The following is a 55,961-nucleotide window of genomic DNA, read 5'->3' on the forward strand; positions in this document are numbered from 1 at the left end:
TACCGATGCAGGCGGTCACCTGCGCGCTTTCGAGCGCGCGGATACGGCGCCATTCCTGACTGTCGACGTCGCCATCGACAAGGCATGGACCGCCGCGTCATTCGGCATGGCCACGCACCAATGGAATCAGTACATGGCCGAACCTACCGTTGCCCCGCTGGCGCACCATCCGCGGCTGATGGCGGTCGGCGGTGGCGTACCGATCTTCCACGAAGGGCGTCTGGTCGGTGGCATCGGTATTTCTGGGGGAACGTCGGCTCAAGATCATGAGGCCGCCGAGGAGGCACTGCGTCAGGCAGGATTTATACAGTGAGTCGAACTGCCGATACCGGGGGGCCGCTGCGCTTTTGCACGGCCACCCGGTTGCCAGCTCACCTGACGCTCACGACGACTTTGCCCTTGGCGCGTCCCTGGGCCAAGTATTCGAGCGCTTCCTTAGCCTGCTCGAACGGAAAGACCTTGTCGATGATGGGACGAATGCGTTCCGATTCGAGCAATTCGCCAATTTCGGCGAGCTGCGCACCGTCGGGGCGCACGAAGAGAAACGAATAACTGACGTTCTGCCTTCTTGCCATGCGCATGATCTTGCGGCTCATCAAGGCGAACAGGAACCCAAAAACGAAATTCAGACGCCGTGCCCGTGCGAACGCAGCGTCCAACGGGCCAATGAGCGAGACGATCTTGCTGCCCGGTTTGAGAATACCGACAGCCTTCTCGATCGCGTCGCCCCGCAGTGTGCCGAGCACGACATCATAGCCGCCGAGCACTTTCTCGAAGTGCTGCTTCTTATAGTCGATCACCTCGTTTGCGCCCAACGCCGTGACCAATTCGACATTGCCCGTGCTGGTGGTCGTTCCCACCTTCGCGCCAAAATACTTCGCCAGTTGGATCGCGAACGTGCCAATACCGCCGGAGCCGGCCGGGATGAAGACCTTTTGATCCGCACGGACGCCAGCGCGCTCCTTCAGTGCTTGCCAGGAGGTGAGGCCGACCATCGGAATGGAAGCCGCCTGCACGAAATCGAGCTTGGCCGGCTTCGGTGCGGCAACACTTTCCGGCACCGCCACGAATTCGGCGATCGAGCCCCTGCCAAGGTCGAAGATGCTGGCAAACACGGCATCGCCCGGCTTGAAACGCGTCACGCGGCTGCCGACTTCAACCACGACGCCGGCAATATCGCTGCCCAGTGTCGCCGGCAATTCGAACTTGAGAATGGGTTTGAACGTTCCCGCCGGAATCATGTTGTCGATCGGGTTCAACCCCGCCGCGTGCACTTCGACTAGCAGCTCATCGGGCTTTGGCGTGGGACGCGGAACATCGGCGAACCCTATCTCGGGCGACTTGCCGTAGCGCTTGAATGTGAGTGCCTTCATGTCGTTCTAATTCCAATGTCTGGTGTGGGCAGCGCAGCGGGCCATCAGCAGCGATCAGGCTTGCGGCCGGTAGCGATCGGCCGCGTGCGCTTGTCGAACGTCCGACAAAAGCCCTTGACGGGCGCCATCCAATGCGTCCCAGCGCGCGGCCACGTGCAGCGGTGGGATGGTGACGAGTTCGCGGCGATCGAAGCCGACCAATGCCGCATCGACCAGTTCGTCGACCTCCATGACTTCGTTCAACGTATCGACGTCGATGCCGGCGCGCCCCCAGATTTCGGTGCGGGTCGCCGCCGGCAGCACCGCCTGCACATAAATGCCGCTCGGCGACAACTCGAGGTTCAATCCCTGCGAGAGAAACAGCACAAAGGCCTTGGTGGCGCCATAAATCGACATGCCGAACTCGGGCGCGAAACCCACCACGGAGCCGATGTTGACGATCGCGCCGGTACCTGCGCGCGCAAAGCGTGGAGCGACCGCGGCGGCGAGCCGCGTCAGCGCCGTCGTGTTGAGCGCGATCAGACGCTCGATGCTATCGGCGCTCTGCTGTACGAAGCTGCCCGATTGAGCTATCCCGGCGTTGTTGATCAGGATGCCTATGCGTGCGTCGTCGCGCAGGCGAGCCTCGACTGCGTCCAGATCCGCGGGTTGGGTCAGGTCGGCCTGCTGCACCTCGACGGCCACGCCGTTTTCTTCACGCAGGCGCGCGGCCAACGCATCGAGGCGCGCCTTGTCGCGAGCAACCAGCACAAGGTCATGGCCGCGGGCCGCGAAGCGCGCGGCGTAGGTAGCGCCGATGCCGGACGAGGCACCGGTGACGAGAACGGTCGGAAGCGTGGTCATGGATCATTTCCTTTGCAAGGGGGGCGGACGGGGGCGGAAGCTATGCCGCTCATGGCATGGATGCAATGATGATGGCCGTAATCTAAATTGTCAATGTTTTGATTACGACCGACATCAATGTATGATGGAGCCTTCGCAGACATGAACCGACCGTGGTCAGGAAATGAAGATCACCAAGGCACAGGCACAGGCCAACCGGGAGCACGTGGTCGAGACGGCGTCCCGGCTGTTTCGGGAGCGCGGCTACGATGGCGTTGGCGTTGCGGATCTGATGGCCGCCGCCGGCTTCACCCATGGCGGCTTTTACAAGCAGTTTCGCTCGAAGTCCGACTTGATGGCGGAATCGGCGGCGTGCGGCTTGGCGCAGTCGGCGGCGCTCAGTGCCGGCGTGGATGCGCCGGAGTTCGTGCGGTATTACCTTTCCCGCGAGCATCGCGATGGGCGCGCCACCGGTTGCACGATGGCCGCGCTGAGCGGTGACGCCGCGCGCCAGCCGGAGGCCGTTCGGGCCGCGTTTGCGGCAGGCATCGAGAATCAACTGGCTCTGCTGAGTCCCGAGGGCGCTGCGTCGGACGGCGCCGACCGGGGGCGGGCGCGAGCGCGATGCCTCGCCATACTCGCGCAGGCGGTGGGCGCCATTGTCCTGTCGCGCGCATGTCCGGACGACTCGCCGCTGGCCGATGAAATCCTGGCGGTTTGCCGCGACGAGATTCTTGCGTCACTGGGCGAAGCCCAGGCAGCAAGCGCACCTTCGGGTGACAGGCCTGCCTCTAAAACTGCACAACAGGCCGTTCCCCGGAAGAGAAGGGAGAGCAGGCGCACATTCTCCACTGGGACGGGAAAGAATTCGAAATAGGGCGCCTCGGTGCGCTGAGTCGATCTCGAACCGAGGTAAACGTCTGTCTCAGGAGGAGGTCGCTCCGGCGGGAACCCCGCCTGGATGAAGGCCGGTACGCAGACCACCTCGGCGCTTATAAAACCGGCGAATCGCTTGGTTGCGCATTGGAGGGGATTGCTTCGCAGAGGATTGCGATCGTCGTCACGACATTTCCTATAGTCGCGTCATCGTCATATTTGTATGGAAGGGGCTTGTGATGCGAGGTGTCAGTGACAGCACGCCGGCCGGTTCGGGAGGTTTGCCGGATCCGGGCGGCGCGGACGGTGGAGGCAAAGCGCCTCGACCTATCGATCCCGTCGTTCGCGCGCAATCTCCGCTGACAGACGGCTTGCAGCCGCGGGGACAATCCGATAGACATCGGACCGCATCGTTTGGAACGACCGATCGCGCGGCGCCGTCAGTCAGCGAGGGCAAGATGCGCGAGATTATCGCGACTCTCGAATCGGAGCGAGCCGGACTCCGCCACCCTGGGCAAAGCGTGAGCGACATGATGTCCGACTTGTTTTCGGATGGCTTTTCCACGGATGACATTGCCGACATTATCAAAATGCGTCCAAACGACGCATTCGCGACATTAACCGTGCTGGCGTCGGGCGACCTCGATTTCGACGCATTCACGCGTGAACAGTGGCTCACGATCGCTAAAAACTGCGGCGCGGCGGCACTTAAGGGAGTCGGGGTGTACAGCAATGAGTTGCAGCGCTGGCCCGATAAACACAAAGAGCGATTGATGGCTGAACTGGCGAGACGCGCGAACGACGACGGGCCGCTACCGTACAGGCCCGCAAAGCTCGTCGTAATTGCTCACATGCATGGCATCGAGGCGCTGGATGCGCTGCGCACTCATGCCGAGGCGCTCGAGGGATGGGGCCATACACCGTATCAGATCTCCGAGATCGTGAACCACCATGGCGCCGCGGGATTGCATGCACTGACCGATTTCTACAACTCGGAAACGGGGCAGCAGACGCGCGTTGTATTGACACCCGAGATGATGACCGAAATTGTTAATTCGGAGAGTGGCCTTCTCAACCTGGAAACGCTCGCCAGCGATTGGGAAAAGCTAAGGAGCCTGCACCCCAACGCAATTTGTACGAGAGTTTTGGAAGATGGCCTGCCTCCTCCATCCGGTTGGCAGTGAAATCAGGCGCGGGGTCGCAGCTGTGTGATCACAGCTTGCCCACGTCACATCGAACTGAGAGCGAAGCCGGACAACGCGGCCACGTAGGCCCATGGAAAGATACCCCGCGCATGATTGTCGCTGAATACCAGCTGCATGCCGTAACCGGCCGACCGAATCTCCAGAACGGCGATATCGCGCGGCACGACAGGCGTTGCTCCGCGTAGGCGAAGTCGTCGGCACTCGGCGCATGGGCACTGCATCCGCAGCGCATGCGCCGAAATCTGTTGTGCCGGTTCGCCGTTCCAATGCAGTGTCAACGCATCGGCATTGAACTCGATCGACCGTGGACTCTTCATGGCTCGCTAGCGCAGCAGGTACGGGATATCGACCTTGACCGCGCCGGTCGGGCAGTCCTGTTCGCACGGCATGCAGTACCAGCATTCGTCGAATTGCATGTATGCCTTGCCCTTGCTGACGTCTATCGCGAGCAAATCGAGCGGGCAGACATCGACGCAGACTGTGCAGCCCTTATCGGCAATGCATTTGCTTTCGTCGATCGTGACGGGCGCCGTGCTTCGGTGAAGAATGTCATGCGGGATGTACGACATGGGACTTTTCTCCGTTCAGGCACTGGCGTCGGCCAACGCGCCCGTATGCGTCCGTTGGCTTTTCTCATCCGCATGGATGCGAAGGTTGCGGTATGAACCGATGTCCCGCTCGTCGAGCGGGACGATATAGGGTTCGACGGCGCGCTTCTCGCTGAGCATGCGGCCCTGCGTGTCCTTGCGCAGATGTGTATGGCAGAACCAATGCGCGTCGTCGCGCAGCGGGTAGTCGACACGATGGTGATAGAGTCCCCAGCGACTTTCCGTGCGAAACAGCGACGCGCGCGCGGCCATTTCCGCGCAGTCTCGGATCGCGCGCACTTCGGCCGCGCGCATCAGTTCATGGGGATGCGTGGCCTTGATCGACGCGATGTCTGCGGCGATTTCCTCGAAGCGTTGCAGGCCGATTTCCATCTTGCGTGTGACCTTCGGCGGCTGCAGATAATCGTTGACCATGCGGCGCAGCTTGTATTCGACCTGCGCGGGCGCAAGCCCGTGTTCGCGTTCGAGCGGTGCAAACACGCGTGCGCGCTCGGCATCGATCTGCTGCTGATCGAGCGGGGCGTGCTCGCGGCCCGCGACGAAGGCCGCCGCATTCTGCCCCGCGAACCAGCCGTACGTGAAGGCGCCGAGCATGTAGTTGTGCGGCACGGCGGCCATGTCACCCGCGGCATAAAGGCCGCCAACCGTGGTTTCGGCCCGTTCGTTGACATACACGCCCGAGGCGCTGTGTCCGCTGCAAAAGCCGATCTCGGAGATGTGCATCTCGACCATCTGATGCCGATAGTCGGTTCGGCGCCCCGTATGAAAGCGCCCGCGGCTCGGGCGTTCGTTGGTGTGCAGAATCTGTTCGATGGTCTGGATCGTTTCTTCGGCGAGATGGTCGAGTTTGAGAAACACGGGACCATTGCCGCTTTGGAGTTCCTGGTAGAACTCCCACATCATCTGTCCGCTCCAGTAGTCGCATTCGATGAACCTTTCGCCCTTGCCGTTCGCCGTATAGCCGCCGAGCGGCCCCGTCACATAGGCGCAAGCGGGACCGTTGTAGTCCTTGATCAGCGGATTGATCTGAAAACATTCGAGGTTCGCGAGCGCAGCGCCCGCGTGATACGCCATGGCGTAGCCGTCGCCCGCGTTGGTCGGGTTCTCGTAGGTGCCCATCAGATAGCCGGAAGCGGGCAAGCCCAGTCGTCCCGCCGCGCCGCATGACAGGATTACGGCCTTCGCGCGAACGACGTAGAAATCGGCCGTCCGGCAATCGAAGCCCAGAACGCCACTGACGTTGCCATGCGCGTCCGTCAAAAGACGCGTGGCGACGATGCGGTTCGTGATCGCGATGCGAGCGCGTTTTAGCTGCCGATACAGCATCTTCTTGATGTCATGACCTTCCGGCATCGGCAGCACGTAAGAGCCCATGTGATGCACTTTCTTGACCGCGTAATCGCCGTTGCCGTCCTTTTCGAATTTGACGCCCCAACGGTCTAGTTCTTCGATCGTCTTGAAGCTGTGTTTGGCGTACGCATAGACGGCCGACTGATCGACGATGCCGTCGTTTGCGATCGTGATCTCGCGCGTATATTGTTCGGGTGTCGCGTGGCCCGGGATGACGGCATTGTTCAAGCCGTCCATCCCCATCGAAATGGCGCCGCTGCGTTTGACGTTGGCCTTTTCGAGCAGCAGGACCTTCAGGCTGGGGTCGCGCTCCTTTGCCTTGACGGCAGCCATCGGGCCGGCAGTGCCGCCGCCAACCACGACAATGTCGTATTCGAGTACATGCGTGTTCATCTGCGTTCCGACTCGTTATGACAAGATGAGTCGAGTCTAACGAGCGGCTACATGAGGTCCAACCAACAATTTCTGCTTTGCATTTTCCTTGCGAGCGACACTCGAGCGCCGCTAGACCTCGGTGCGCCTGAGCAGGTAATCGAGTCCGCCGACCCGGTACCACCGGTACCCGTAAGGCTCGAGCACGACCGCATGTCGGCCGTCGTCGCCCGCCTGACTGTGGTCATCGGAAAGAAGGTTGATCAGCCGGTCGTCGTCGGGCCGGTTGCAGCCGGAGCGAAATCTCACGGTGCACGCCTCGGCGGTGAAGTTATGCAGGCATAGGACCGAGTTGTTGCGCCAGTCATAGCGCAGCGCAAGCACATCGTTTCGCGATGTGCGCAGCACCTCGAAATCGCCCCAGCCGATTTCGGGCATTTCGCGGCGCATGCGGATCATCCGTTCCGTCCAGTTCAGAAACGACTCGGGGTCGCGGCGCTGCTGCGCCACATTGATGCGCTCAAAACCATAAGGTCCGCCCGAAATGACCGGCACAGGCGGCTTAGGATGTTTCGTGAAGCCGCCTTGGGGCTCGACCGACCATTGCATCGGCGTACGCATGCTTTCGCGCTCGGGCCGGCTCAGGTCGTCGCCCATGCCGATCTCGTCGCCGTAACGGATCACCGGGGTGCCCGGCAAAGTCAGCATCAGACTGTAGGCGAGTTCGAGCCGGCGCCTATCGCCCGACAGCATCGGCGCGAGCCGGCGGCGAATGCCGCGCTGGTACAACTGCATGTTCGGTTCCGGGCCGAATGCGGCGAACACCGCATCGCGCATTTCAGGTGGCAGCCGGCCCAGGTCGAGCTCGTCGTGATTGCGCAGGAATACGCCCCATTGCGCACTCGCGGGGCGCGGCTTCGTTGCGATAAGCGCCTTCTTGAGCGGTTTGGTGTCGCCCGTCGCAAGGGTGTAAAACGTATTCTGGTTCAGTTGAAAATTGAACATCATCGGCAAGCGCTCGCCCGCATCGCCGAAATACTGGAAATCCGTATCGGGCAGGACATTCGCCTCCGCGAGAATGATTGCGTTGCCCTCGCGCCATTGCAAAAATTCTCGAAAGGCGCGCAACATCCCGTATTGCTCGATATGTTCGCGCACCGCGGCACCCTTCGCGGCAATCACGAACGGGACGGCATCCATTCGAAACCCCGATACGCCAAGCTGAACCCAGAAGCCCATGATTTTCAGCAGCTCGGCGTGAACCCAGGGATTGGACGTATTCAGGTCCGGTTGAAAATCGTAGAAGCGGTGGAAATACCAGCGCTTCGCCTGCTTGTCGAAACTCCACGTCGATTTTTGCACGCCGGGGAACACCACGCCGCCTTTCGCATTGGGGGGCTTCTTGTCGGACCACACGTACCAGTCGCGATAGCGCGAACCGGGATCGCTACGTGCTGACTGAAACCAGGGATGCTGGTCGGACGTGTGGTTCACCACTAGATCGATGATGACGCGCAAGCCGCGCTCGTCGCATGCATGCGTGAATTCGGAGAAGTCGCCGAGCGTGCCGTATTTCGGATCGACGTTGTAATAGTCCGTGATGTCGTACCCGTTATCGCGTCCCGGCGACGGCTGAAACGGCATCAGCCAGATCGTCGTCACGCCCAGCCCCTGCAGGTAATCGAGCCGCCGCATGAGACCCTGGAAGTCGCCGATGCCGTCGCCATTGGCGTCGAGGAACCGGCCTACCGAAAGGCAATAAATGATGGCATTTTTATACCAGAGGTCGTTGAACATGCGGGGCGTCGAAACGATGAATCGTTGAGAGGAACGGCTATGTCGGAGCTGAAATGGTGGCAACGTGGTGTCATTTACCAGATTTATCCGCGCTCGTTTCAAGACAGCAACGGTGACGGCATAGGCGATCTGCCGGGCATCGCCGCGCGCCTGGGATATATCACCGCGCTCGGGGCCGATGCTGTCTGGATTTCGCCTATCTATCCGTCTCCCATGGCCGACTTCGGTTACGACGTCGCCAATTACTGCGATATCGACCCCATGTTCGGCACGCTTGCCGAATTCCAGCAATTGGTGGACCACGCCCATCGTCTCGGCCTCGAGGTCCTGCTCGACTTCGTGCCGAATCACACGTCTAACCAGCATCCCTGGTTCGAGCTGAGCCGCTCGTCGCGCGATAATGCGAAGCGCGACTGGTACCTTTGGCGCGATCCGGCACCCGACGGAGGGCCGCCAAACAATTGGCTGAGCAGAATGGGCGGCTCGGCGTGGGAGTGGGACGAATCGACCGGGCAGTACTACTATCACGCGTTTTTACGCGAGCAGCCCGACCTGAATTGGCGCAATCCGGAAGTGCGCCGCGCCATGGACGACGTGCTGCGTTTCTGGCTCGATCGCGGCGTGGACGGATTCCGTGTCGATGTACTTTGGTTGCTGATCAAGGACGCGCAGTTTCGCGACAATCCGCCTAACCCCGGCTACCGGCCCGGTGAGCCCGAACATCACCGGCTATTGCAGACTTACACTGAGGATCAGCCAGAAGTGCACGACATCGTGCGCTCGATGCGTGCCACGCTCAGCGAATATGGCGAGAAGGTGTTGATTGGCGAAATCTATCTGCCCATTGCTCAGCTGATGACGTATTACGGGCCGAACGGCGAGGGTGCCGATATGCCGTTCAACTTTCAGTTGCTCAACGTGGCCTGGCGCGCGGGTGATATCGCCCGCTCGATACGGGATTACAACAGCGCGTTGCCCGAACATGCCTGGCCGAACTGGGTGCTCGGCAACCACGACAATCCCCGTGTCGCATCGCGCATCGGTGCGCAGCAGGCGCGCGTGGCGGCCGTGTTGCTGCTGACACTGCGCGGCACCCCGACACTGTATTACGGTGATGAAATCGGTATGACCGACGGTCGTATTCCGCCCGATGCGATTCGCGATCCGGCGGAACTGCGGCAACCCGGAATCGGGCAGGGGCGAGATCCGGAGCGTACGCCGATGCAGTGGGACGGTTCGCTGCCTAACGGCGGATTTACGACCGGTCGGCCTTGGTTGCCGGTTGGCACGACGACGAGTGTTCGAGCGCAAGAGGGCGACGCGTCGAGCCTGTTGTCGCTCTATCGTCGCCTGCTCGAGTTGCGACGCAGCCACGCGGCGCTTGTGCGGGGCACGATAGCGAACGTGGCTGCACAGGGCGACGTGCTGACTTACGAACGGTGCCTCGGCGATGAGCGGCTCTTGATCGCGTTGAATATGGGCCGCGAAGATGCCACGGTATCCGCACACGGTGGTGTCGTGTTGCTATCCACGCTTGCCGGCCGAGACGGCCAGCCGCTTCAAGAAGGCGTCAATCGGCTTTCGGCCGGCGAAGCATTTGTCGCGGCTGTGTGAACGCTTGAATTGCAACCGCTATCCGGCTCCACATATCATTCATCATTCGCCAGCCGTCCCGTGAGAGTGATCGACCAATGGAAAAAAGAGAAACCTGATGCCGAGCCTCGAGCGAACGCGATCGACCCGGGTCGTCGATGCTGTCTGGCGCGTGGTGCTTCGCCTCGGATTCCGGCTGGCTCGTATCTGGTGGCACGTTCGACGGCCTCATCACGAGGGTGCGCTCGTAGCGGTCTACGTCGGCAGGGCGCTCCTGCTCGTGAAGCCATCGTACCGGGCCGAGTGGGGCTTTCCCGGTGGCAGTCTCGACCCGGGCGAGGCGCCCGACGCGGCGGCGCGGCGCGAAATGCAGGAGGAGCTGGGCCTCTCGGTGGACGCATTGTCGCCCGCGGGCATCGTCCGCGGTACGTGGGACGGGCGAATAGACCACGTGCATTTTTTTGAACTGCACCTCGATTGCCTACCCGCGCTGCGGCTCGATAACCGTGAGATCGTCGCCGCGCAGCTGGCGTCCCCGGAGGAATTGACTGGCATCGCGCTGACGGGGGCAGTCGCTGCATTTATCGGCAGCAGCCGATGAAGATGCTTCGAACCGTGTTCAGGCCACATTGCCGCGAAGCCGGAGCGGTGTCTGAACACGGTATGGGCTTACATCATTTCAACCAACCCTTGATGCGTTCAACCATGACGTTCGTCGATATCCCGTAGCGGTCATGCAGCGTCGGCAGCGCCCCGGCATCGAGGAACGCGTCCGGAAGCGCGATCTGCCGGAACGGGCACGATACGCCGGCTCGCATCAGTTCCGCCGCCACCGCTTCCCCAAGCCCACCGACGACGGTATGGTTTTCAGCCACGACAACCATGCGTCCACTGCGCCGGGCTTCCCGCACGATGGTCTCGGTGTCGAGCGGCTTGATGGTCGGCACATGCAGCACGGCGGCCCCGATGTTGTCCTTTTCGAGTGCGCGAGCGACCTCGAGCGAGCGCATCGTCAGAATGCCTGAGGCGATCAGCAGCACATCGTTGCCGTCGCGTAGCATTTTCGCCTTGCCGAGCTCGAACCGGTAATCGTATTCGTCGAGCACGGCCGGCACGTTGCCTCGTAGCAGACGCGCATAGACAGGCCCCTTATGCGCGGCGATGGCGGGCACCATTTGCTCGATGTCCAGCGCGTCGCAAGGATCGATGACCGTCATATTGGGCATCGCGCGCATGAGCGCGAGATCTTCGGCCGCCTGATGACTCGGACCGTAGCCCGTGGTCAAACCGGGCAGGGCGCAGACCAGCTTCACATCGAGGTTGTCCTCGGCGATCGTCTGATGGATGAAGTCGTAGGCGCGGCGCGTCGCGAAGACGGCATACGTCGTTACGAACGGCTGCGCGCCTTCGTGCGCGAACCCCGCGGCCGCGCCCATCAGCAACTGTTCCGCCATTCCCATTTGGTAGTAGCGCTCGGGAAACGCCTTGGCGAAGAGGTGCAGATCGGTGTACTTGCCCAGATCGGCCGTCATACCGATCACATTCGCCTTGTCGCGCGCCAGTTCGACCAGCGCATGCCCGAACGGCGCGGAGCGGGTCACCTGTCCCTCGCCCGCGATGGACGCAATCATCGCCGACGTCTTCAGACGCGGCTTGTCTGCCACGGTGTTCATGCTTTTCTCCCTGCGTCGAGTGCCTGAAGCGCGAGCTTCCACTCATGCTCGTCGACGCGAATGAAATGGTTCTTCTCCCGTTGCTCGAGAAACGGCACGCCGCACCCCATGCGCGTATCGCAGACGATGATGCGCGGTTGCGGTTCGGCATGCGCGCGGGCATTGTCGAATGCGCGCTTCACGGCGTCGATGTCGTTGCCGTCGATTCGTTGCACGAACCAACCGAACGCCGCGAGTTTGTCGACGAGCGGCTCGAATGCCATGATCTGCGTGGACGGGCCGTCTGCCTGCTGGTTGTTGACGTCGACGATCGCGATCAGGTTGTCGAGCTTCCAATGCGCGGCGGACATGATGCCTTCCCAGATCGCGCCTTCATCGAGTTCGCCATCCGAGAAAAGCGTATAGACGACGGCATCGGAGCCCTTGCGCTTCAACCCGAGGCACCGTCCGACCGCAATCGTCAGGCCTTGTCCGAGCGACCCCCCCGACATTTCCATGCCGGGCGTATAGCTCGCCATTCCCGACATCGGCAGGCGGCTGTCGTCGCTTCCGTAGCTCTCGAGCTCATGAGCGGGCAAGATGCCGGCTTCGAAAAGCGCGGCGTAGAGCGCGATCGCGTAGTGCCCGTTGGAGAGCAGGAAGCGGTCTCGTCCGTCCCAATCGGGATCGTCCGCGCGATAGCGCATCGCGCCGAAGTAGGCGACTGCGAGGACATCGGCGATATCCAGTGCCTGGCCGATGTAGCCTTGACCTTGGACCTCGCCCATCAACAGCGCATTTCTGCGGATCCGCCAGGCGCGTTCCGCGAGCGGCACGGCCTCCGGTGTAATTTGACTGCTCATGTTCTCTCCTGTGATCAGCCGATGAAATGACAAGCTGGCTCAGCGATTGACGGATCGGGGCACGAGGAAAACCAGCAAGGCGCCGAGCGTCACGGCCAGCGAAATGAAAACGAGGCCAGCCGTGGACTTGCCTGTCAAATCGTTGAGCCAGCCTACGATCGCAGGCGAAAAGAAGCCCGCGAGATTGGCAAAGCAGTTGACCGCGGCAATCCCCGCGGCGGCGGACACGCCACCCAGCATCGCGGTGGGCAACGACCAGAATTGGGACGACGCCGCGAGAATGCCCGCGGATGCAACGCACAGGCAGACGATCGATGCGCCCACACTGCCGAGCAGCGGCAGCGACGCGAAGCCGGCCGCCGCGATCAGCATTGGGACCGCGAGGTGAAAGCGGCGTTCTCTGAAACGGTCCGCGCTGGCGCCGATCAACGGCAACGCGACGATCGCGCAGAGGTAAGGCACTGCGGTGAAGAGCCCCACCCACAGCGGATCGGCCACGCCGGCTTTACGAATGATGGTCGGCAGCCAGAACGTGAGCCCGTACTGACCGAGCACGACGCAAAAGTAGATCGCAGCCATGAGCCACAAGCGGCGATCGCGCACGAATGCACGGATCGAGAGGTGGGCGACTTTTTGCGCGTTATCGCTGGATACGTTGCGGGCGAGCACGGCCTTTTCCGTGTCGGTCAGCCACTTCGCTTGCTGGATACCGTCGTCGAGATAGAAGAGGATCGCGATCCCCAGCACGAGCGACGGCAGTGCCTCGAGCAGGAACAGCCATTTCCAGCCGGACATCGCAAGCGAGCCCTGCAACGAATGCAGGATCCAGCCCGAAAGCGGGCCGCCGAGAATGCCGGCCAGCGGGATCGCCATGAAGAACAACGACAGTGCCTTCGCCCGCCGCTCGGAGGGGAACCAGTACGTCATATAGAGAATGACGCCCGGTGCGAACCCCGCCTCTGCAACGCCGAGCAGGAACCGGAGCCCGTAGAACGCCGCGGGCGACTTCACGAAGACGAAGCTCGCGGAAATGACCGCCCAGGTCAGCATGATGCGCGCGAGCCATTTGCGGGCACCGACGCGGTGAAGGATCAGATTGCTCGGCACCTCGAATAGAAAGTATCCGAGGAAGAAGATCCCCGCGCCCATGCCGTAGATCGTTTCGCTGAAGCGGAGCTCGTTGAGCATCTGCAGTTTGGCGAACCCTACATTGACGCGATCCAGGTACGCACCGAGATAGCACAGCATCAGGAACGGTATCAGGCGACGACCCACTTTCGCGTAGGTCTTCGCTTCGAAATCTCGCGCGTCGTAACGCGGCGCTACGCCGTCCGTGACGGACGCGTCGGTGTACTTCATTCTCATGTTTTGTCTCCTGCCATGGCTCCGGTTCATCCGGATGTCGGCGGTTCGATATAGGCTTGGCTCAGTGAATCAGCATGCCGCCGTTCACATCGAGCGTGATGCCGGTCAAGTAGCCCGACAGGTCGCTGATCAGAAAAAGGCAGGCATTGGCGACATCGGCAGCGTCGCCGAGCCGGCCCAACGGAATGCCCTTGATGATTTCCGTGCGCATGTCGGGCGTGAGCTTGTCGCCTGTTATGTCGGTTTGTATGAGGCCCGGCGTGATTGAATTCACGCGGATGCCGTTGGCGCCGAATTCCCGTGCCATGGCCTTGGCAAGGCCGAGCACACCGGCTTTCGCCGCGCTGTAGTGGGGGCCGCCAAAGATGCCGCCGCCCCGTTGCGCGGAAACGGACGACATGCAGACGATGCTGCCGCCGCCTTGTTCCCTCATCGCGGGGATGACGGCCTGCGACATGTACAACGTGCCGCGTAGATTCACGTCGACGATCGCATCGAAATTCTCGGCCGAGATCTCCAACGTGCGCACCGGCTGGGTGATGCCCGCGTTGTTCACGAGTCCGTCGATTCGTCCGTAGTGCTCGAACGTTGCGCGCGCAGCGGCGACACACGCTGCTTTGTCGGTCACATTGCAGGCTAAACCGAGATGTCCTTCGCCGAGCTCCGCGGCGGCCGACTTCGCATCTGCCTCGCGCAAATCGAGCACGACGACTCGCGCGCCTTGCGCCGCGAGCGCACGGGCGGTGGCTTTACCTATGCCGCGCGGGGATGCGGCGCCGGTCACCATGACGATCTTGTTCTCGAGCAACATCGTTTGTCTCCAATTGAACGATGGCTGGAGTTTCGGTGTTGGGAGCGCACGCATCAACGCGGTATCGCTCAACATCGATTGAGAAATATTCAGGTGAGGCGATGATGCATCGCATCATCGGCAGCGGGCGATCGCCGCGCCATGCTGTGCGATCAGCTGGCGGCGCGCTGAGTGTCCATCCATGCGAGGAATCGCTCGACACGGGGCAAATCCGCGTTCTGCGACGGGTAGACCAGATGATGGGCACTGACCTCGACGGCGAAGCTTTCGTCGAACACGGGCACCAGCACGCCTTCCTTGATGCGCACGGAGGCGAGCATCAGCGATTCAAGTGCGATGCCGAGCCCCATGGCGGCTGTCTCGAGCGACATGTATGAACGGTCATACGAAAAATCGAAGGTCTTGTGCGCGGCGGAGACACCGGTTCTGCCGAACCATTGATTCCATTGCACGAGCGGCGTTTCCGAATAGATCAGCCTGCAGTTCAGCAGATCGTCAGGCTTGCTGACCGGGTATTGTTCGAGATAGCGAGGCGACGCGAGCGGCGCGATGAACTCGCCGCGCAGCGTCTTGATCTCGAGGTTCGTCCAATTGCCGTAACCGTGCCGGATGTCGATGTCGTAATAGCCATTCGAAAACGACACGTTCTCATACGAGCAGGCGAGATTGAGCTGGATATCGCCGTTGGCTTCCTGGAACGACGCGAGCCGCGGCAGCAGCCACATGAGGCCGAAGCTCGGACTTGAATGCACCCGTAGTATTTCCAGCCCCTTGACGTTCGACGCTCGTTCCGTTGCGCGGCTCAGATCGGCGAGCGAGCCCGTGACATCGGACAGATAGCGTTTGCCCGTAGGGGTCAATACCAAGCCCCGTCCCGATCTGACGAACAAGTCCCGCCCAATCATCGATTCGAGGTTGCCTATCTGGTGGCTCACGGCCGAGGCGGTCAATCCGAGCTCTTCCGCGGCGCGATTCACGCTGCCTGTGCGCGCGACGCTTTCGAACGCGAGGATCGCTTTGAGAGGGGGGATACGCATAGTTAAATTTTTTTCAGTCGCAGTTGAACGAAACCGCCTTGTCCGGGAAGCGCGGGCACTGCCATGCTGGAAACACTTTGCGCGAAGCAGGCAGCGTGCAATCCCTGAAGATGAGTTGCCGAAGTGGCAGTTACGACGAATATAGCGCGCTCCGGGATGTTGCACGATGCGGCGCAGTAAAAACACGAGAAGTTACGGAGACACGCATGTCGGAATACTTGTTGTCCGCGCGTTCGATCGAGAAGCGCTTTGGACCGACGACTGTGTTGCGCGGATTCGACCTGTCGGTCGCGCGCGGCGAGGTCCACGCATTCCTCGGCGGCAACGGCGCCGGCAAGTCGACTTTCATCAAGATCGTCTCCGGGCAACATCAGCGCGACAACGGCGCTATCGAGTTCGAGGGTAGACCCATTGGAACCTCCATCACGGCGGATGTCGATCCGGGCGCCATTGCGGTCGTCAATCAGGAACTGGCCTTGTTGCCGCATCTTTCCGTCGCGGAAAACATTGCGTTGCCGCGGCTTCGGCGCGGCGCGCGCACATACAGCGAACGCATCGCGAGAGCGATGGCCACCGATGCGTTATCGCTCATCGATCCACAATTCGCTCATGAGTCGGTCGATCGTCTCGTCGGCGATCTGACGCTGCACGAGCGCCAACTCGTCGAAATCGCGCGGGCACTGAGCTCGGGCGCGAAACTGCTGCTGCTCGACGAACCCACGGCGAACTTGACGGCCGCGGAGACGGCGCGGCTTTTTTCGGTGGTGCGTCGCCTCATTGCCGAGACGGGACTCGCTGTGTTGTTCGTCTCGCACCGCATGCGTGAGATCCGGCAGGTTGCCGATGTCTGCACCATCATTCGCGATGGCAAGACGGCCGTCGACCGCGCGAAGCTCACATCGATCAGCGATCGCGACATTGTGGAATCGATGGGCCAGTTCATGACAACGGACGGGCCAGCAAAAGACTCGACCCAGCGTGCTTCGCATCCCAGTGCATCGCGCACCGTTGCGAGCACTGGTGCCGGTGTTCCGCTGCTGAGTCTGAGAAGGGCGGATGTTCGCCTGGATGTCTACCCCGGTACGATCGTGGGCCTCGCCGGAGCGCCGGCTGGCCCGGCGCGTCTTATCGATGCGTTGGCCGGGCTTGCGGCGCCTGGCGAATGGGAGCTGTTGCGCGCGGGCAAGCCGCTGCACTATGCAAGCACGTCCGCGGCCGCGCGGGACGGCGTCGGCTTCATTTCGGGAGACCGCGCAGACAGGGGCATCCTGCATAGCCTGCCCATCGTCGACAATCTGAGCGCAGCGGAGCGCGTCGTTCGCGGCCGGTCTTTCGCACGGCGTGCGGAGGCGGCCCACGGCGCGCAACTGCTCGAAACGTTGAATATTCGCGCGGGCTCGCTTTGGGACCTGCCCGCAACACTGAGCGGCGGCACACAGCAAAAGCTGCTCGTCGCCCGCTGGCTGATGCTCAATCCCACACTGCTGGTGCTCGACGAGCCCACGCGCGGCGTGGACATTCGCACCAAGCGAGAAATCTATGGGCTGGTCCGCCGATTGGCGGAACGCGGCTGCGCTGTCGTCTGGTGGTCTACCGAATATGTCGAGCTCGTCGAACTGTGCGACGTGGTGCTCGCTTTCGATCTGAACGGACAGCCGACCAAGGTGCTCGAGCACGCCGACATCGACGAATCGACGCTCGCCGACGCAACAGGCATGGCTGCCTGAGCGAGCGAACCGCGAGCAAACCGCGAGCGCATCATTTCCACTCAGGAGACATTATGAAGACGCTGCCACAAGCGATCTCGGCCGAACGCGAACCGCCTTCGAAAACGAGGCGACGGATCGTGTCGAGTTACCGAACGGAAATCGCGATAGCGATCGCCATCGTGGTCATCGAACTCGCGGTCGGCATGATCGTGCCGGCGGCGCTGTCGGTCGGTAACCTCGCCAACGTCACGCAAGCGGCCGCACCGCTCGCGATCATGTCGTTCGGCGTGCTGCTGGTGATCATCACAGGCGGCATCGATCTGTCCGTGGGCTCGGTGTTCTCGTTGACCGGAATGGTCACGGGGCTCGCCATGGCGCACGGTTGCGGCGCCCTCGTGAGTTCTCTCGCGGGACTCGGTATCGGACTGATCGTCGGCGCCGTCAACGGCGCACTGGTGACGTTCGTCGGGCTCGCGCCGTTCGTTGTGACGTTGAGTACTTATGCGATCGCGGGCAGCTTGTCGTTCATCGTCACGGACGGCCATTCGTTGCCCATCTCCGACCCGAATTACTGGCTGCTGAATTCGGGAACTATCGTTCCCGGGATTCCGAACTATGCGCTTTGGTGTGTGTTGCTGCTTCTGAGCATCGAACTCGGACTGAACAAGCTCGTCGCGGGCCGCTGGCTTTATGCGGTAGGCAGCAGCAGTTCGTCGGCACGAGCGATCGGCATTCCCGTCAACCGCATCCGCCTTTGCGCCTACTTGCTGTCGGGCCTGCTGGCGTCGTGCGCCGGCATCCTCAGCATTTCGTATATCAGCAACGCCGAGGCAACGGCGGGATCGAGCCTCATGCTGCAGGCGATCGCGGCGGTCGTGATCGGCGGCGCAAGCCTGTTCGGCGGAACGGGCTCGGCGATCGGCGCGTTACTCGGCGCGCTGATGATCACGATCATCCAGAACGGCGCGAACCTCATCGGCGTCAACAGCTTCTGGCAGGGCACCGTCACGGGAATCGTCATTCTCATTGCGGTCCTCGTCGACCGCGTGACCAAAGCGCGGCGCTAAGCCGAATCACATCGATAAAAGGAGACATGATGTCTACACCCGATCGCAATTCGAACATGTTTGGCCGGGGCCCGAAGTTCGTCATGCGGCTGATGCTGGCTGCAGCCGTTGCCGCTGCCTCGTCGGCCACGCCGCAGCTCGCCCTCGCGCAGAGCAAGCCCACGGTAGCGTATATCGCGCCGTCGCTCGATATTTCATATTGGCAGTGGGTGGCCTATGGCGTGAAGCAGCGTGCGCAGGAACTGGGCATGAACTACGTCGAGTTCACCTCGGAAAACTCTCCCGCAAAGCAGATGGACAATGTGCGCACTGCATTGACGCGCGGCGTGAGCGCGATCGTGATGGGCCCGGTTAGCTCCACCAGTACGCCGCCCGTGCTGCGTTTGCTCAAATCTCAATCGGTGCCCGTCGCATTTGCCGGCATCGGGCCGCAGTCAGGGCAGACCGACTACACATCGGCGGTCACCGCAAACAACTACGAAACCGGAAAGGCCGAGGGCGCATACGTATGCAAGCTCGCAAAGGAACGCGGCGGCAATAAGGTGGCCATGCTGTCGCTGCCACAGGATCGCGAGAACGCGCAGAAATACATGAAGGGCGCGCAGCAATCGTTCAAGAGCGATGGATGCGAACTGGTACAGGTGCTTGAGACGCATGGCCTGACCGTCAACGAGGCGGTAGCCCAGGCCAACGATATCCTCACTGCGCACCCCGACGTGAAGGCGATCTACGGCATGTACGACGAAGCGGCGACCGGCGCCGCCAAGGCCTTGCAAACGCGCGGCCTCACCGGTAAGGTCGCCGTCGTGACGGCCGACGGCAGCCCGACCACGATCCGCCTGCTGCGCGACGGCGCGATTCAGGGAATATTCCTGCAGGAGGCCGTGGGCCAAGGTATCGATGCGACCAGTCAGGTATTCAACGCGCTCAACCACAAACCGACCACGCAGGACCTTGCGCTCAAGGAACCGCTTGTGACGCGCGAGACGATCGACAGTCCCGAGGCGCGAGCGACGGTGAAGCGCGTGTACCCGCCGTCCGCGGGGAACTACTAACGCGAACTGAAGCAAGTGGGCGTGCCCGCCGCGCGATGCCTGGCGGGCGCGCTTTCCTTAAACGACATTCGGCTCGGAAAACGCCATGGACAATCTGCCCATCATCGATCCGCATCACCATCTCTACGATCTCAAAACCGGCCGCTATCCTTGGTTGCAGGGACCGATGCTCGAACGTGTTTTCGGCGACTATTCCGCGATTCGCCGAGACTACCTGATCGAGGATTTTCTCGACGATATCCGGAATCAGAACGTCGTCAAATCCGTTCATCTGCAAGTGGAATACGATCACAACGACCCCGTTGCCGAAACGCGCTGGTTGCAAAGCGTAGCCGACAAGCATGGATACCCGCACGGTATCGTTGGATTCGCGGACCTTGCGTCGCGCGATGTCGAATCGATCATCGAGGCACACTGCGCATTCCCCAACGTCAAGGGCATTCGCCAATGCCTGAATTTTCATCGCGATCCGGTCAAGACCTTTATCGACCACCCGCATTTGATGAGCGACAGCCAGTGGCGCCGCGGGTACGGTTTGCTGAGGCAATATGGGCTCTCATTCGATTTGCAGCTTTATTACACGCAGATGGAAGAGGCGAGCGCGCTCGCGCGCGATTTCCCTGATACGCAGATCGTGCTCAATCACACCGGAATGCCGGTAGATCGCGCGCCGGAGGAAATCGGGGCGTGGAAAAAGGCGATGAGGACGCTGGCGGGCGCGCCGAACGTTGCTTGCAAAATTTCGGGGTTGGGTATGGGCGACTGGAAGTGGACCGTGGAGAGCATTCGCCCGTTCGTGCTCGACGCGCTGGACGCATTCGGCGTCGAGCGTTGCATGTTTGCGTCGAACTTCCCGGTCGACAAGCTGTTCAGCAGCTACGATGATCTCTTTGATGCCTTCAAGTCGATTACACGCGACTTTTCAGCGGCGGAGCGCGCCGCGCTCTTCCACGACAACGCCGCCCGTGTGTACCGTCTTTGAGCCCGGCGTCGAGCGGTCTTACCGGCAGGCCAACAGCCAATCGCGAAACGCTGCGACGGACGGCAGCTCCGATTTATGGGCGGGATAGGCGAAGTAATAGCGCATCCCACTTGAGTAGGGCGAATCGAACGGCACAACGAGTTTTCCTGACTCGAGCTCATCTTCGATGAGGCATCGGGCCACGAGGCCGACTCCGATGCCCGTTGCGACTGCCTGAATCAAATGCGAGGTCAATTCGAAGATGGGCCCGGGGCGCAGGGTGCGTCCCCGGACCTTGCATGCATCGAACCATTCGCGCCAGATGTTCGGCCGGGTGGCGACGCGCAGCAGCAACAGCGAATCGACGTCCCGGGCCGATTTGATCGGGTGCCGCCGTAGCAGATCGGGACTGGCGATAAGCGCGAGCTCTTCTTCGAGCAGGCAGTGAGAGGTCAGCCCCGGCAGGTCGTTATCGCTGACGCCGATCACGGCATCCATGCCCGCCGTTTCCAGATCGAGCTGGCCGATTCTCGAATGCATATTGACGACGACGCTGGGATGGGCTGCATAAAACGAATGCAGGCGCGGCATCAGCCAGCGCGCGCCGAAGGTGGGCAGCACCGCGAGGTTCAGGTTCCCGCCGCCCGACCGATACGCAATGGCCTGCAACGTCGCGTTGCGTATCGACGCAATCGCCGCGCCCACCTCGCGCATATACATCCGGCCAGCATCGGTCAATACGATCCGGCGCCCCTTGCGTAGAAAAAGCCGGACATCGAGCAGCGCCTCGAGGGCCTGTACCTGGCGGCTGACGCCACTTTGCGTCAACGAGAGTTCTTCCGCCGCCCGCGTATAGCTTTGGTGCCGGGCCGAAGCCTCGAACGCCAGCAGCAGAGACATCGATGGAGTCAACGTGCGCGGATTCATTCATAAAACTCATGTAAGACCGCAAGACAATACACTTTTTCCGGTGCTGGAAGCAATCTAGACTTGGGATCCATGACTTATATGCCGTCGTTCGACGCGTCGACGATGCTGTGCGATGCCGGCCGACGGTCTTCGGGAGCCCCATGATTCCGCGTCTCGATCGCCTGCCCCAGAGCGGCAGCCTCTATCTGGACTTTGCAACGGAGCTGCGGATGCACGGCTTCGAGGGAGACATCCGCGACAGCTACGGCAGTCGCGCCGCGCTGGCCACGGATAACTCGGTCTATCAGATACTCCCTGCGCTCGTCGTGTTTCCGGCGACCCGAGAGGATCTGGTCAGGATCGCGCGCCTCGCGTCGAATCCGCGTTTTCACGCGCTGCGTCTTTTCCCGCGGGGCGGCGGCACGGGGACGAACGGGCAATCGCTCGGCGATGGTGTGGTGGTCGACCTGTCGCGCCACATGAATCGCATTCTCGAGATCAACGTCGAAGAGCGCTGGGCGCGAGTCGAAGCCGGCGTCGTCAAAGACCAGTTGGAAGCGGCGCTGGAGCCGCACGGCCTTTTTTTCGCGCCCGAGCTTTCGACGTCGAACCGAGCCACCCTCGGCGGCATGATCAACACCGACGCGAGCGGGCAGGGCTCATGCCGGTACGGCAAGACGCGCGATCATGTGCTCGAACTGGTCACCGTGCTGACCGACGGGACCGTCTGGACTTCCGCTTCGATCGACGACGAAACGCTGGCGGACATCAGCGCGCGCGACGATCTGGTCGGATGCGTGCATCGAACGGTGGACGACATCCAGAAGCGCGATGCCGCACTGATTCAACAGCACTTTCCGACGCTGAATCGCAGCCTGACCGGATACGATCTGGCTCACATTCGCGATAGCCGCGGCCGGTTCGATCTGAACAGCATTCTCTGCGGTTCGGAGGGCAGTCTCGGCCTCGTCTGCGAAGCCAAGGTCAACTTGCTCCCCATTCCGAAGTTTACGGCGCTGATCGTGGTGGGCTACGCCAGCTTCGATGCGGCGCTGCGCGATGCGCCGCGGCTCTTGAAGATCGATGCGGCCTCGATCGAGACCATCGATTCGGTCGTGCTGCGTCTGGCTCGCGAAGACAACACCTGGCCGGCAATCCGACGGTTCTTTCCCGATGCCGCCGCGCCGCTTGAAGCGGTGAATCTGGTCGAGTTCACCGCCCACGATCTCGATACGCTCGAAGCGACGCTCAGCGCGGGCGTTGCTTTACTGGGCGGTTCGGACGACGCGCGCGGCGTGTTGGGCCATGCGGTCGCGAACGGCCATGCTGAAGTGGGGAAAATCTGGGCCATGCGCAAGCGCGCGGTCGGCCTGTTGGGGCGCCTTCGAGGCGAGGCGCGCCCGATTCCGTTCGTGGAGGACACCGCGGTGCCTCCCGAGCACCTCGCCGACTACATCGCCGAGTTCCGCGCGCTGCTCGACCGCAGGGGACTCGTCTACGGGATGTTCGGGCACGCCGATGCGGGCGTCCTGCACGTGCGTCCGGTTATCGATATGAAGGACCCCGCGCAGGAGGGCCTGATACGTGCGATTACCGACGACGTGGTGGCGTTGACTCGGAAATATGGCGGCGTACTGTGGGGCGAGCATGGCAAGGGCTTGCGTTCGGAATATGCGCCGGCGTTCTTCGGCCCGCTGTATTCGCGGCTGCAGCAGATCAAGGCCGCGTTCGATCCGCGCAACCAGCTCAATCCGGGCAAGATCGCGACCCCGCCGGGACAGGCGCTGACGCGTCTCGATGAAGTCCCGACGCGAGGGCAACGCGACCGCGTCATACCGCTTGTATTGCGCCGCTCTTTCCCGGATGCGCTGCATTGCAACGGCAACGGGGCCTGTTTCAATTTCTCGCCCGACGACGCAATGTGTCCTTCCTGGAAAGCGCTGCGCGATCGCCGTTTTTCCCCGAAGGGCCGCGCATCGCTGTTGCGTGAATGGCTCTATTTGATCAGCGAGCGCGGACAGGCACATCATCTCGATGGGCGCGTGCCCGGCAATTTGCGGCGCATCGCCTCGCTGCCGCAAAAAATCCGCAACACGCGTGCGTTCCGCCGGGGCGAGTACGACTTCTCGCATGAGGTCAAAGAGGCGATGGATACCTGCCTGGCCTGCAAGTCCTGCGCGGGCCAATGTCCCGTCAAGGTCGACGTGCCCGCGTTTCGCGCCAAATTTCTGGCCGCCTACCACACGCGCTACCTGCGCCCGGCCAGAGACTGGGTGCTCGCCTGTCTAGAACCGGCGTTGCCCTGGATGGCCAAGGTTGCTCGGCTCGTGAATGCGATCCTGGCCAGCTCCGCGGGCCAATGGTCGCTGCGTGGTATCGGCCTCGTCGGCATTCCAACGCTGAGCGGTGTCGATCTGGCCGCCGAGGCGAGGCGCGGCGGCTTCGCGACGGCAACGCCCGAGCGCATCGCAGCCGCGCAAGCCCGTGGGCTGCGGACTGTCGTCGTCGTGCAGGACACGTTCACCAGTCATTTCGAAACGGGGCTCGTCGTCGACGCATTGCGCCTCATGGCGAAGCTCGGCTTTCATCCGCTGTTGGCGCCGCTATTACCGAACGGGAAGCCTTTGCATGTGCACGGGTTTCTCGACCGGTTCCGCCGTACCGCGCAACGAAACGTTCAAATGCTCGAGCGCCTCGAAACGGCGGGAGCGCCGCTGGTCGGTATCGATCCGGCGATGACGTTGGTGTATCGCTCGGAGTACAAGGAGGCCCTGGGCGAAGCGAGCGTGCCCCGGGTCCATCTGCTGCAGGAGTGGTTAGCCGAAGCGCTCGGATCCGGGACTCGCGCTGTCGCGCAGGATGGCGAGGCCTACGTGCTGCTTGCGCATTGCACCGAGCGCACGAACGCGGCGAATGCGATGGATGACTGGAAGCGGGTTTTCGCGGTTTTCGGCGCCCGGTTGAATGTGTTGTCGACGGGTTGCTGTGGAATGTCCGGCACCTACGGCCATGAGGCGCGCAACCGCGCGACCTCGGAGACGATTTACGCCATGAGTTGGGGGCCCGCCGTGGCGCGGCACGCGGCAGGCGGCAGACTGATGGCGTCCGGCTATTCCTGCCGCTGCCAGGTGAAGGCGGTTGACGCAGCGGAGCTGACGCATCCGCTGCAAGTGTTGCTCCGATTGCTCGACGCCGGACCGAGCGTGCTCAATTCAGCGTCTTCGACTTCTTCCCGGCGCGTGACGGCGGCTGGCACATGACGCACGCGCGGGCGCGGGGCAGATCGTGCTTATAGGAGACGAACTTGCCTTTGCACCGGCAGCAGGGATGCATATCGAGGATGCCGCCTTTGAAAAAGCGTACGAGCGTCCAGGCGCGCGTCAAGTCGAGATGCACATCGAGTCCGCCGCGCGTGCAATGCTCGCGGTAGAGGCGGTAACCCTTGGTGAGCGCATCGACGTGCGAACAGCTCGCTTCGTTTCTAAGAAAGGTGTACGTGTGGTAGAAGAGCGACGAATGAATGTTGGCCTGCCATGTCATATACCAATCGGCAGAGGAGGGCAGCATGCCCTTCGGCGGCGACTCGTCCTTGACCTCGCGATAAATGCGAATCAGTCGGTCGCGCGAGAGCGTCAGTTCCGATTCGAGCACCTGCATGCGGGCGCCCAGCTCAATCAACGCGACGGCGCGCGACACTTCCCGCGCTTCTTCGATCAGGCTCATCTTCGGCATGGCGTGCTCCGTTGGTCGGTCAGCTGAATTGCCTGGCAGGCTGTGCGGCCAGCAAAATGGCAGCATGCATCGCGCTCAGATCGCGGCCGGTATCGGTCGTTGCCAGAGCCGAGAGCATCGCGGCGTCATCGAACCGGATGTCGCAGACCAGGTCTTCGCTCTGGGCAAGCCTGACCGTTTGTGAAGGCGACAGCATCTGGATCAGGTTGGCCATCTGCGCCGACAAGCCCAGCCGAAACATGCCCTCGGCGAAATCATCGTTGAGCATGTGCTGCGCGAGCATCAGATACGAGATGTTGAATTCGCGCATCGATTCGAGCGTTTCGCGATCGTTCACTGTTTGCCTCTTCAGCGGGGGGCGGGTCGCACGACATTTGCCTGCACTGCTTCGAGGGACCTTCGGGCCGTGCGTGCGGTGAACGGAAGTATTGTTCAGATCGTTCGCGCTACCAATCAGCCACGGCGGAAGATTCTGTCGTCCGGACTACGCCCGCTGTCGGCGTTTTCCTACGTGGGCCGCTGCTCAGTGCGCGAGCACGCGCAGTCCATGCGCCAGATGTCCCACGGGCGCGGCCAGGAGCGGCCGGGCGACCCAACAGGCTGCCGCCCACGCCAGTGCGACCACGAGCAGATCGCAGCGCCCGCTCTTCCACCAGTTCAGCGAATGGCGCCTGAATATCCAAGGCACGCCGAGCGGATTGGGCCAGTCCGCAACGAGATGCATGAGGCCGCCGCACGCGAACCCGAACAGCGGCGCGGCGACGGGATGTGCATGGCCCAGCGAGCGATAGGCCAGGAGGAGGGCGGCAATCCATCCGACCCCCCAATGCGTGGCGGTGCGATGCGTGATCCAAAGCCGCCGGCTGCGGCTCCACCACGCGATTTCGAGCCAATCGGGCGCGGTGCCGCCTGCGACGCCCGCCAGGCACGCGGCCAAGCTGCCGATATACCAGGGGCCCGCCGCGCCCGCTTGCGCGACGAGCACCGCTGCGATCACACCTGCTGCCCAACCGGTCAGATGGTGCGCACTGCGAGATGCCATAACGAGGACCTGCTCGGAAGCCAAAAGGAATGGGACGCTATCACGGATGGGGCGCAGCCGTCGACGGCTGCGCGCCGGGATGCCACCAAAAGCGGAGGTGCCAACCGCCGGCGCAGGCATGCTCGATGCGCGGCCGCCTGCATGCCGCCGCCGGAGTCCCTATCATGCGTATCGCCCAGATCGCGCCGTTGTACGAAAGCGTCCCCCCTCACGCATATGGCGCGACCGAGCGCATCGTCCATTACCTGACCGAAGCGCTCGTCGCGCGCGGCCACGATGTGACCCTTTTCGCGAGCGGCGACTCGCGCACGTCGGCCCACCTCGTGCCGAGCTGCGAGCGCGCGTTGTGGCGCGATCGCAATGTCTGGGATACGCAGGCTCACCATCTTCATCAACTCGGGCAATTGGCCCGGCGCGCGCACGATTTCGATATCGTGCATTTTCATGGCGAGCCGCTGCACTTTCCGCTCGCGCGTTATCTGCCTTGCCGCCATATCACGACGCTGCACGGCTTACTGTTGCCCAACGACCATGGCCCGCTGCTGCGTACCTTTGCCGACGTTCCGCTGGTCTCCATTTCGCGTTCGCAGCGCACTCCGTTGCCCTGGGCTCGCTGGCAGCGCACGGTCCACCACGGCATACCGCCCGACGAACTGCCGTATGCGGAGCGTGCTGGTGAGTATCTGCTGTTCATGGGCCGGATAACGCCCGGCAAGCGTCCCGATCTGGCAATCGAGATCGCCTGTCGTGCGGACGTCCCGCTCAAAATCGCCGCGGTGGTTCACGAAGGCGAGCGAGCCTATTTCCACGAGACGATCGAACCGCTCATCGCACGACATCGCCGCCATGTCGAATTCCTCGGCGAAGTCGGTGGCGAAGCGCGGGCCCGTCTGCTTTCCAATGCCCGCGCGCTGCTGATGCCGATCGATTGGGAGGAGCCGTTCGGTCTTGTGATCGTCGAGGCGATGGCCTGCGGCACGCCTACGATCGCGTTCCGTCGCGGTGCCATACCGGAGATTGTCGAAGACGGCCTGAACGGCCGCGTGGTCGACGACGTCGAAAGCGCCGTCGCTGCCGTTCACGCGATAGGCGACATCGACCGCCGCACGTGCCGTCGCGTATTCGACGAGCGTTTCACGGCACAGCGGATGACCGGCGATTATCTGAGCGTCTATGAAAGCCTGCTCGCCCGGCAGCCTTACACTCCCGCGAGCCCCTATTACGCCGGAGCCAGGGTGATGAGGCGGCCCGCCGGATAGGCGGGCCTCCGGTTATTTTTTCTGGCTACCGAGTTCCGCGCCCGTGGTGGGATCCACGGTGCGGTCTGACTGCTGGCGCTGCGCCATGGCCTCGAGCGCCGTACGCTCCGCATTGGACAGGACGACCGATGCCTTGCCATCGCCCCCATCCGCTGCCGCGGGCGGATTGGCGACGAGCCGCAGGCCATCGCCCCGATTCCACGGGCCTTCGATAGGCGCGTCGCCTTGCGACATCTTGTAGTAGACCTGCGCGAACTCGCTCGAGGGCGGACGTTTTCCCGGCGGGAAATTGCCCGTGATCGAATACAGCGCTTTCTCGAACGACTTCTGATGCGACACTTCGCGCGTCATGAGAAAGCCCAGAGCATCGCGCACGCCCGGGTCGTCGGTCACGTTCATGAGGCGTTCATAGATAATTTTTGCGCGCGCCTCGGCGGCAATGTTGGAGCGCAGATCGGCGGTCGGTTCTCCGATCGTGTCGATGTAGGCCGCACTCCAGGGCACGCCGCCCGAATTCGTGAGCGCCGGACCCCCGCCGTAAAGCAGTTGCGTCACGTGGCTGTCATTGCCGGCGCCGTGGAGCTTGCGATAGCTCTCGGCTTGCGCATCGATGTTCTCGGCGAGCTCGCCTTTCGCACCGCGGTTCAGCATCGCGACGATCGAACCGATGATCTCGAGGTGGCTCAGCTCTTCGGTCGCGATGTCATAAAGCATATCCTTGCGCCCCGAATCCTCTTCGCCAACGGCTTGCGTGAAATAGCGCATGGCGGCGGCGAGCTCGCCCTGCGGCCCGCCGAATTGTTCGAGCAGCAGATTGGCGAGACCGGGGTCGGTCGCGCCGACGCGCACGGTGTATTGCAGACGCTTGTTGTGAATGAACATGGGAACTCCTTCGAGAAGACGAGAATGGATGCCTCCGGCCAGGTATCGGTGCCCGCTCGGCCTATCCGGATACGCAACGGCTATTCCCGCCGGCCCACGTCGGCTCATTGCCGGTGTGGCAGGCAAATTGCTGGGTGCAGGCGCAAAGGAGGGCGCCATGAGCGACCATCGACAAGGACCATTGAAAGAGCGGCGCCGTCTCGGCAGTTGGATGCCGGCGCGGGAAGAACGCACCGCGGCGTTTCGCTGCGAGATTGCCGCGCGGGCGCGGGCAAGGGCCGAACGCGCGGGGCAGGCATGATCACTACGCAAGCGTGGTTCGCGACCTGTCGCATCTCGTGCACGGCGATCCCGTGCTTCGGATGAACCTGACCCGCGCAATCGACGACGCGCGCGACGCGGGCTATGAGCTGGGCTACGGATCGATCGATGAGTTGATTCGCATCGTCGACTATCGTGCGCGAAAACGCGGGTGCGCGGTATTCCGGCCGGGCGTCATCGATACGTTCGTGCCGCAGCCGCCGTACCGCGACGATGGCCCGCCGATCCGCGTCAATGCGCATCTTGCGACGGCGAAGCGTTCGAGGCGTTGATCGAAGCCGAATCTTGGCGGGTGATTTGCCCAGTGCTCGCTACCTGTTACACGACCTTTCGCGGATTTTGCGTGCGGCGGCGCAAGCACACCGGGTGGACGTAAGCGCGCAGCGGGTATATAAGAACCGCACGGGGTCTCGACCGGCGGTGCGTTTGCGGAGCACGGCGGCCGGCGCAGGACCCGCCGAATGTGAGGAAATGACCGTCATGATGTCCGATCCGTCGAACAAACCCAGCGAAGACCGACCCTCCAAACCGCTCGAACTAGGCGAGTTCGAATCGGCGCTCAGTCACGTCGACAAGCAGCTCAGCACCGGTAACATCGCCGTCAGCGCCGCAAAAGGCATCGTATACAGCTTGATCGAGACGCTTGGCGCGCTCGTGGGCGATCCCGACCTCCCCGAGCACAGCCGGGCAGGCTACGAAGGATTGCTCGAGACGGCCCGGGAACTACGAGCGAAGATCGGCATGTAGCGCGGCGCCGATTGGCAAGCATCGGCCGTCGGTCCGACCCCCCGAGGACGGCGTCTAGCGCCGAATCGGCGACGCCCGGCTGCGGCCTGCTAAAATGCCCGCGCCGCCATGTAGTGGATCGCAGATGAAATTGCTTGATGCTTTGGTCGAACAGCGCATCGCCGCCGCAGCAGCGCGTGGGGAGTTCGACGATTTGCCCGGCGCCGGAGCGCCGCAGGAACTCGACGACGACTTGCTCGTGCCCGAGGAAGTGCGCGTCGCCAATCGTATACTGAAGAACGCGGGTTTCGTGCCGCCGGCCGTGGAGCAACTGCGCTCGCTGCGTCATCTGCAAGACGAACTGAACGCCGCGGGCGACCAGGCGGCGCGTTGCCGCCTACAGGCCAAGCTGCTCGCCCTCGATATGGCACTGGAATCGCTGCGCGGCGAGCCAACGGTCGTGCCGCGCGAATACTGCCGCCGTATTGCCGAGCGGCTCTCCGAGCGCGTTCAGAGCGACGCGCAAGATGCGGCCCAGCCGCAGCAGGTTGGGCTTTCGTGAACGAACGCGATACGCGCTCCGTTGCGCCCGGTTCCGAGCAGAACGGTGCGAGCGCCAATGCGCAGGCCGCAACGGAGCGTGATCGCCGTTACATGGCACAAGCGCTGCAAGCCGCCGAGTCCGCGCGCGCAGCGGGTGAAGTGCCGGTCGGCGCGGTGCTGGTGCAAGGCGAACGCGTGCTCGCAACCGGCTTCAATCATCCCATCGGCGCTCACGACCCGTCGGCTCATGCCGAAATGGTTGCGTTGCGCGCGGCCGCCCAAACGCTGCAAAACTATCGGCTACCCGGCTGCGAGCTGTATGTGACGCTCGAGCCGTGTCTCATGTGCGCGGGCGCCATCATGCATGCGCGGATCGCTCGCGTCGTGTTCGGCGCGCACGATCCGAAGACGGGGGCGTGCGGCAGTGTCGTCGATGCCTTCGCCAATTCCCAGCTCAACCACCACACCCAGGTTAGTGGCGGCGTGCTCGAAACCGAGTGCAGCGACGCGCTGAAGTCATTTTTTGCGCATCGGCGCGGGGCGATTCGCGCCGCGCGTGCCGCGGCAACCGCGCATGCCGCTGGTGCGGCTGGTGCCGCCGATACCGCCGATGAGCAGGCCTGCATGCCCCGTCAGCCCGTGTGAGTAACATTGGCGAGGCGACACGTTCACCCGTTTCGAAATCGACCATGACCCGTTCGCACACCATCGAGATCGTCGCTCCCTCCGGCTACCCGCCCGATATGGCCGCCGTCGAGCGCGGCGTTGCGCGACTGCGCGCGCAAGGTCACCGCGTGAGCGGCGAGGAGGTGGCGCAGCGCCGTTATCTGCGCTTTGGCGGCACTGACGCGCAACGTGCGGGCGATCTCAACCGGCTTGCCGATCCGGCCCATCCGCTGCCCGACATCGTGCTGGCCTTGCGCGGCAGCTACGGGGCCGTGCGCATTCTCGACTTGCTCGATTATGCGGGTCTCGCGGGACGCCTCGCGGGGGTCCCGATCGCGATCTGCGGGCACAGCGATTTCACCGCGATTCAATTGGCGCTCTTTGCGCGAGCGGGTCTCGTGACGTTCGGCGCGCCGATGCTCACGGCCAATTTCGGCGCCGAGGCCATCAGCGCCTTCACCGACGAATGTTTCTGGACGGCGCTCGAATCGAGCGAATTCACCGTGCGCGAACCCGTCGCGCAGCGCGTTGAAATCGACGTGAGCGGCACGCTCTGGGGCGGCAATCTCGCGATGATCGCCGCGCTCGTCGGCACGCCTTACATGCCGCATATCGACGGCGGGATTTTGTTCGTCGAAGACGTCAACGAGCACCCGTACCGCGTCGAGCGCATGCTTTATCAGCTTCATCACGCCGGCATTCTCGCGCGCCAGCGGGCGCTGATACTCGGCGATTTCATCGGCGGGAAGCTGGCGCCCATCGACAACGGTTACGACTTTTCCGCCATGCTCGAGCACATTCGCACCGTCACGGGCGTACCGATCGTAACCGGCCTGCGCTTCGGCCATGGCAGCGAACTCGTTACGCTGCCGTTCGGTGCCCGGGCGCGACTCCAAGCCGGCGGCGACGGGTTCTCGCTGACCGTCAGCGGACATCCCACGCTCGCCTGAACCGCGCTTCCCGTCGCGCAGTGCGCGATAAATTGTTGACAATCTGACGCTCGGCTTCGCGCCCGGATGCGGTGCGCACCTTTCTCGGGAATGCACGCGGCTGGCGCGTCCATGCACCAAATAGCGGATTTTTAAGTAAAAACCCGCAATGATGGGTGCGGGCTTGTGGCCGAGAAAATTGTTGACAATCTTTATGTCCAACCTACTATACCGATCATGCCGACGCCGAAATCATCCGACGTCGCAATACCCTCGGCGATTGCCGAGCGCATTCGCGACGCGATCCTCGAACACCGGTTGAAGCCCGGCGCGAAGCTCACCGAGGCTCAGTTGTGCGAGGTGTTCGATGTCAAGCGCGGAACGGTGAGGCAAGCGCTATCGCAGCTCGCCGGCGAGCATCTCGTCGATCTCGAGCCGAATCGCGGCGCTTTCGTGGCCAGCCCGTCGCTACGCGAGGTGCATGAGGTGTTCGAGATGCGCCGCATCGTCGAGGCCGCGGTGATCGAGCGCGTTTGCGGCAATCAAGACGGGAAGGGGGCGGCGCATTTGAAGGCGATCGCCAAGATGATCGAGCGCGAACGCGCTGCGTTCGAGCATCGCGATTTCCGCTCATGGATCCGTCTATCGGGCGAGTTTCATACGGCGCTCGCGGAGCTCACGGGTAATCGCGTGCTCTGCAATTGTCTTGCGGGGCTCGTTGCGCGCTCGACGTTGATCTCGGCGCTCTACGAATCGCTGGGGCGCAGTCCGTGCTCGTTCGACGAACACGCACAAATCGTCGATGCAATCGGCGCCGGCGACACCGCCCGCGCCTCGGAATTGATGGTGCGTCACTTGCAGACGGTCGAATTGAAGATGCTCGATCGGCCCGCGCGCGGGGCGGCCGATTTGCGCGAGGTATTCGGCTAACACCCGCATGCGCCGTGGGCCCTGGCAACGCGGGTCCGCTTCAACTGTTTAGTACAACTAAATAATTCAGCCGCGAATCGCGCCGACCGCGGCTGCCGTTCGACAGGCGCTCGGTCTTGCGCTGGTATCCGACACGCCGCGCAGCAACGTTGTTCCTTTACCGGAGACGCTTATGCCTGACCTGACCGTACCCACCGATGCCGGCGCTGTCGGCCCATCGTCCTCCCATATCGATACGGGTGTGCCCGCGGGCTATAGCGAACGTCTGTGCAACGCGGATCTCGCGCCGCTGCGCGATCAACACTGGGGCGCGTACAACATCTTCGCGTTCTGGATGTCGGACGTGCATAGCGTGGGGGGCTATGTGTTCGCGGGCAGCTTGTTCGCGCTCGGTCTGACGAGTTGGCAAGTGCTGATTGCACTGTTGGTCGGCATCGGGATCGTGAATGTCTTCGCGAACCTGATCGCGAAGTCGAGCCAGCAAAACGGCGTGCCGTACCCGGTCATTTGCCGTGCCACGTTCGGCGTGCTCGGCGCCAATATCCCGGCCGTGATTCGCGGTCTCATCGCCGTTGCCTGGTACGGGATTCAGACCTATCTCGCATCGAGCGCGTTCGTCATCGTCCTGCTCAAGTTCGCCCCGCAGCTGATGCCCTATGCCGACCTTCATCACCATGGCTGGCTCGGCTTGTCGACGCTGGGCTGGGCCGGCTTCATGGTGCTCTGGGTCTTGCAGGCACTCGTGTTCTGGAACGGGATGGAGACGATCAAGAAGTTCATCGATTTCGCGGGCCCCGCGGTCTACGTGGTCATGTTCATCCTGGCCGGCTACATGGTTGCGCGCGCAGGCATATCGAACATCCATCTGAATCTGGGAACCGTGAAGTACCACGGCTGGGAGGCATTGCCTGTCACGATCACGGCGATTTCGCTCGTCGTCTCGTACTTCTCCGGGCCGATGCTGAACTTCGGCGACTTTTCGCGCTACTGCAAGAGCTATGCGAGCGTCAAACGCGGCAATTTCTGGGGGCTGCCGGTCAACTTCCTGGCGTTCTCGCTGGTCACGGTCGTGACGACGTCGGCGACGCTGCCCGTATTCGGCGAGCTCATCACGGATCCGGTCTCCACGGTCGGGCGCATCGATCAGCCGTTCGCCGTCGTGCTGGGCGCGCTGACGTTCATGATCGCGACGATCGGCATCAACATCGTCGCGAATTTCGTCTCGCCGGCGTTCGACTTCTCGAACGTGGCGCCGAAGCATATCAGCTGGCGCGCGGGCGGCATGCTGGCCGCGACGGCGTCGGTGTTCATCACGCCGTGGAACCTGTTCAACAACCCGGCCGTGATCCACTACACGCTCGATGTGCTCGGCTCGTTCATCGGCCCGTTATATGGCGTTTTAATCGTCGATTACTTCATCGTGAAGCGGCAGCATGTCGTGCTCGACGATCTCTATTCGATGTCGGAACACGGAACCTACTGGTACCGAGGCGGTGTGAACTGGCGCGCCGTCGCGGCCGTGCTGCCGGCTGCGGCGCTTGCCGTGGCCTGCGTCATGACGCCCGCGCTCGCAACGCTTGCGAACTTTTCGTGGTTCATCGGCGTGGGGCTTGCCGCCTTGTTCTATTGGCTCGCCACACGCGGGCTGCGCGGCTGATCGTCCGACGACATACTCAACGCTCGCGGGAACCACCAGGCCATGAAGATCAAACTCATCAATCCGAATACGACCGCACGCATGACCGATACGATGGCGGCATGCGCGCGCAGCATCGCGGCGCCGGGCACCGAGGTCATTGCCGCCACCTCGAGCATGGGGCCGCCATCGATCGAGAGTTGGTACGACGAGTCGCTCGCGCTGCCGGGGTTGTTGGCCGAAGTGGCGGCCGGCGAGCGCGACGGAATCGACGCTTACGTCATCGGTTGTTTCGGCGATCCGGGCTTGTTCGCGGCGCGCGAGCTTGCGCGCGGCCCCGTCATTGGCATTGCGGAGGCCGCAATGCATGCGGCGAGCGTCATCGCGCCGGGCTTCACGGTCGTCACCACGCTCGCCCGTACGACGGGCATGGCATGGCATCTGGCCGAGCGCTATGGCATGAAGCGGTTTTGCCGCAACGTGCGCGCGACCGAGGTTGCCGTGCTCGACCTTGACCGGCCCGGCAGCGGGGCGCGTCGAGTCATCGTGGATGAATGCCGCCGCGCGCTGGCGGACGATGGCGCTGACGCCATCGTGCTCGGCTGCGCCGGCATGGTCGACCTTTGCCGCGCGATCGAGGACGCGATCGGCGCGCCCGTCGTCGAAGGTGTCACCGCGGCGCTCAAATGGGCGGAGGCGCTCGCCTCGCTCGGGCTCGCCACGGCCAAACGCGGCGAGTATGCTCGTCCGCTCGCGAAGCGCTATGACGGTCCATTGGCCGAGTTCAGCCCGCGCGAGACGCCATAGGGCACCGCACAGCCGGTCCGCGGCATCCGCGCTGCCGGCGCGGGACATATGCGCGCGGTGAGCTTCGCTATCGGCGCGCCCGTATGGGCGCCCGAGGGCGTTTTCTATACACTGATCCGACTGATTCGAACCTTTGCCGTGCCTCGCACGCATGCCGCTGCGCCGCACGGACGGTCAACCTCTTTCTGGCAGGAACTTTGCCATGACATTCGAGCCTCGCTATCCGCGCGACCTGATCGGCTATGGCCGGCAACCCGTCCAGGCCGATTGGCCCGGTGGGGCGCGCATCGCTGTGCAGTTCGTTCTCAATTACGAGGAGGGCGGCGAAAACTGCGTACTGCATGGGGATCCCGCTTCCGAGCAGTTTCTGTCCGAAATCGTCGGCGCTGCCGCTTATCCGGCGCGGCACATGAGCATGGAGTCGATGTACGAGTACGGCTCGCGCGCGGGCGTCTGGCGCATCTTGCGCGAGTTCGACAAACGCGGCCTGCCGCTTACGATCTTCGGCGTCGGCATGGCGATCGAGCGCAACCCCGAAGTGGCACGCGCGTTCGTCGAAGCGGGGCACGAGATCGCCTGTCACGGATGGCGCTGGATCCACTATCAGGACATGCCGCCCGAGCGTGAAGCCGAGCATATGCGGCTCGGCATGGAGGCGATCGAGCGCGTGACGGGCGTGCGCCCGCTCGGCTGGTATACAGGACGCGACAGCCCGAACACGCGGCGGCTCGTGGCCGAGTACGGTGGCTTCCTTTACGACTCCGACAACTACGGCGACGATTTGCCGTTTTGGACCGAAGTCGAGGTGACAGGCGGCGAAAAGCGGCCGCAACTGATCGTTCCGTATACGCTCGATACGAATGACATGCGGTTTGCGACGCCGCAAGGCTTCAACACGGCCGATCATTTCTTCAGCTACTTGCGCGATGCCTTCGACGTGCTTTACGAGGAAGGCGGTGAAGCACCGAAAATGCTGTCGATCGGCATGCATTGCCGTCTGCTCGGCCGGCCCGGGCGTTTTCGCGCGCTGCAGCGGTTCCTGGACCATATCGAAGGCAGGGATCGCGTATGGGTGGCGCGCCGCGTCGACATTGCGCGCCATTGGCATACGCGTCATCCCTATCGGCCAAACAAGGATGGCGCGCGCGCGTGAAGCCCATGCAATACCGATACACGCTGGAACAACTGAACACGATGCCGCGCGACGCATTCGAGGCCGCGCTATCGGGCATCTTCGAGCACTCTCCCTGGGTGGCGCGGCAGGCGGCCGAGGCAAGGCCGTTCTCGAGTATCGATGCGCTTCATGCGGCGATGTGCGGCATCGTGGCCAACGCGGGCCCGGCGCGGCAACTCGCGCTCATCAATGCCCATCCGGAACTCGCCGGCAAAGCTGCGGTGCGCGGCGAGTTGACGGCGGAATCGACACGCGAGCAAAGCGGTGCGGGTCTTGCGCAATGCACGCAGGAAGAGTTCGATAAACTGCAGCGTTTGAATCGAGCCTACCGCGAGACGTTCGGTTTTCCGTTCGTTCTCGCCGTGCGCGGCTACGACCGGGCGGGCATCATCGCGAATTTCGAAGCGCGTTTGAACAACGCGCGCGACGAGGAACTGCGCACGAGCCTGGAGCAGATCTATCGCATCGCGCGGTTTCGCATCGACGATCTCGTGACGGCATGAACGCATCGATGCATTGATAGATCGACATTTCGAAAGATACAAAGGACGACAACGATGGCCCTCCCGATTCTCGACCCGAACGCGCCCGAGTTCACGCGCCGCTACGTCAATCTGGCCGATCCCCGCCTGGGCGCGCAGGCACTGGTGGCGAGCGACGAATTTTTCGCGCCCAAGGATCGCATGCTGAGCCCGGAGCCTGCCGTATTCATTCCGGGAAAGTACGACGAGCACGGCAAATGGATGGACGGGTGGGAGACGCGCCGTAAGCGCACGACGGGGTACGACTGGTGCATCGTGAAACTGGCGCGGGCCGGTACCGTCAAGGGCGTCGACATCGACACGAGCCATTTCACCGGCAACTTTCCGCCGGCGGCCTCGATCGAGGCCGCGTACGTGCCCGGCGGGGGGCAGCCTGACGATGCAACGCAATGGGCGCAGATCGTGCCTTCCACGACGTTGCAGGGCAATAGCCATCACTACCTGGAGACGAACGACACGCAGGCATACACGCACGTGCGCCTGAATCTGTATCCCGACGGCGGCGTCGCGCGCCTTCGCGTGTATGGCCAGCCGCAAGTCGATTGGGCCAATGTGAGCCGCGGCGCCGCGCTCGATCTGGCCGCGATGGAAAACGGCGCGTATATCGTCGCGGCGAACAACGAACATTTCGGCGCGGCCTCGACGCTATTGATGCCGGGCCGCGGTATCAATATGGGCGATGGCTGGGAGACGCGGCGGCGCCGCGAACCGGGCAACGACTGGGCGATCGTCGCGCTTGCGCATGCCGGCACTGTCGAGAGAATCGAAGTGGATACCGCGCATTTCAAGGGCAACTTCCCCGATCGCTGTTCGCTGCAAGCGGCTTGCGTCTCGGGGGGGACCGATCGCTCGATCGTCACGCAATCGATGTTCTGGCCGGTGCTGCTCGACGAGCAGAAGCTGAGCATGGATGCACAGCATGTGTTCGACACCGGTCTCGCCGCGCTCGGACCCGTGACCCACGTGCGCTTCAATATCTTCCCGGACGGCGGCGTCTCGCGCTTGCGTGTCTGGGGCCGCATCGAGTGAGCGCGGTATGAGAGAGCTTCTTATCGAACCGCTCACGCGCGCCGCGTTCGCGCCGTTCGGCGATGTCATCGAGCTCGATGGCGCGCGCCAACTCCCGATCAACCTCGGGACGACGATGCGCTACCACGACCTCGCCCATATCGATGTTGCCGAAGGTGGAGGGCGGCCGCTCCTGAATGTCTTTCGAGGCGAGCCGCGTGCGTTGCCGTTCGAAGTGCGGATGCTCGAGCGGCATCCGCTCGGCAGCCAAGCGTTCGTCCCGCTGACGGACGCGCCCTATTTGATCGTGGTGGCCCCGAAGGGCGAACTCGTGCCGGCCTCGATGCGCGCTTTCGTGTCGCGCGGCTGGCAGGGCGTCAACTACGCCAAGGGCGTCTGGCACCATCCGCTCATTGCGCTCGATCGAGTCAGCGATTTCGTCGTCATCGACCGCGGCGGCGAAGGCCACAACTGCGACGAGCAGACGCTGCCCGAGTCCGTGTGGCTCACCCAGGACGGCATGCGGCGCGCGCTCGCATGAGCGTTCGCGCCTGATCTCGCCCCGAAAATGGCGAGGCGGGCAAGCATAGTATTGCACCGCCGCAATCATCGAATACCCTGCCCACGTTTCGGCTCTTCCATGCTAAAGACGACGAAATTCGTGTCGTTATCAGAGCTAACGGATTAGAAGCTAGAAGCGCTGCCTACAAGAAGCAGCGCAATCCGTCGAAGAGCGAATACAAACGGGGTGTGTCGTGAATCAAAAACGATCGACCTGGACGCGCACGGCCGCGCCGGGAGAAGTCATCTATTCGGAAGGTTTCGCGGGCGAGCCCGTTATCTATGTGATTACGGAAGGTCGAGTCGAGATTTCCACACACTGCGACGAAAAGAAGGTCGTTCTCGCGACGGTTGGCAAGGGCGAATTCTTCGGCGAAGCGGCGCTGCTGCCGAGCGAGCCCCGCGCGCAGACAGCGAAGGCGTTGAGTTTTTGCCAATTGACCGTCGTGCCGTCGAGCATGGTCGATGAAGAGCTCGAGCGTGCTTCGCCGCTGCTGAAGCATTTGCTCAGAACGACCATTCGCCGCGGGAAAAAGAAAGACGACCTGCTCGCTACCTACACACATGCCGATTTCCTGCCGGGCGTGGTCTCGTACGCCCATGTACTGGCCCTGATGGCGAGTGGGGAAGGCACGGAGGCCTCGGATGGCTGGGGACGCCGTTCGCAGCCCGATGAGGTCGCGGTCACGTTGCCCAGCGTCATCGCGAAATGCCGTGCCATCGCCGGCCATTCTCGCCCGCACGTGATGACGATGCTCCGGCGCATGGAAAAGCTCAATCTCGTCGCCATGGAATTGGGCCGGACCGAGCATCTCGCCAACAACGGCCGGCACTCGACGAACGATGGCGCGACGGCCCGCCAAGTCGTGCGATTCGATCCGGCTCGGATTATCGAGCGCGCACAACAGGTTGCCGACCACGATCTCGATGTCGCGATCAACAGCGAGCTCGAACTGATCGAGCTCTCGGATCTCGAAGCGTTGATCGGCGTCGAGCGCAAGGTGCTCATGAACAAGCTGTCGCACTCGGAGATTGCGGAAGACCTGTTCGCGTTTCGCAAGACGAACGTCCTCAGCTACGTCGAGCAAAAGGGCATCAGCTATTTCACGAAGCGCAGCGCCCGGCCTGGCGGCGAAGTGGCCTCGCTCGAGGATCTCGAGTATGTCGATCAACGCACGCTGTTCGAAGCAGTCAGCGCGACCGACACATACGATCTCGCCAAGATGCTTGCCGCGATGACGGACGAGGCTGTCGCCGAGCGGCTCCAATCGGTCATGACCGAAGCGCGCAAGAAAGAGGTCTCCTGGGTGATGCGTCGCGAGATCAAGCTCGATCCGCTCGAGGTGAGCGATATCGAGCAGCGGTTCATCGAATCCGTCAGGGCGATCAAATTGGCGGCGGCTGGTGCGCCGGCCGAGCCGGTCAGACGCGAAGCCTGAACGGTAACCCGCGGGCATGACGAGGCGGCCGCGACGGTCATGCCGCGCATGAGGCGGTGAAGCGAGCCGCGCGGCGCGCAAAGGAACACACACACTATGGACTTGCTGACGATATTCGGCGCGCTGCTGGGCACGGCCGCGATTGGTACGGGTTTTTGGCTGGAAGGCGGGCATTTCTCGACGCTCTTTCAGCTCGAGGCCTTCGTCATCGTGCTCGGCGGTACGCTGAGCGCGGTGATGATCCAGAATACCTGGGCCCGCTTTTTCGACGGCATCAAGCAACTGCATCTCGCGTTCATGAAACCGCGGACCGTCGATCGCGAGAGCCTGTCGGTCCTGCTCGAATGGGGGGATCAGGCCAAGCTCAACGGCATGCTGGCTTTCGAGTCGCTCGATACGAGCGGCATCAACCCGTTTGCGCGGCGCGGCCTCGAGCTGCTCGCGAACGGTGTCTCGACCGCGGTGCTCGAAGACGCGTTGCAACGCGAACTCGCCTCCTACGAGCGTAATCGAATGGCCGCGGCACGCATCTGGCAGCAGGCCGGCGGTTACGCGCCGACGTTCGGCATCCTCGGTGCCGTGCTCGGGCTGGTGCATGTCACGGGCCATCTGCTCGAACCGGCTCAGCTCGGGGCCGGCATTGCCGCGGCCTTTACCGCGACGCTCTACGGACTGGCGATCGCCAATATCGTGTTCCTGCCGCTTTACGGCAAGATCAAGGCGCAAGTCGAAAGCGAGCTGCGCTTCAGGCGGCTTTACCTCGATGGCTTGCTCGCAATCTCGCGCAAGGAATCGCCTCAGACGATCGAAACGCGTCTTGCCGGCGAAGTCCGCGAGCGCTCCGCCGAGCTTTTGGCCTGATCGGCCGTCCGTACCGGCTTTTCCCGGTTGTCGGGCAGCCGCACCGCTTTGACGAGGTTTTCGTGCCATGAACATTTTCGCGGGGGGCAAGCGCCTGGCGTCCGACATCGGCGGGCACGAGCGCGGGGAAGACAGTGACGAACACTCGGAGCGCTGGCTTATTTCCTACGCCGATCTCATCACCACGTTGATGGTGTTTTTCCTGGCGCTGTACGTGTTGCAGCTTGCTCGGTACCGCGAGCTCGAGAGCAAGGCGTTCGAACAGCGCATCGTGAAACAACACGAGCAGGCGGCCGCGGCCAATGCGGCCAATGCCCGCGACGGCGTGCGTGAGGGCGCAAAAAAGACGTTGATGGCATTGCTGAAGCCTTTCGGCGATAGCGGTCAGATCGCCATGGTCGATACGCCGCAAGGGCTCGAAATCGCAATCAACGCCCGGGTTCTGTTCAATTCGGGCGATGCACGGTTGTTGCCCGATTCGTTCGCGGTGCTGACCGAGGTTGCCCACGTGCTGGCCGATCATTCCACCCGCAACGTGCTCGTCGAGGGGCACAGCGACAGCGTTCCGATTTCCAACGCGAAGTACGCGTCGAATTGGGAGCTGTCATCGGCTCGCGCCGGGGCCGTCGTGCGCTTTCTCGTCGACAAGGGCGTTGCCCCGCATCGATTGTCCGCCGTCGGCCGGGCCGACAACGATCCCCTCGTGCTCGGCAGCGACGAGGCGGCCCGCGCGGCGAACCGGCGCGTGACGGTTCTCGTTCAATACTGAAGCGGGGCGCGCGCGGTAGTTTTTGCCGCCTCGGCGATCCGGCCCCAGTCGATGCCCGCGCTTTTGCTGCGGGCATCGTAGTTTTAGCGGCCCGCGCGCGTAGGAAACCGCTGACAAGCCTGCCTCCACGTATTACGTGCGGTTCAGCGTCGGCTGATTTGCTTCGGCGTTCGTCTGACCGATACTTTGGTCACAGGAAACCGGTTGTTCTTGCAGCCGATCCGATTCGAAGGCGTCCGCCGGAGGAGATTGAAATGAGCCGCATAGCGCAAGACCTGCTCGAACTGAAGCGCCTCACGCAGGGCGGCGCCGGTGCACTGACGCAGCACCTGCTGCGCGAAGTGGCTGCGAATCTCATCGCATTTGGGGTAGCCGACCTACGCAGCGGCGGCTGACACGCTCAGCCCGGCGACGCAAACGTTTGCGTGCTGCGCCGCGTCGTGCAAAAGGACATTGGAACATCCCGCGTCAGGCGGGGAAGAACCAGGCAATCAGGGAATCTAACAACAGAGCAGCAAACCCGGATAGAAGCAGAGGAAAGCTATGAACGCGTTTAATAACCATGAATCGATCCGCGAAATCAATCTGTCGTATCTGACGCTCGTGCAGCGGTTGCTGCGCGAGGACCGTAACGAAGGTATGGCGAAGCTGGGCTTGACGGCTTCATTGGCGGAAGTGCTGTCGGGTCTTTCGCCGGAGCAAACCTTGAAGCTTGCGTCGCGCGATCAACTCGTCTGCTTCTTCCGCTTGAACGGAGATGCCATGCTGGGCGCCCTTGGTACGCCCGCGGCAGCCAAGCCCGTCGCTCAGGAGCCGGCGCAAGCGCTCGCTGCCTGAGCGCGCCGGTGTGAATCCTCTGGTCCGTCGTGGAGGTTGGTAGCCGAGCATTTCAGCGCTCGCTCGGAAACCGCGGTACCGCGCGACGGACTCTACCTGCCCGCCCTTGTCGGCGGGCTTTTTTTTTCGGCCGCTCACTGTTGCGCGCCGGCCTCGAACCACGCCGCTAGCTTCGCTCGCTCGTCGTCGGTCATGTGGGTGACATTGCCGAGCGGCATCGACTTCAACTGAACGGCCTGTTGGTAGATACGCTGCGCGTTTTGCTCGATCTGCTCGTGGGTATCGAACATGACGCCCGCGGGCGCGCTACCCATCAAACTTGGATGCGCCGAGTGGCAGGCTACGCACCGGCCCTGCAAGATGGGTGCGATATCCGCGACGCGCAGCGCGCTCGCCTGAGCCGCCTGGGCTTGCGGCGCGACCGATCGCGGCATCGTCCATACGAGCGCGATCAATACGAGCGCAATCCCGGAGGCCGGCAGATACCAGCGTGCCTCGCCGCGATGACGCATCACGAAGAACTGCCGGATCAATGCCCCCGCGAGCATGATGAGTGCGAGCACCGCCCAGTTATAAGGATGGGCGTAGGTCATCGCGTAGTGGTTCGATAGCATCGCGAAAACGACGGGCAGCGTGAAATAGGTGTTGTGCACCGAGCGCTGTTTGCCGCGCTTGCCGTAGATCGGGTCGGGGGTCTGCCGCTTCAGCATGGCGTCGACCATCTTGCGTTGCCCCGGGATGATCACGAAGATCACGTTGGCCGACATGATCGTCGCGAGCATCGCGCCGACGATGAGATAGGCTGCGCGGCCGGCGAAGACGTGGCAAGCGAGCCAGATCGCCGCGAGCACATACGCGCCTACGCATAGGCCGAGCAGCCGATCGTTCGAGCCGAGTACACGGCACAGCGAATCGTAGACGATCCAGCCTGCGGCGAGAAAACCGAGCGCCGAAGCGATCGCCACGACCGGCCCCATGTCGAGCACATTGCGATCGATCAGATAGGTGCCCGGTGCAAACAGATAGAGCACGGTAAAAAGCGCGAAGCCTGACATCCACGTGGTGTAGGACGGCCACTTCGACCAATGCAGATGGTCGGGCAACGCCGGGGGGGCGACCATGTATTTCTGCATGTTGTAGAAACCGCCGCCATGTACGTGCCAGAGCTCGCCCGACACGCCGCGTGCGGCGAGGGCCGCGTCTTTCGGTTTTTTGAGGCTGTTGTCGAGTGCCACGAAGTAAAACGACTCGCCGATCCAGGCGATCGCGACAACGACATGAAACCAGCGGATCGCGAGATTGAGCCAGTCGGTTACGAAACCTGCCATGAAGTGTCTCCAGCGTTCGATTGCGATCGTCGCGGCGCGTCAACTGCCGCGATAGGTGCTGTACGCCCACGGCGAAACGAGGAGCGGCACGTGATAATGAGCCGCCGCATCCGCCACGCCGAAGCGCAGTACGACGCGATCGACGAAGCGTGGTTGCGGTAGGGCAACGCCGGCCGCGGCGAAGTAATCGCCTGCATGAAAGACGAGCTCGTACTCGCCTCTCGCGAACGCGCCGCCTTCGACGAGCGGCGCATCGCAGCGGCCGTCCGCATTGGTGACAGCGGTGGCGACGAGCGCGCGGCTATCGTCGCCGCCGAGCGCGAACAGTTCGATCCTGATGCCGGCGCCGGGCCGGCCGTGCGCGGTGTCGAGCACGTGTGTGGTGAGTTGTCCCATCGCATGCGGTCCTGAGTTCGTATGTCGGCATTCTAAAAAGTCGAAACGCTGCGTGCGCGACCGATAGGAAAGATAATGGCGCTCGCATGACGCGCGGCAGGGATGGAGCCGGACTCGCGCCGGCGAGGACGACTATATCGTAGCCGTGAAGGTGGGTATCGCAGGTGGACCTATTGCCACCGCTATTTTGGCCCTCGATCGTTAGGGCCTGTCTCCATAGGGAGCGTACATGCCCGATCAGTCAGGCGCCGGAGCAGCTGCGCCGCGGCCCGCAACGCTACTCGTCAAGCATGCCGACGTGCTCGTGACGATGGACGGGGCGCGCCGCGAACTGCGCGATGCGGGGCTTTTTATCGAAGGCAACCGGATCGCCGCCGTCGGGCCGACGAGCGAATTGCCGGGCGGCGCGGACGTAGTGCTCGATTTGGCCGGCCACCTCGTGATGCCCGGTCTCGTCAACACTCACCACCACATGTATCAGAGCTTGACCCGAGCAGTCCCCGCGGCGCAAAACGCGGAACTGTTCGGTTGGCTCAAGAGCCTTTACCGCATCTGGGCGCATCTGACACCGGAGATGATCGAAGTCTCGGCGCTGACGGCAATGGCGGAGCTCGTGCTCTCAGGATGCACGACATCGAGCGATCATCTTTATTTGTACCCGAACGGCAGCCGGCTCGACGACAGCATTGCGGCGGCGACACGCATCGGCATGCGCTTTCACGCGAGCCGGGGCAGCATGAGCGTGGGCGAGAAGGACGGCGGCTTGCCACCGGATGCCCTCGTCGAGGACGAGGGCGCGATTCTGACGGATACGCGGCGCCTCATCGAGACCTATCACGACGCCGGCCGCTACGCGATGCTGCGTATCGCGGTCGCCCCGTGCTCGCCGTTTTCGGTGAGCCGCGATCTGATGCGCGAATCGGCGGCGCTCGCGCGGGCATACGGCGTCTCGCTGCATACGCATCTGGCCGAAAACGTCGACGACGTGGCTTATACACGCGAACGCTTCGGCATGACGCCCGCCGAGTATGCCGAGGACCTCGGCTGGGTCGGCCCGGACGTGTGGCATGCGCACTGCGTGCAACTCGACGAGGCAGGTATCGGGTGCTTCGCACACACACGCACGGGCGTTGCCCATTGCCCATGCTCGAACATGCGGCTCGCATCGGGTATCGCCCCGATCCGGGCCATGCGCGACGCTGGCGTGCCGGTGGGACTGGGCGTCGATGGTTCGGCCTCGAACGACGGCGCACAGATGGTGGCCGAGGCCCGGCAGGCCATGCTGCTCCAGCGCGTGGGCTTCGGCCCCAATGCAATGAGTGCGCGGGAGGCGCTGGAACTCGCCACGCTCGGTGGGGCCGCGGTGCTCGGGCGAGACGATATTGGCGCACTCGCCCCCGGCATGGCGGCCGATTTCGCGGCCTTCGACCTGCGTCAACCGGGCTTCGCGGGCGGGCTGCACGACCCCGTGGCGGCACTGGTTTTTTGCGCTCCGTCCCCGGCTGCATGGAGCGTGATCGACGGGAAGGTGGTCGTGCGCGAAGGGCTGCTCGAAACGCTCGAACTGGCGCCGCTTATCGCGCGGCACAACGCGCTCGCGCGCAGCCTCGCGCAAGCGGCGCGCTGAATGCGCGCGGCGTTGCGCGAAGGGGCGCTACGCTGTATCAAGCCGCATCGCCGACGAGCGAGCGCGTGGCGTCGGCGACTACGCTGCGCAACCAGCGCACTTCGTCGGAGTAGTGCGAGCGTTCGTGCCAGAGCTGGTAGTACTGCATCGGCGGAAAGTCGAGCGGCGCCGGCAGCACGGTGAGCGGCAGAAACTTCGCGTAGTGATCGGCGAAGAGCCGCGTGGTCGTGAAGATCAGATCGGACTTCACGAGCACGTAGGGCGCGAGATTGAAGTAAGGCAGCGTGACGACGACGTGGCGTTTGAGCCGCTCGCGCGCGAGATGCACGTCGATGGCGCCGCGCTGTCCGACCGAATAAGGCGACGGCGCGAGATGCGGGGCGTTCAGGTATTGATCGAGTGTCAGCGCGCCGCGCTTGGCAAACGGATGGGTCTTGCTCATGACGCAGACGATCTCGTCGATGAACAGATTCGAGAGATGCAATTGCTCGGGCGGCTCGGGCCAGTTGCCGACGACGACGTCGAGCTTGCCTTCCTCGAGCGCGAGTTCGTAGTCGAAAGCGGGGCCGAGCGAATGGAACTCGAGCTGCGCGTTCGGTGCGGCTTGCCGGAAGCGCTCGACGACGGTCGGGACGAACAGCACGTTCAGGTAGTCGGGGCAGCCGATGCGGTAGCAACGAATGGAGGTGGCCGGATCGAAATTATGTTGCTGAAAGCGGATTCGCTCGATTTCGCGTAGCGCGTTCTGCACGGGCTCGAGCAGCTTCAGGCCGTATTCGGTCGGCACCATGCCGGATTTGCCGCGCACGAGCAGCGGATCGCCTGTGATGTCGCGCAAGCGGCGCAGCGCGGCGCTGATCGCGGGCTGGGACTGATTGAGCTTGACGGCGGCGCGCGTCACGCTGCGCTCCATCAAGAGGGTATGCAGGACGCGCAGCAGGTAAGTGTCGATCGCCTCGCGTTGCTGACTCATGTTCTCTCCGTTTTCCGTATATTGAGCGGCTGATCGATCGGGGGCGGGGATATCAGGCTTTTAATATGTGCATAAATTCGCGTCAAGCGAGGAATGCGTCGGGTTCCCCTTCGATTTTGTCGGCTCGACGGTACGCCGGGATTTGGGTATCGTCGGACCACGGCGATGCACGCGGGCCGCGGCGGCCAGGCGATTAACTTATGAGCGATCTTTCCTTTTCAGAGAACGGATTCGACGATGCGGCGGCGCCGCGCACACCGCGCCTCGCACTTCACGGTATCAGCAAGCAGTATCCGGGCGTGCGTGCCAACGACGGCGTCGATCTCGTCGTCGCGCCGGGCGAGATTCACGCGGTGCTCGGCGAAAACGGCGCGGGCAAGAGCACGCTGATGAAGATCATCTATGGCGCGGTGCGGCCCGATGCCGGGGAAATCCGCTGGGAGGGGGCGGCGGTCGAGATCGCGAGCCCCGCGGCGGCGCGCAAGCTCGGCATCGGGATGGTGTTCCAGCACTTCTCGCTGTTCGAAACGCTGACCGTGGCCGAAAACATCGCGCTCGCGCTCGACGAACCGTTCGACCTTGCCGCGCTCGCGAAACGGATTCGCGACGTCTCGCACGAGTACGGGCTCGACATCGATCCCGCGCGGCATGTGGCGAGCCTGGCAGTCGGCGAGCGGCAACGTGTCGAGATCGTCCGGTGCCTGTTACAGCATCCGCGCCTGCTGATCATGGACGAGCCGACTTCCGTGTTGACGCCGCAGGCGGTCCAGAAACTGTTCGAAACGCTGCGGCGTCTTGCCGCTCAGGGCTGCAGCATTCTCTATATCAGCCACAAACTCGACGAAATCCAGGCGCTCTGCGATACGGCGACCGTGATGCGCGGCGGCCGCGTGACCGGTCGCGTCCGGCCGCGCGACGAAACACATGCGTCGCTCGCGCAGTTGATGGTCGGCCATTCGCTGCCGGACTACACGCGCCGGCCCCATACGCCGGGGGCGGTGCTGCTCTCGGTCAGGGACCTCTCGGTTGCGAGCAACGATCCGTTCGGCACGTCGCTCGCCGGCGTCTCGTTCGACGTGCACGAGGGCGAAATTTTCGGCATCGCCGGCGTGTCGGGCAACGGGCAGGCCGAGCTGCTCGCGGCGCTGTCCGGCGAGGGCAATGGCGCGGTCGCTGCCGACGCGGTGATGCTGTGCGGCAAACCCGCGGGGCGGCTTTCGCCCGCCGCGCGCCGGCGGCTCGGTTTCGCGTTCGTCCCGGAAGAGCGGCTCGGGCGCGGCGCGGTACCCGCCATGTCGTTGGCGGAAAACGCGTTGCTGACGGCGCATCGCGACGCGCGCATGGTGCGGCATGGCTGGATTGGCGCCCGGACGATGCGCGCCTTCGCCAAGCGGTGCATCGAGATGTTCGACGTCCGATGCGGCGGGCCTGATGCGCTCGCGCAATCGCTCTCCGGCGGCAATCTGCAAAAGTTCATCGTCGGACGCGAGATTCTGCTTTCGCCGAAGGTGCTCGTCGTGGCGCAGCCGACCTGGGGCGTCGATGTCGGCGCGTCGGCGTTCATCCGTCAGCAGTTGCTCGATCTGTCGGCGAGGGGCGTCGCCGTGCTCGTCGTATCGGAGGAGCTCGACGAGCTCTTCGATATCTGCGATCGCATCGCGGTATTGGCGGGCGGGCGGCTGTCGCCGGCGCGTAAATCCGACGAGACGCACGCCGAAGAGATCGGCCGCTGGATGGCGGGCCTGTTCGGCGATCGGGGCGCAGCGCCGTCGGAGCCGCAGCCGGCGCATAGCTGAGTCCAATAGCCGTCGCCGGCGCATAGCGCTCGCAACCGATACGACAAACGATACCGACCACGACCGTTCGACCATGCCATTTCCTTACCGACTCGAAGCCCGCACAGCGCCCTCCCATACGATGCGGCTTGCGGTGCCGCTCATCGCGGCGGCGCTGACGCTCGTTATCGGATTCGCCATCTTCGGGCTCGTCGGCCGCGATCCGGCCGTCGCCATGCGCGCCTTTTTCATCGATCCGCTCTCGAGCGTCAACGGCTGGTCCGAACTCTTCCTCAAAGCGTCGCCGCTTTGTCTGATCGGCCTGGGACTCGCGCTCGGCTACCGAGCCAACGTCTGGAATATCGGCGCGGAAGGACAAATGCTGGCGGGCGGCATCGCCGCAAGCGGCGTGGCGATTCATTTCGATCAGGCGAGCGGCGCGTGGATCCTGCCTCTCATGATGGCGGCAGGCGTGCTTGGCGGCATGGCTTGGGCGGCGATACCGGCTTTCCTCAAAAGCCGGTTCAACACCAGCGAAATTCTCACGAGCCTCATGCTGACCTATGTCGCCACCCAGTTGCTGATCTTCCTGGTGAGCGGTCCCTGGCGCGACCCGCAAGGCATGAACTTTCCGATCTCGGAGATGTTTTCGGGCGATGCGCTCTATCCGACGTTCGGCGGGGATTGGCATTGGAAGTTCATGCGCGGCACGCGTCTGAATGCGTCGATCTTCATAACGGCCGCGGCGGTTCCGCTCGTCTGGCTTTTCATGCGCAAGAGCTTTGCGGGGTTCCGCATGAACGTGGGCGGGCTCGCGCCGCTGGCCGCGCGCTATGCGGGGTTCTCGGAGGGCCGCACGATCTGGACCTCGCTGCTCGTGAGCGGCGCGCTTGCCGGTCTGGCCGGCATGGGCGAAATCGCCGGACCGATAGGTCAATTGCAGGCGAGCTGGTCGCCGGGCTACGGGTTCACGGCCATCATCGTCGTCTTCGTCGGGCGGCTTCATCCGGTCGGCATCGTTTTCGCGAGCCTCTTGATGGCGTTGCTTTATCTCGGCGGCGAGGCCGTCCAGACCTCGCTGCAACTGCCGCAGGCGCTCAGCGGCGTGTTTCAGGGGCTGCTGCTCTTTTGCCTGCTCGGAGCCGATTTGTTCGTGAACTACCGCGTGCGGCGCGTCGCGCTTGCCGGGCAAACCTGAGCCCCGCGCCAACCCGTCAGCCCATCAACCGATCAACGATTCAACGATTCAACGATGAACATCGATCAAATCAGTAATCTCGCCGCGAGCGCGGTCGTGGCCGCGATTCCGTTGATGTATGCGGGGCTCGGCGAGCTCGTGACCGAAAAGTCGGGGGTGCTCAACCTCGGCGTCGAAGGCATGATGCTGATGGGCGCGGTAAGCGGTTATGCCGTGACGGCGACGACGAACAACGCGTGGCTCGGGGTGGCCGCCGCGATCGGTGCCGGCGCCGCCATGGCACTGCTGTTCGCCTTTCTCACGCTGACGATGCTGGCCAATCAAGTGGCGACGGGACTCTCGCTGACGATCTTCGGTATCGGGCTGTCGGCCTACGTGGGCAAGCCCTACACTTCGGCGGCGGCGCACACGACGATCGCGGCGTGGCCGATTCCCGGCCTCGCGCATGTGCCGGTGCTGGGGCCGTCGGTCTTTACACTGACGCCCCTCGGCTACCTTGCGTTCGCCCTGTTTGGCGCCGTTGCATGGTTCCTCTACCGCACGCGTGCGGGGCTCGTATTGCGTTCGGTCGGCGAATCGCCGCAAGTGGCCCACTCGGTCGGCTTTTCGGTCGTTGGCGTGCGCTACGGCGCGACGGTTTTCGGCGGCGGCATGGCCGGGCTCGCGGGCGGCTATTACTCGATCGTCTATTTGCAGCTCTGGCAGGAGCAATTGACGTCGGGGCGCGGCTGGATCGCGCTGGCGCTCGTGGTGTTCGCCACGTGGCGGCCTTGGCGGCTACTGGTCGGCGCGCTGCTCTTCGGTGCCGTGACCGGTCTTCAGTTTTACGCGCAAGGTGCGGGCGTGCCGGTGCCGACACAGTTTCTCGCGATGTTGCCCTACCTGGCGACGATCGTCGTGCTCGCTGTGATCTCGCGCAATCCGAACACGATCAAGCTCAATGCGCCAGCGTCGCTCGGCAAGCCGTTCTTCGCCGCGGGGTGAAGGCCGCGTTTCGCCGGGCGCGCGAACCTATCGCATGAAAACCGCTTCAATCCACACAAACGGAGAAATTCGATGAGAAGAAAAATGTCGACCACGCTCGCCGGTGCATTCGCGCTCGCGCTGGCCTGTGCCTTCGGCACAACGGCGCAGGCCGCGGATGCGCCGGGCGTGGCGTTCGTCTACCTCGGCAATCCGGGCGACGCGGGATGGACCTATGCGCACGATCAAGGTTCGAAGGAAGCCGAAGCCAAGTTCGGAAGCAAGATCAAAGTGACGCGTGTCGAGAACGTGCCTGAATCGGCCGATTCCGAACGCGTCTTTCGCGACCTGGCGAACAAGGGCAACAAGATCATCATCGGCACGAGCTTCGGCTATCAGGACTTCGAGCTGAAAGTCGCGAAAGATTTCCCCGATACCGTCTTTCTCCACGCCACCGGTTACAAAAAGGCGCCCAATTTCGGCACCTATGATGTGCGAATGTACCAGGGCGCCTACCTGGCCGGCGTGGTCGCCGGCTATGTGACCAAAACGAATACGCTCGGCTTCGTCGCCTCGGTGCCCATTCCGGAAGTGGTCCGCAACATCAATGCTTACACGCTCGGTGCCCGCTCGGTGAATCCGAAGATCCATACGAAGGTCATCTGGATCAACAGCTGGTTCGATCCGGGCAAGGAAAAGCAGGCGGCCGAAACGCTGATCGGTCAAGGGGCCGATGTGCTGCTGCAAAACACGGATTCGAGCGCGACGCTTGCAACGGCGGAGGCCCGGAAAGTCCATGCCTTCGGTTGGGACTCGGACATGAAGAAGTTCGGACCCGATGCGCATCTGGGTTCGGTGGTGGCGCACTGGGGTGTCTATTACTCGGCCGCGATTGCGCAGGTACTCGACGGCAAGTGGAAGAACGAGCCTGTCTGGTGGGGCATTCCGCAAAAGGCGGTCAATCTCGAAGACCTCAATACGGCGGCGATTCCGGCCGAGGCGCAAAAGAAAGTCGAGGCCAAGCGCGGCGAAATCGCCGGCGGCAAATGGGACGTCTTCAGCGGGCCGATCAAGGATCAGTCCGGGGCGGTGAAAGTCCCGGCGGGCAAGGCGCTTGCCGACACCGAACTGCAGCGGCTCAATTGGTATGTCGAAGGCGTCGAGGGGACGCTGCCGAAATAAGAAGGCTCACCGGGGGGCGTGCCGTTGCCGCGCGGCCCCCGGGTGACCCGGCGGTATTGGGCGCTGAAGCCGAGCGTCAATCGTCCAGACGCATGCCGACCTTGAGCGAGACTTGCCAGTGCGCAATGGCGCCATTCGACAGATGCCCGCGAATCTCGGTCACCTGAAACCAGTCGAGGTTGCGCAGGGTCTTCGTGGCGCGTTCAAGGGCGCAACGGATGGCATCGTCGCTCGATTTCGTCGACGAGCCCGTGAGCTCGATCTGCTTGTAGACGTGGTCGTTCATGAGAGACTCCGTTCTTGGCGGGAAAAGAAAGTATAGGCAGCGCTGACGCGCGCCATGCGACTGAATCCGGCGACAGCGCGCAAGCGAACAAATGCTGCAGGCATGCGCCAAGCGCGAGACGCGGCCGCCATGGCCGAAGGCGCAGGGTCCGTTCCAAGGCTCTGGAGGGAAAAGGGGGAACGATGGATATCGGATTTTGCGGCGCGGGTCTCATGGGAGGCCCGATGGTGCGTCGCCTGTTGCAGGCGGGTCACCGGGTCTGGGTCTGGAATCGCACGCCCGGGAAGGCGCAGGCGCTGCTGGCTGCCGGCGCGCACCGTGTGGAGACACCGCGCGAGCTGACGGATCGCGTGGATGCCGTTTTCCTGTGCGTATCGGACGCGCACGCTGTCGGCGAAGTCGTCTTCGGTCTCGGCGGCATACTCGGCGAAGACTGTGCCGACGCCGGGGCGGGCCGGATCCGGCATATCGTCGACCATTCGAGCATCCCACCGGCCGCCACGCGCGACTATGCGGCCCGCGCAGCCCGGCTCGGCGTGGCCTGGATCGACGCACCGGTCTCCGGCGGCGTGCCCGGCGCCGAAGCCGGAACGCTCGCTGTCATGGCGGGAGGCGCGGCGGATGACATCGATTTACTGACGCCCGTGATCGCTGCCTATGCGGCACGCGTGACGCGGATGGGCGAGGTCGGAGCCGGGCAGACGACGAAGCTGTGCAATCAGGCCATCGTCTGCGCAACCGTCGCGGCGATTGCCGAAGCCGTGGGGTTGGCCGAGCGCAGCGGCATCGATGCCGCGCGGTTGCCCGAAGCGCTCGCGGGGGGCTGGGCCGATTCGGTGCTGCTACGCACGTTCGTGCCGCGCATGACCGGGACGGGACATACGCCGCTCGGTTCGTTGAAAACCTTTCAGAAAGATATCGACACGATAGCCGATGCCGCCCGCGACGCCGGTGCCGTGATGCCGGTGGTAAGCGAAGTGCAGCAGATCGTGCGGCTCGGCGCCGCGATGGGGCTGGCCAACGCCGATCTCGCGGCGTTCATCGACGTGGTCCACCCACGTCGGGCGTAAGCCAGGAGGCGCGAGCGCCGCGAGCGTCGGCGCTGTCAGCGCAGCGATCGCGGGGTGGCGTCCCCGGCGTTCTGGCGGCGCGGGCCGCGCTCCGTCACGGCGGCGCCGAACTCCGGAAGAATGCGAGCGCGGGCACGGCTCGCGAACACGAGAAAGCCGAAGCCGTTGGCTTCATACCAGTAGCCACCGTTCTCGAGACCGTCGAGCGGCTGTTCGAGCGCGTTTGCGATCGACTCGATGCAGCGGCGCCGCAAATCGTCGACTGCGGGATAGGGCGGTTGCGCGCCGCGGACGCTGCAAAGCAGGACATCGAGCCCGGGTAGCACATGAGCATAGAGCACGGGCTCGTCCTGGGCTCGTGCGCGTGCGATCTTCGTGTCGAGCTGACAGAAAGGTTTGAACTGCCGCAACACGGCAAGAAAGGACTCCTCGCTCGGGGCGCTTGCGCGCCGGCGCTTTCTCGGGAAGGACATAAACATTCGCCTGAAAAAGAATTGCAAGAAAGACAGCGTCCTCATGCGACCACTCCCGGCTCTCGCGCGCCGCACGTCGATCTTTTATAGCATACGGATACGGCGTCTTCACGATCGGCGCATGCTTCATGCAAATCGTGCCCCGTATGCAGTGGCGCAAGCGTGCGAGACTCGCGTCCCCACACTCGCCCGACATCTATGCCAATAATAGGCCCGTGTATCGTGCGCGTGCTCATCGAATTGAGAAAAAATGGCGATTTTGCGTACGCTCGCGCCTCTTCGGGCGCGTTGAAATATCGTTCGGCTGCGACGATAATGGGGCGGTTCACGTTCCTCTCGGCCGCAAGGGCCGTGCCGCGGCGCAGCCACGATCGATCTGCGGCGCGCGGTTCGGAGCAAGAGGAGACAGGAGAGGGCCGCTAAGGACACATGAAACTGTTCACGAAGGGGCTGCTGCTGATCGCGGTGCCGAGCGTCGTCGAACTGGCATTGCTCGGCATGTTGTCGAAGACTCAGGAGCAGACGTCGCAGGCCGCGCAGTGGGCAGCGCACAGTAAGCAGGTTCTCTATCAGGCGTCGGTGATCGCCGATCCGCTCTTGCGCGCGGCGTCCCGCGTGCGCGCGGGGCTCATCGCAGGCGACCCCGCGTTTATCGACCGTCGCACGGTCTGGGTCGACCTGGGCGATCGGCTGGCGCAACTCGAGCGGTTCGTCGGCGACGATCCGCTTCAGGTGGAGCGCGTGCGGCGCATGCGCGAAGCGGTCAATGCCTATCGCGCGCAGGCCGACGCAGTCTACGCCGCACTGCGCAGCGGGCGGCGGATTCGGCTCGCGTCGGTCGAAGACTCGCCGCTGCCGGAGCCCATCCGGGTTTTTCGCGACGAACTCGATGCGTTCGTCGATGCCGAATCGCGGCTGGATGCGCAGCGCAGCGCCGAGCTTTCCGCCACGCGCGACGAGCAGCGTCATGCGCTCGTGGCCGCGATTGCCGGCTCGATGCTGATTTGGGCTGTTGCGGCGCTGGGCTTCGCGGGCAATATCGGCCGCCGGCTGGCCACGCTGACTGCCAACGCCGGGCGGTTGGGCCGCGCGCAGTCGCTCGGCGCGCCGCTCGCGGGTAACGACGAGCTGGCGGAACTCGACGCCGTGCTCCATCGGACGAGCGCCCGGCTGGCGGCCGCGGACCAGGAACAGGCCACGTTGCAGCGCACGCTGGAGGCGCGCGCGCGGGAACTGACGGAGGTGAATGACAATCTGCGCCAGCAAAAGCAGGACAACGATATGTTCATCTATAGCGTCTCGCACGATTTGCGCTCGCCGCTCGTCAATTTGCAGGGCTTTTCGCGGGAGCTGCAGGTATCGTGCGATGAATTGCGCGGGATGCTGGACGACGCGCGTTTGCCCGGACCCGAGCGGGCGCGCATCTCGCACGTGCTGGATGGTAATTTGAGCGAGGCATTGCACTTTTTGCGGACCGCCGTCTCGCGCTCGGCGTCGATCATCGACGCACTGTTGCGCATTTCGCGAGCGGGGCGCCTCGAGTATCAGTGGCAGCGGGTGAGTGTGGCTCGGGCCGTGGCGCGTGTGGTGGAATCGCTGCATGCGCAGATCAGCGAGCGCGGTGTCGTGATCTCGGTCGGTGAGTTGCCCCCGGTGTGGGGCGACCCGACGGCGATCGAGCAGATTTTCGGCAACCTCATCGGTAACGCCGTCAATTATCTGGACCCGGCGCGAACGGGCCGCATTGAAATCGGTGCGCTCGAGCAGCCGCCCGCCGAGCCCGGCGAGCGTGCGACACGCATGCGCACTTATTATGTGCGTGACAACGGGCTCGGTATCCCAAAGGCCTATATGTCGAAGATGTTCAGTGCGTTCCAGCGGCTGCATGGCGATCGGACCAAGGGCGACGGCATCGGGCTCGCGCTCGTGCGGCGCGTGACCGAACGGCACGGCGGCCGCACGTGGGTCGAATCGGAGGAAGGCGTGGGGTCCACGTTTTTTGTGACACTGCCGGAACAACCAGTTCGTTCGTAATCTGTCAAAGAAAACGACAAACCAATCGAGAGGCGAACACCCGTATGAACGACGCCGCGCCTGGCCCGGCAACTGCCCGCGTGCTCGTCGTCGACGACGACGAGGGCATCTTGCGCCTCGCGCGAAAATCGCTCGAGCGCGCGGGCTGTCGCGTATTTTCGAGTTCGAACGTCGTGGCGGCGCGCGCGAGCATCGAGGGCGACCGGCCCGATCTGCTCGTACTCGACTATCAACTCGGGTGCGCTGAAACAGGGCTTGATTTCTTTCGCCGGCTGCGGCGGGAGGGCATCGCGCTGCCTGCCATCCTCGTGACCGGGTTCACCGACGAATCGCGAGTCATCGAGGCGCTGCGCGCCGGCATATCGGACGTGGTGCCGAAGTCGGAAGGCTACCTCGACTATCTGCCGGAAGCCGTCGAACGCGTGCTCGCGCAGGTTCGCCTGCAGCGTGCGTCGGCGGAGGCCCTGCTGCTGCGCGACCGCGAGGCACATTACCGGAGTCTTTCGGAGACCTTGCCGCACCTCGTTTTTACGAGCAACTCGCGCGGCGAGTGCGATTTCTTCTCCA

At 63.3% G+C, this 55,961-nt stretch carries 58 protein-coding genes (1 of these 58 running past the window's edge); 37 read left to right on the plus strand and 21 right to left on the minus strand.

The features are described 5' to 3' along the window. On the plus strand, positions 1–313 hold a 313-nt coding region (locus VGL01_RS19120; protein ID WP_331572097.1), incomplete at its 5' end, for a heme-binding protein. A 58-nt stretch (positions 314–371) separates the two neighbouring features. Here the strand turns inward: VGL01_RS19120 and VGL01_RS19125 are convergent. Next, positions 372–1,373, minus strand: coding sequence for an NADP-dependent oxidoreductase (locus VGL01_RS19125; protein ID WP_331572099.1), 1,002 nt, complete (start codon positions 1,371–1,373; stop codon positions 372–374). A 54-nt stretch (positions 1,374–1,427) separates the two neighbouring features. Beyond that, positions 1,428–2,216: an SDR family oxidoreductase gene (locus VGL01_RS19130; RefSeq protein WP_331572101.1), complete on the minus strand. Its 789-nt coding sequence runs from the start codon at positions 2,214–2,216 to the stop codon at positions 1,428–1,430. Positions 2,217–2,379: 163 nt separating this feature from the next. Between VGL01_RS19130 and VGL01_RS19135 the strand changes: the two genes are divergently transcribed. Both VGL01_RS19135 and VGL01_RS19140 read left to right on the plus strand, forming a co-directional pair. After that, entirely contained in the window at positions 2,380–3,072 is a 693-nt protein-coding gene (locus tag VGL01_RS19135) for a TetR/AcrR family transcriptional regulator (RefSeq protein WP_331572103.1), read from the plus strand. Positions 3,073–3,529: 457 nt separating this feature from the next. Then, complete coding sequence (locus VGL01_RS19140) at positions 3,530–4,255, plus strand: hypothetical protein (protein ID WP_331572105.1); 726 nt, start codon at positions 3,530–3,532, stop codon at positions 4,253–4,255. 44 nt (positions 4,256–4,299) lie between these two features. Here the strand turns inward: VGL01_RS19140 and VGL01_RS19145 are convergent, their stop codons facing one another. The 4 genes from VGL01_RS19145 to VGL01_RS19160 form a co-directional block, all read right to left on the minus strand. After that, a complete protein-coding gene (locus VGL01_RS19145) occupies positions 4,300–4,593 on the minus strand; it encodes a DUF971 domain-containing protein (protein ID WP_331572107.1) in 294 nt (97 codons plus the stop codon). Positions 4,594–4,599: 6 nt separating this feature from the next. Further along, positions 4,600–4,845, minus strand: a complete 246-nt coding sequence (locus tag VGL01_RS19150; protein ID WP_331572109.1) for a ferredoxin family protein — start codon at positions 4,843–4,845, stop codon at positions 4,600–4,602. 15 nt (positions 4,846–4,860) lie between these two features. Beyond that, complete coding sequence (locus VGL01_RS19155) at positions 4,861–6,627, minus strand: fumarate reductase/succinate dehydrogenase flavoprotein subunit (RefSeq protein ID WP_331572111.1); 1,767 nt, start codon at positions 6,625–6,627, stop codon at positions 4,861–4,863. Between the two features lie 111 nt (positions 6,628–6,738). Further along, positions 6,739–8,403 (minus strand): alpha-amylase family protein, encoded by a 1,665-nt coding sequence (locus VGL01_RS19160; protein WP_331572113.1) that lies wholly within the window; start codon positions 8,401–8,403, stop codon positions 6,739–6,741. A gap of 39 nt (positions 8,404–8,442) precedes the next feature. Here VGL01_RS19160 and VGL01_RS19165 point away from each other — a divergent pair, with 39 nt between their 5' ends. Together VGL01_RS19165 and VGL01_RS19170 are read left to right on the plus strand one after the other, a co-directional pair. Beyond that, positions 8,443–10,017, plus strand: coding sequence for an alpha-amylase family glycosyl hydrolase (locus tag VGL01_RS19165; RefSeq protein ID WP_331572115.1), 1,575 nt, complete (start codon positions 8,443–8,445; stop codon positions 10,015–10,017). Positions 10,018–10,114: 97 nt separating this feature from the next. Next, positions 10,115–10,597, plus strand: coding sequence for an NUDIX hydrolase (locus VGL01_RS19170; RefSeq protein WP_331572117.1), 483 nt, complete (start codon positions 10,115–10,117; stop codon positions 10,595–10,597). Positions 10,598–10,670: 73 nt separating this feature from the next. On the opposite strand, the gene VGL01_RS19175 is transcribed toward VGL01_RS19170, so the two are convergent. From VGL01_RS19175 to VGL01_RS19195, 5 genes are all read right to left on the minus strand, one after another. Then, on the minus strand, positions 10,671–11,669 hold the full coding sequence (locus VGL01_RS19175; protein ID WP_331572119.1) for a transketolase family protein: 999 nt from the start codon (positions 11,667–11,669) through the stop codon (positions 10,671–10,673). Next, entirely contained in the window at positions 11,666–12,511 is an 846-nt protein-coding gene (locus tag VGL01_RS19180; protein ID WP_331572121.1) for a transketolase, read from the minus strand. Before VGL01_RS19180 ends, VGL01_RS19175 begins: the two co-directional genes overlap by 4 nt. Positions 12,512–12,550: 39 nt before the next feature. Beyond that, positions 12,551–13,876: an MFS transporter gene (locus tag VGL01_RS19185; RefSeq protein ID WP_331572123.1), complete on the minus strand. Its 1,326-nt coding sequence runs from the start codon at positions 13,874–13,876 to the stop codon at positions 12,551–12,553. Between the two features lie 61 nt (positions 13,877–13,937). Beyond that, positions 13,938–14,687 (minus strand): glucose 1-dehydrogenase, encoded by a 750-nt coding sequence (locus tag VGL01_RS19190; protein WP_331572125.1) that lies wholly within the window; start codon positions 14,685–14,687, stop codon positions 13,938–13,940. A gap of 152 nt (positions 14,688–14,839) precedes the next feature. Then, positions 14,840–15,724, minus strand: coding sequence for a LysR substrate-binding domain-containing protein (locus VGL01_RS19195; protein ID WP_331572127.1), 885 nt, complete (start codon positions 15,722–15,724; stop codon positions 14,840–14,842). A 206-nt stretch (positions 15,725–15,930) separates the two neighbouring features. On the opposite strand from VGL01_RS19195, the gene VGL01_RS19200 reads away from it, so the two are divergent. The 4 genes from VGL01_RS19200 to VGL01_RS19215 all read left to right on the plus strand — a co-directional run bounded on the left by VGL01_RS19200 (position 15,931) and on the right by VGL01_RS19215 (position 20,537). Then, entirely contained in the window at positions 15,931–17,451 is a 1,521-nt protein-coding gene (locus VGL01_RS19200) for a sugar ABC transporter ATP-binding protein (RefSeq protein ID WP_331572128.1), read from the plus strand. Between the two features lie 119 nt (positions 17,452–17,570). After that, on the plus strand, positions 17,571–18,500 hold the full coding sequence (locus tag VGL01_RS19205) for an ABC transporter permease (protein WP_331572130.1): 930 nt from the start codon (positions 17,571–17,573) through the stop codon (positions 18,498–18,500). Positions 18,501–18,526: 26 nt separating this feature from the next. Continuing rightward, positions 18,527–19,555, plus strand: a complete 1,029-nt coding sequence (locus VGL01_RS19210) for a substrate-binding domain-containing protein (protein ID WP_331572132.1) — start codon at positions 18,527–18,529, stop codon at positions 19,553–19,555. A gap of 94 nt (positions 19,556–19,649) precedes the next feature. Then, positions 19,650–20,537 (plus strand): amidohydrolase, encoded by an 888-nt coding sequence (locus VGL01_RS19215; RefSeq protein WP_331572329.1) that lies wholly within the window; start codon positions 19,650–19,652, stop codon positions 20,535–20,537. An 18-nt stretch (positions 20,538–20,555) separates the two neighbouring features. Here the strand turns inward: VGL01_RS19215 and VGL01_RS19220 are convergent, their stop codons facing one another. After that, positions 20,556–21,443: a LysR substrate-binding domain-containing protein gene (locus tag VGL01_RS19220; protein ID WP_331572134.1), complete on the minus strand. Its 888-nt coding sequence runs from the start codon at positions 21,441–21,443 to the stop codon at positions 20,556–20,558. Between the two features lie 143 nt (positions 21,444–21,586). Between VGL01_RS19220 and ydiJ the strand changes: the two genes are divergently transcribed. Further along, complete coding sequence (gene ydiJ, locus VGL01_RS19225; RefSeq protein WP_331572136.1) at positions 21,587–24,685, plus strand: D-2-hydroxyglutarate dehydrogenase YdiJ; 3,099 nt, start codon at positions 21,587–21,589, stop codon at positions 24,683–24,685. Here ydiJ and flhC read toward each other — a convergent pair. The 3 genes from flhC to VGL01_RS19240 form a co-directional block, all read right to left on the minus strand. Next, positions 24,633–25,157: a flagellar transcriptional regulator FlhC gene (gene flhC, locus VGL01_RS19230; RefSeq protein WP_173258089.1), complete on the minus strand. Its 525-nt coding sequence runs from the start codon at positions 25,155–25,157 to the stop codon at positions 24,633–24,635. The two genes, ydiJ and flhC, sit on opposite strands and share 53 nt — an antisense overlap. Before the next feature lie 19 nt (positions 25,158–25,176). Next, positions 25,177–25,494, minus strand: a complete 318-nt coding sequence (gene flhD, locus VGL01_RS19235; protein WP_173258091.1) for a flagellar transcriptional regulator FlhD — start codon at positions 25,492–25,494, stop codon at positions 25,177–25,179. 186 nt (positions 25,495–25,680) lie between these two features. Further along, positions 25,681–26,199 (minus strand): metal-dependent hydrolase, encoded by a 519-nt coding sequence (locus VGL01_RS19240; protein WP_331572138.1) that lies wholly within the window; start codon positions 26,197–26,199, stop codon positions 25,681–25,683. A gap of 164 nt (positions 26,200–26,363) precedes the next feature. Between VGL01_RS19240 and VGL01_RS19245 the strand changes: the two genes are divergently transcribed. Beyond that, positions 26,364–27,458: a glycosyltransferase family 4 protein gene (locus VGL01_RS19245; protein WP_331572140.1), complete on the plus strand. Its 1,095-nt coding sequence runs from the start codon at positions 26,364–26,366 to the stop codon at positions 27,456–27,458. Between the two features lie 12 nt (positions 27,459–27,470). Here the strand turns inward: VGL01_RS19245 and VGL01_RS19250 are convergent, their stop codons facing one another. Continuing rightward, positions 27,471–28,340 (minus strand): manganese catalase family protein, encoded by an 870-nt coding sequence (locus tag VGL01_RS19250; protein WP_331572142.1) that lies wholly within the window; start codon positions 28,338–28,340, stop codon positions 27,471–27,473. A 157-nt stretch (positions 28,341–28,497) separates the two neighbouring features. On the opposite strand from VGL01_RS19250, the gene VGL01_RS19255 reads away from it, so the two are divergent. The 18 genes from VGL01_RS19255 to VGL01_RS19340 all read left to right on the plus strand — a co-directional run bounded on the left by VGL01_RS19255 (position 28,498) and on the right by VGL01_RS19340 (position 42,089). After that, positions 28,498–28,641: a hypothetical protein gene (locus VGL01_RS19255; RefSeq protein WP_331572144.1), complete on the plus strand. Its 144-nt coding sequence runs from the start codon at positions 28,498–28,500 to the stop codon at positions 28,639–28,641. A gap of 61 nt (positions 28,642–28,702) precedes the next feature. After that, positions 28,703–28,933, plus strand: coding sequence for a hypothetical protein (locus VGL01_RS19260; RefSeq protein WP_331572146.1), 231 nt, complete (start codon positions 28,703–28,705; stop codon positions 28,931–28,933). Positions 28,934–29,141: 208 nt separating this feature from the next. Continuing rightward, positions 29,142–29,408, plus strand: a complete 267-nt coding sequence (locus VGL01_RS19265) for a hypothetical protein (RefSeq protein ID WP_173258101.1) — start codon at positions 29,142–29,144, stop codon at positions 29,406–29,408. A gap of 124 nt (positions 29,409–29,532) precedes the next feature. Beyond that, positions 29,533–29,949: a DnaJ family domain-containing protein gene (locus tag VGL01_RS19270; protein ID WP_331572148.1), complete on the plus strand. Its 417-nt coding sequence runs from the start codon at positions 29,533–29,535 to the stop codon at positions 29,947–29,949. Then, entirely contained in the window at positions 29,946–30,575 is a 630-nt protein-coding gene (gene tadA, locus VGL01_RS19275; protein WP_331572150.1) for a tRNA adenosine(34) deaminase TadA, read from the plus strand. The genes VGL01_RS19270 and tadA overlap by 4 nt, the downstream gene beginning before the upstream one ends. Before the next feature lie 44 nt (positions 30,576–30,619). Further along, positions 30,620–31,546: a muramoyltetrapeptide carboxypeptidase gene (gene ldcA, locus VGL01_RS19280; protein ID WP_331572152.1), complete on the plus strand. Its 927-nt coding sequence runs from the start codon at positions 30,620–30,622 to the stop codon at positions 31,544–31,546. 216 nt (positions 31,547–31,762) lie between these two features. Beyond that, on the plus strand, positions 31,763–32,455 hold the full coding sequence (locus tag VGL01_RS19285; protein ID WP_331572154.1) for a GntR family transcriptional regulator: 693 nt from the start codon (positions 31,763–31,765) through the stop codon (positions 32,453–32,455). Between the two features lie 172 nt (positions 32,456–32,627). Further along, a complete protein-coding gene (locus tag VGL01_RS19290) occupies positions 32,628–34,112 on the plus strand; it encodes an NCS1 family nucleobase:cation symporter-1 (RefSeq protein WP_331572156.1) in 1,485 nt (494 codons plus the stop codon). 42 nt (positions 34,113–34,154) lie between these two features. Continuing rightward, positions 34,155–34,898: an aspartate/glutamate racemase family protein gene (locus tag VGL01_RS19295; RefSeq protein ID WP_331572158.1), complete on the plus strand. Its 744-nt coding sequence runs from the start codon at positions 34,155–34,157 to the stop codon at positions 34,896–34,898. 202 nt (positions 34,899–35,100) lie between these two features. Then, positions 35,101–36,051 carry an allantoinase PuuE gene (gene puuE / locus VGL01_RS19300; protein ID WP_331572160.1) on the plus strand — a complete coding sequence of 317 codons (951 nt, stop codon included), beginning with the start codon at positions 35,101–35,103 and terminating at the stop codon, positions 36,049–36,051. Beyond that, entirely contained in the window at positions 36,048–36,575 is a 528-nt protein-coding gene (gene uraD, locus VGL01_RS19305; RefSeq protein ID WP_331572162.1) for a 2-oxo-4-hydroxy-4-carboxy-5-ureidoimidazoline decarboxylase, read from the plus strand. Before puuE ends, uraD begins: the two co-directional genes overlap by 4 nt. A 54-nt stretch (positions 36,576–36,629) precedes the next feature. Next, positions 36,630–37,643, plus strand: coding sequence for an allantoicase (gene alc, locus VGL01_RS19310; protein WP_331572164.1), 1,014 nt, complete (start codon positions 36,630–36,632; stop codon positions 37,641–37,643). Between the two features lie 7 nt (positions 37,644–37,650). Continuing rightward, positions 37,651–38,163: an ureidoglycolate lyase gene (locus VGL01_RS19315; protein WP_331572166.1), complete on the plus strand. Its 513-nt coding sequence runs from the start codon at positions 37,651–37,653 to the stop codon at positions 38,161–38,163. A gap of 214 nt (positions 38,164–38,377) precedes the next feature. Next, positions 38,378–39,622 carry a Crp/Fnr family transcriptional regulator gene (locus tag VGL01_RS19320; RefSeq protein WP_331572168.1) on the plus strand — a complete coding sequence of 415 codons (1,245 nt, stop codon included), beginning with the start codon at positions 38,378–38,380 and terminating at the stop codon, positions 39,620–39,622. 96 nt (positions 39,623–39,718) lie between these two features. Then, a complete protein-coding gene (locus VGL01_RS19325; protein ID WP_331572170.1) occupies positions 39,719–40,483 on the plus strand; it encodes a flagellar motor protein in 765 nt (254 codons plus the stop codon). A gap of 67 nt (positions 40,484–40,550) precedes the next feature. Continuing rightward, entirely contained in the window at positions 40,551–41,252 is a 702-nt protein-coding gene (locus VGL01_RS19330) for an OmpA/MotB family protein (RefSeq protein WP_331572172.1), read from the plus strand. Positions 41,253–41,506: 254 nt separating this feature from the next. Next, entirely contained in the window at positions 41,507–41,647 is a 141-nt protein-coding gene (locus tag VGL01_RS19335; protein WP_331572174.1) for a hypothetical protein, read from the plus strand. A gap of 148 nt (positions 41,648–41,795) precedes the next feature. After that, positions 41,796–42,089 carry a flagellar transcriptional regulator FlhD gene (locus tag VGL01_RS19340; RefSeq protein WP_331572176.1) on the plus strand — a complete coding sequence of 98 codons (294 nt, stop codon included), beginning with the start codon at positions 41,796–41,798 and terminating at the stop codon, positions 42,087–42,089. A gap of 134 nt (positions 42,090–42,223) precedes the next feature. On the opposite strand, the gene VGL01_RS19345 is transcribed toward VGL01_RS19340, so the two are convergent. Together VGL01_RS19345 and uraH are read right to left on the minus strand one after the other, a co-directional pair. Continuing rightward, on the minus strand, positions 42,224–43,417 hold the full coding sequence (locus VGL01_RS19345) for a urate hydroxylase PuuD (RefSeq protein ID WP_331572177.1): 1,194 nt from the start codon (positions 43,415–43,417) through the stop codon (positions 42,224–42,226). A 39-nt stretch (positions 43,418–43,456) separates the two neighbouring features. Further along, on the minus strand, positions 43,457–43,813 hold the full coding sequence (uraH, locus tag VGL01_RS19350; RefSeq protein WP_331572178.1) for a hydroxyisourate hydrolase: 357 nt from the start codon (positions 43,811–43,813) through the stop codon (positions 43,457–43,459). A 229-nt stretch (positions 43,814–44,042) separates the two neighbouring features. On the opposite strand from uraH, the gene VGL01_RS19355 reads away from it, so the two are divergent. Continuing rightward, on the plus strand, positions 44,043–45,440 hold the full coding sequence (locus tag VGL01_RS19355) for an 8-oxoguanine deaminase (RefSeq protein WP_331572180.1): 1,398 nt from the start codon (positions 44,043–44,045) through the stop codon (positions 45,438–45,440). 37 nt (positions 45,441–45,477) lie between these two features. On the opposite strand, the gene VGL01_RS19360 is transcribed toward VGL01_RS19355, so the two are convergent. Continuing rightward, positions 45,478–46,413, minus strand: coding sequence for a LysR substrate-binding domain-containing protein (locus VGL01_RS19360; RefSeq protein ID WP_331572182.1), 936 nt, complete (start codon positions 46,411–46,413; stop codon positions 45,478–45,480). A 200-nt stretch (positions 46,414–46,613) separates the two neighbouring features. Here VGL01_RS19360 and VGL01_RS19365 point away from each other — a divergent pair, with 200 nt between their 5' ends. From VGL01_RS19365 to VGL01_RS19380, 4 genes are all read left to right on the plus strand, one after another. Beyond that, positions 46,614–48,209 carry an ABC transporter ATP-binding protein gene (locus VGL01_RS19365; protein WP_331572184.1) on the plus strand — a complete coding sequence of 532 codons (1,596 nt, stop codon included), beginning with the start codon at positions 46,614–46,616 and terminating at the stop codon, positions 48,207–48,209. 73 nt (positions 48,210–48,282) lie between these two features. Further along, positions 48,283–49,386 carry an ABC transporter permease gene (locus VGL01_RS19370; protein ID WP_331572186.1) on the plus strand — a complete coding sequence of 368 codons (1,104 nt, stop codon included), beginning with the start codon at positions 48,283–48,285 and terminating at the stop codon, positions 49,384–49,386. A 54-nt stretch (positions 49,387–49,440) separates the two neighbouring features. Further along, the gene (locus tag VGL01_RS19375) at positions 49,441–50,370 is read left to right on the plus strand and encodes an ABC transporter permease (protein ID WP_331572188.1); all 930 of its coding nucleotides are present in this window, start codon (positions 49,441–49,443) and stop codon (positions 50,368–50,370) included. Positions 50,371–50,442: 72 nt separating this feature from the next. Beyond that, positions 50,443–51,531, plus strand: a complete 1,089-nt coding sequence (locus VGL01_RS19380; protein ID WP_331572190.1) for a BMP family ABC transporter substrate-binding protein — start codon at positions 50,443–50,445, stop codon at positions 51,529–51,531. A 76-nt stretch (positions 51,532–51,607) separates the two neighbouring features. On the opposite strand, the gene VGL01_RS19385 is transcribed toward VGL01_RS19380, so the two are convergent. Further along, a complete protein-coding gene (locus VGL01_RS19385; RefSeq protein ID WP_173258142.1) occupies positions 51,608–51,817 on the minus strand; it encodes a dodecin in 210 nt (69 codons plus the stop codon). 182 nt (positions 51,818–51,999) lie between these two features. Here VGL01_RS19385 and VGL01_RS19390 point away from each other — a divergent pair, with 182 nt between their 5' ends. Continuing rightward, positions 52,000–52,887 (plus strand): NAD(P)-dependent oxidoreductase, encoded by an 888-nt coding sequence (locus VGL01_RS19390; RefSeq protein ID WP_331572192.1) that lies wholly within the window; start codon positions 52,000–52,002, stop codon positions 52,885–52,887. Between the two features lie 35 nt (positions 52,888–52,922). Here VGL01_RS19390 and VGL01_RS19395 read toward each other — a convergent pair whose 3' ends face one another. Then, the gene (locus VGL01_RS19395; protein ID WP_331572195.1) at positions 52,923–53,405 is read right to left on the minus strand and encodes a hypothetical protein; all 483 of its coding nucleotides are present in this window, start codon (positions 53,403–53,405) and stop codon (positions 52,923–52,925) included. Positions 53,406–53,789: 384 nt separating this feature from the next. On the opposite strand from VGL01_RS19395, the gene VGL01_RS19400 reads away from it, so the two are divergent. Beyond that, a complete protein-coding gene (locus VGL01_RS19400) occupies positions 53,790–55,394 on the plus strand; it encodes a sensor histidine kinase (RefSeq protein ID WP_331572197.1) in 1,605 nt (534 codons plus the stop codon). A gap of 44 nt (positions 55,395–55,438) precedes the next feature. After that, positions 55,439–55,961 carry the 5' end (the start) of a hybrid sensor histidine kinase/response regulator gene (locus tag VGL01_RS19405; protein ID WP_331572199.1) on the plus strand. Its footprint extends 1,469 nt past the window's final position, so the window shows 523 of its 1,992 coding nt (coding positions 1–523); its start codon is at positions 55,439–55,441; its stop codon lies off the right edge, out of view.

Origin of the sequence: Trinickia sp., from assembly GCF_036503415.1 — a bacterium.
Taxonomy (GTDB): domain Bacteria; phylum Pseudomonadota; class Gammaproteobacteria; order Burkholderiales; family Burkholderiaceae; genus Trinickia.

Excerpts from the sequence above, each read along its gene's own strand:
- VGL01_RS19125 (WP_331572099.1), bottom strand. The coding sequence starts at position 1,373 with ATGAAGGCACTCACATTCAAGCGCTACGGCAAGTCGCCCGAGATAGGG.
- VGL01_RS19130 (WP_331572101.1), bottom strand. The coding sequence starts at position 2,216 with ATGACCACGCTTCCGACCGTTCTCGTCACCGGTGCCTCGTCCGGCATC.
- VGL01_RS19135 (WP_331572103.1), top strand. The coding sequence starts at position 2,380 with ATGAAGATCACCAAGGCACAGGCACAGGCCAACCGGGAGCACGTGGTC.
- VGL01_RS19140 (WP_331572105.1), top strand. The coding sequence starts at position 3,530 with ATGCGCGAGATTATCGCGACTCTCGAATCGGAGCGAGCCGGACTCCGC.
- VGL01_RS19145 (WP_331572107.1), bottom strand. The coding sequence starts at position 4,593 with ATGAAGAGTCCACGGTCGATCGAGTTCAATGCCGATGCGTTGACACTG.
- VGL01_RS19150 (WP_331572109.1), bottom strand. The coding sequence starts at position 4,845 with ATGTCGTACATCCCGCATGACATTCTTCACCGAAGCACGGCGCCCGTC.
- VGL01_RS19155 (WP_331572111.1), bottom strand. The coding sequence starts at position 6,627 with ATGAACACGCATGTACTCGAATACGACATTGTCGTGGTTGGCGGCGGC.
- VGL01_RS19160 (WP_331572113.1), bottom strand. The coding sequence starts at position 8,403 with ATGTTCAACGACCTCTGGTATAAAAATGCCATCATTTATTGCCTTTCG.
- VGL01_RS19165 (WP_331572115.1), top strand. The coding sequence starts at position 8,443 with ATGTCGGAGCTGAAATGGTGGCAACGTGGTGTCATTTACCAGATTTAT.
- VGL01_RS19170 (WP_331572117.1), top strand. The coding sequence starts at position 10,115 with ATGCCGAGCCTCGAGCGAACGCGATCGACCCGGGTCGTCGATGCTGTC.
- VGL01_RS19175 (WP_331572119.1), bottom strand. The coding sequence starts at position 11,669 with ATGAACACCGTGGCAGACAAGCCGCGTCTGAAGACGTCGGCGATGATT.
- VGL01_RS19180 (WP_331572121.1), bottom strand. The coding sequence starts at position 12,511 with ATGAGCAGTCAAATTACACCGGAGGCCGTGCCGCTCGCGGAACGCGCC.
- VGL01_RS19185 (WP_331572123.1), bottom strand. The coding sequence starts at position 13,876 with ATGAGAATGAAGTACACCGACGCGTCCGTCACGGACGGCGTAGCGCCG.
- VGL01_RS19190 (WP_331572125.1), bottom strand. The coding sequence starts at position 14,687 with ATGTTGCTCGAGAACAAGATCGTCATGGTGACCGGCGCCGCATCCCCG.
- VGL01_RS19195 (WP_331572127.1), bottom strand. The coding sequence starts at position 15,724 with ATGCGTATCCCCCCTCTCAAAGCGATCCTCGCGTTCGAAAGCGTCGCG.
- VGL01_RS19200 (WP_331572128.1), top strand. The coding sequence starts at position 15,931 with ATGTCGGAATACTTGTTGTCCGCGCGTTCGATCGAGAAGCGCTTTGGA.
- VGL01_RS19210 (WP_331572132.1), top strand. The coding sequence starts at position 18,527 with ATGATGTCTACACCCGATCGCAATTCGAACATGTTTGGCCGGGGCCCG.
- VGL01_RS19220 (WP_331572134.1), bottom strand. The coding sequence starts at position 21,443 with ATGAATCCGCGCACGTTGACTCCATCGATGTCTCTGCTGCTGGCGTTC.
- ydiJ (WP_331572136.1), top strand. The coding sequence starts at position 21,587 with ATGATTCCGCGTCTCGATCGCCTGCCCCAGAGCGGCAGCCTCTATCTG.
- flhC (WP_173258089.1), bottom strand. The coding sequence starts at position 25,157 with ATGCCGAAGATGAGCCTGATCGAAGAAGCGCGGGAAGTGTCGCGCGCC.
- VGL01_RS19240 (WP_331572138.1), bottom strand. The coding sequence starts at position 26,199 with ATGGCATCTCGCAGTGCGCACCATCTGACCGGTTGGGCAGCAGGTGTG.
- VGL01_RS19245 (WP_331572140.1), top strand. The coding sequence starts at position 26,364 with ATGCGTATCGCCCAGATCGCGCCGTTGTACGAAAGCGTCCCCCCTCAC.
- VGL01_RS19250 (WP_331572142.1), bottom strand. The coding sequence starts at position 28,340 with ATGTTCATTCACAACAAGCGTCTGCAATACACCGTGCGCGTCGGCGCG.
- VGL01_RS19255 (WP_331572144.1), top strand. The coding sequence starts at position 28,498 with ATGAGCGACCATCGACAAGGACCATTGAAAGAGCGGCGCCGTCTCGGC.
- VGL01_RS19260 (WP_331572146.1), top strand. The coding sequence starts at position 28,703 with ATGAACCTGACCCGCGCAATCGACGACGCGCGCGACGCGGGCTATGAG.
- VGL01_RS19265 (WP_173258101.1), top strand. The coding sequence starts at position 29,142 with ATGATGTCCGATCCGTCGAACAAACCCAGCGAAGACCGACCCTCCAAA.
- VGL01_RS19270 (WP_331572148.1), top strand. The coding sequence starts at position 29,533 with ATGAAATTGCTTGATGCTTTGGTCGAACAGCGCATCGCCGCCGCAGCA.
- ldcA (WP_331572152.1), top strand. The coding sequence starts at position 30,620 with ATGACCCGTTCGCACACCATCGAGATCGTCGCTCCCTCCGGCTACCCG.
- VGL01_RS19285 (WP_331572154.1), top strand. The coding sequence starts at position 31,763 with ATGCCGACGCCGAAATCATCCGACGTCGCAATACCCTCGGCGATTGCC.
- VGL01_RS19290 (WP_331572156.1), top strand. The coding sequence starts at position 32,628 with ATGCCTGACCTGACCGTACCCACCGATGCCGGCGCTGTCGGCCCATCG.
- VGL01_RS19295 (WP_331572158.1), top strand. The coding sequence starts at position 34,155 with ATGAAGATCAAACTCATCAATCCGAATACGACCGCACGCATGACCGAT.
- puuE (WP_331572160.1), top strand. The coding sequence starts at position 35,101 with ATGACATTCGAGCCTCGCTATCCGCGCGACCTGATCGGCTATGGCCGG.
- alc (WP_331572164.1), top strand. The coding sequence starts at position 36,630 with ATGGCCCTCCCGATTCTCGACCCGAACGCGCCCGAGTTCACGCGCCGC.
- VGL01_RS19315 (WP_331572166.1), top strand. The coding sequence starts at position 37,651 with ATGAGAGAGCTTCTTATCGAACCGCTCACGCGCGCCGCGTTCGCGCCG.
- VGL01_RS19325 (WP_331572170.1), top strand. The coding sequence starts at position 39,719 with ATGGACTTGCTGACGATATTCGGCGCGCTGCTGGGCACGGCCGCGATT.
- VGL01_RS19330 (WP_331572172.1), top strand. The coding sequence starts at position 40,551 with ATGAACATTTTCGCGGGGGGCAAGCGCCTGGCGTCCGACATCGGCGGG.
- VGL01_RS19335 (WP_331572174.1), top strand. The coding sequence starts at position 41,507 with ATGAGCCGCATAGCGCAAGACCTGCTCGAACTGAAGCGCCTCACGCAG.
- VGL01_RS19340 (WP_331572176.1), top strand. The coding sequence starts at position 41,796 with ATGAACGCGTTTAATAACCATGAATCGATCCGCGAAATCAATCTGTCG.
- VGL01_RS19345 (WP_331572177.1), bottom strand. The coding sequence starts at position 43,417 with ATGGCAGGTTTCGTAACCGACTGGCTCAATCTCGCGATCCGCTGGTTT.
- uraH (WP_331572178.1), bottom strand. The coding sequence starts at position 43,813 with ATGGGACAACTCACCACACACGTGCTCGACACCGCGCACGGCCGGCCC.
- VGL01_RS19355 (WP_331572180.1), top strand. The coding sequence starts at position 44,043 with ATGCCCGATCAGTCAGGCGCCGGAGCAGCTGCGCCGCGGCCCGCAACG.
- VGL01_RS19360 (WP_331572182.1), bottom strand. The coding sequence starts at position 46,413 with ATGAGTCAGCAACGCGAGGCGATCGACACTTACCTGCTGCGCGTCCTG.
- VGL01_RS19365 (WP_331572184.1), top strand. The coding sequence starts at position 46,614 with ATGAGCGATCTTTCCTTTTCAGAGAACGGATTCGACGATGCGGCGGCG.
- VGL01_RS19370 (WP_331572186.1), top strand. The coding sequence starts at position 48,283 with ATGCCATTTCCTTACCGACTCGAAGCCCGCACAGCGCCCTCCCATACG.
- VGL01_RS19375 (WP_331572188.1), top strand. The coding sequence starts at position 49,441 with ATGAACATCGATCAAATCAGTAATCTCGCCGCGAGCGCGGTCGTGGCC.
- VGL01_RS19380 (WP_331572190.1), top strand. The coding sequence starts at position 50,443 with ATGAGAAGAAAAATGTCGACCACGCTCGCCGGTGCATTCGCGCTCGCG.
- VGL01_RS19385 (WP_173258142.1), bottom strand. The coding sequence starts at position 51,817 with ATGAACGACCACGTCTACAAGCAGATCGAGCTCACGGGCTCGTCGACG.
- VGL01_RS19390 (WP_331572192.1), top strand. The coding sequence starts at position 52,000 with ATGGATATCGGATTTTGCGGCGCGGGTCTCATGGGAGGCCCGATGGTG.
- VGL01_RS19395 (WP_331572195.1), bottom strand. The coding sequence starts at position 53,405 with ATGAGGACGCTGTCTTTCTTGCAATTCTTTTTCAGGCGAATGTTTATG.
- VGL01_RS19400 (WP_331572197.1), top strand. The coding sequence starts at position 53,790 with ATGAAACTGTTCACGAAGGGGCTGCTGCTGATCGCGGTGCCGAGCGTC.